This window comes from Undibacterium sp. Rencai35W (assembly GCF_049340185.1).
Taxonomy (GTDB): domain Bacteria; phylum Pseudomonadota; class Gammaproteobacteria; order Burkholderiales; family Burkholderiaceae_D; genus Undibacterium.
In genome coordinates, this window is the sequence record NZ_JBMPPC010000002.1 from 461372 (window position 1) to 519042 (window position 57671).

The 57671-nt window shown below is 49.8% G+C and carries 49 protein-coding genes (2 of these 49 running past the window's edge); 13 read left to right on the forward strand and 36 right to left on the reverse strand.

Features of this window, described 5'->3' with window-relative positions; genetic code table 11:
• The 15 genes from ACO0K3_RS06065 to ACO0K3_RS06135 form a co-directional block, all read right to left on the reverse strand.
• On the reverse strand, nt 1–430 hold the 5' portion of the coding sequence (locus ACO0K3_RS06065) for a YggT family protein (protein WP_422982852.1). The gene continues 119 nt to the left of window position 1, outside the view; only the first 430 of its 549 coding nucleotides appear in the window; it begins with the start codon at nt 428–430; the stop codon falls past the left edge of the window.
• Between the two features lie 87 nt (nt 431–517).
• A complete protein-coding gene (locus tag ACO0K3_RS06070; RefSeq protein ID WP_422982854.1) occupies nt 518–991 on the reverse strand; it encodes a histone in 474 nt (157 codons plus the stop codon).
• Between the two features lie 460 nt (nt 992–1451).
• Complete coding sequence (locus ACO0K3_RS06075; protein ID WP_422982856.1) at nt 1452–2642, reverse strand: ribonucleotide-diphosphate reductase subunit beta; 1191 nt, start codon at nt 2640–2642, stop codon at nt 1452–1454.
• Nucleotides 2643–2756: 114 nt separating this feature from the next.
• Nucleotides 2757–5681: a ribonucleoside-diphosphate reductase subunit alpha gene (locus ACO0K3_RS06080; RefSeq protein WP_422982858.1), complete on the reverse strand. Its 2925-nt coding sequence runs from the start codon at nt 5679–5681 to the stop codon at nt 2757–2759.
• A 379-nt stretch (nt 5682–6060) separates the two neighbouring features.
• Nucleotides 6061–6705 (reverse strand): 1,6-anhydro-N-acetylmuramyl-L-alanine amidase AmpD, encoded by a 645-nt coding sequence (gene ampD / locus ACO0K3_RS06085; RefSeq protein ID WP_422982860.1) that lies wholly within the window; start codon nt 6703–6705, stop codon nt 6061–6063.
• Nucleotides 6692–8245 (reverse strand): sigma-54-dependent transcriptional regulator, encoded by a 1554-nt coding sequence (locus tag ACO0K3_RS06090; protein ID WP_422982862.1) that lies wholly within the window; start codon nt 8243–8245, stop codon nt 6692–6694. The genes ampD and ACO0K3_RS06090 overlap by 14 nt, the downstream gene beginning before the upstream one ends.
• The gene (locus ACO0K3_RS06095) at nt 8235–9995 is read right to left on the reverse strand and encodes a two-component system sensor histidine kinase NtrB (RefSeq protein WP_422982864.1); all 1761 of its coding nucleotides are present in this window, start codon (nt 9993–9995) and stop codon (nt 8235–8237) included. The genes ACO0K3_RS06090 and ACO0K3_RS06095 overlap by 11 nt, the downstream gene beginning before the upstream one ends.
• A 74-nt stretch (nt 9996–10069) precedes the next feature.
• A complete protein-coding gene (locus ACO0K3_RS06100; protein WP_422982867.1) occupies nt 10070–10339 on the reverse strand; it encodes a PP0621 family protein in 270 nt (89 codons plus the stop codon).
• Nucleotides 10336–11145 (reverse strand): cytochrome C assembly family protein, encoded by an 810-nt coding sequence (locus ACO0K3_RS06105; RefSeq protein WP_422982869.1) that lies wholly within the window; start codon nt 11143–11145, stop codon nt 10336–10338. Before ACO0K3_RS06105 ends, ACO0K3_RS06100 begins: the two co-directional genes overlap by 4 nt.
• A gap of 116 nt (nt 11146–11261) precedes the next feature.
• Nucleotides 11262–12599, reverse strand: a complete 1338-nt coding sequence (locus tag ACO0K3_RS06110; protein ID WP_422982871.1) for a sigma-54-dependent transcriptional regulator — start codon at nt 12597–12599, stop codon at nt 11262–11264.
• Between the two features lie 183 nt (nt 12600–12782).
• Entirely contained in the window at nt 12783–14717 is a 1935-nt protein-coding gene (locus ACO0K3_RS06115; protein WP_422982873.1) for a sensor histidine kinase, read from the reverse strand.
• A gap of 56 nt (nt 14718–14773) precedes the next feature.
• Entirely contained in the window at nt 14774–15574 is an 801-nt protein-coding gene (locus ACO0K3_RS06120; RefSeq protein WP_422982875.1) for an ABC transporter ATP-binding protein, read from the reverse strand.
• Between the two features lies 1 nt (nt 15575).
• A complete protein-coding gene (locus ACO0K3_RS06125; protein WP_422982877.1) occupies nt 15576–16394 on the reverse strand; it encodes an ABC transporter permease in 819 nt (272 codons plus the stop codon).
• 107 nt (nt 16395–16501) lie between these two features.
• Entirely contained in the window at nt 16502–17431 is a 930-nt protein-coding gene (locus ACO0K3_RS06130; protein ID WP_422983176.1) for an ABC transporter substrate-binding protein, read from the reverse strand.
• Nucleotides 17432–17805: 374 nt separating this feature from the next.
• Complete coding sequence (locus ACO0K3_RS06135) at nt 17806–18966, reverse strand: ABC transporter substrate-binding protein (protein ID WP_422982879.1); 1161 nt, start codon at nt 18964–18966, stop codon at nt 17806–17808.
• A gap of 323 nt (nt 18967–19289) precedes the next feature.
• Here ACO0K3_RS06135 and ffh point away from each other — a divergent pair, with 323 nt between their 5' ends.
• Together ffh and ACO0K3_RS06145 are read left to right on the forward strand one after the other, a co-directional pair.
• Nucleotides 19290–20657 carry a signal recognition particle protein gene (ffh, locus tag ACO0K3_RS06140; protein WP_422955684.1) on the forward strand — a complete coding sequence of 456 codons (1368 nt, stop codon included), beginning with the start codon at nt 19290–19292 and terminating at the stop codon, nt 20655–20657.
• A gap of 219 nt (nt 20658–20876) precedes the next feature.
• Nucleotides 20877–21260 (forward strand): SWIB/MDM2 domain-containing protein, encoded by a 384-nt coding sequence (locus ACO0K3_RS06145; protein ID WP_422960860.1) that lies wholly within the window; start codon nt 20877–20879, stop codon nt 21258–21260.
• A gap of 357 nt (nt 21261–21617) precedes the next feature.
• On the opposite strand, the gene ACO0K3_RS06150 is transcribed toward ACO0K3_RS06145, so the two are convergent.
• The 3 genes from ACO0K3_RS06150 to ACO0K3_RS06160 form a co-directional block, all read right to left on the reverse strand.
• A complete protein-coding gene (locus ACO0K3_RS06150; RefSeq protein ID WP_422982881.1) occupies nt 21618–22262 on the reverse strand; it encodes a hypothetical protein in 645 nt (214 codons plus the stop codon).
• A gap of 48 nt (nt 22263–22310) precedes the next feature.
• Nucleotides 22311–22952: a lytic transglycosylase domain-containing protein gene (locus ACO0K3_RS06155; RefSeq protein ID WP_422982883.1), complete on the reverse strand. Its 642-nt coding sequence runs from the start codon at nt 22950–22952 to the stop codon at nt 22311–22313.
• Between the two features lie 61 nt (nt 22953–23013).
• Nucleotides 23014–24750, reverse strand: coding sequence for a proline--tRNA ligase (locus ACO0K3_RS06160; RefSeq protein WP_422982885.1), 1737 nt, complete (start codon nt 24748–24750; stop codon nt 23014–23016).
• Between the two features lie 270 nt (nt 24751–25020).
• Between ACO0K3_RS06160 and ACO0K3_RS06165 the strand changes: the two genes are divergently transcribed.
• Both ACO0K3_RS06165 and ACO0K3_RS06170 read left to right on the forward strand, forming a co-directional pair.
• Nucleotides 25021–25665, forward strand: coding sequence for an RNA pyrophosphohydrolase (locus ACO0K3_RS06165; protein WP_422982887.1), 645 nt, complete (start codon nt 25021–25023; stop codon nt 25663–25665).
• Between the two features lie 28 nt (nt 25666–25693).
• Nucleotides 25694–26203, forward strand: a complete 510-nt coding sequence (locus tag ACO0K3_RS06170) for a CNP1-like family protein (RefSeq protein ID WP_422982889.1) — start codon at nt 25694–25696, stop codon at nt 26201–26203.
• Nucleotides 26204–26265: 62 nt separating this feature from the next.
• Here the strand turns inward: ACO0K3_RS06170 and proB are convergent, their stop codons facing one another.
• The 4 genes from proB to rplU form a co-directional block, all read right to left on the reverse strand.
• On the reverse strand, nt 26266–27384 hold the full coding sequence (gene proB, locus ACO0K3_RS06175) for a glutamate 5-kinase (RefSeq protein ID WP_422982891.1): 1119 nt from the start codon (nt 27382–27384) through the stop codon (nt 26266–26268).
• A gap of 263 nt (nt 27385–27647) precedes the next feature.
• Nucleotides 27648–28757 carry a GTPase ObgE gene (gene obgE / locus ACO0K3_RS06180; protein WP_422960867.1) on the reverse strand — a complete coding sequence of 370 codons (1110 nt, stop codon included), beginning with the start codon at nt 28755–28757 and terminating at the stop codon, nt 27648–27650.
• Between the two features lie 250 nt (nt 28758–29007).
• The gene (gene rpmA, locus ACO0K3_RS06185) at nt 29008–29265 is read right to left on the reverse strand and encodes a 50S ribosomal protein L27 (RefSeq protein WP_422955693.1); all 258 of its coding nucleotides are present in this window, start codon (nt 29263–29265) and stop codon (nt 29008–29010) included.
• A 37-nt stretch (nt 29266–29302) separates the two neighbouring features.
• Nucleotides 29303–29614, reverse strand: a complete 312-nt coding sequence (gene rplU, locus ACO0K3_RS06190) for a 50S ribosomal protein L21 (RefSeq protein ID WP_262835192.1) — start codon at nt 29612–29614, stop codon at nt 29303–29305.
• Between the two features lie 353 nt (nt 29615–29967).
• Between rplU and ispB the strand changes: the two genes are divergently transcribed.
• The 7 genes from ispB to ACO0K3_RS06225 all read left to right on the forward strand — a co-directional run bounded on the left by ispB (nt 29968) and on the right by ACO0K3_RS06225 (nt 36858).
• Nucleotides 29968–30897, forward strand: a complete 930-nt coding sequence (gene ispB, locus ACO0K3_RS06195; protein ID WP_422983178.1) for an octaprenyl diphosphate synthase — start codon at nt 29968–29970, stop codon at nt 30895–30897.
• Nucleotides 30898–31339: 442 nt separating this feature from the next.
• Nucleotides 31340–33061, forward strand: coding sequence for a type IV-A pilus assembly ATPase PilB (gene pilB, locus ACO0K3_RS06200; protein WP_422982893.1), 1722 nt, complete (start codon nt 31340–31342; stop codon nt 33059–33061).
• A gap of 12 nt (nt 33062–33073) precedes the next feature.
• Nucleotides 33074–34306 carry a type II secretion system F family protein gene (locus ACO0K3_RS06205; protein ID WP_422982895.1) on the forward strand — a complete coding sequence of 411 codons (1233 nt, stop codon included), beginning with the start codon at nt 33074–33076 and terminating at the stop codon, nt 34304–34306.
• Nucleotides 34306–35172 (forward strand): prepilin peptidase, encoded by an 867-nt coding sequence (locus tag ACO0K3_RS06210; RefSeq protein WP_422982897.1) that lies wholly within the window; start codon nt 34306–34308, stop codon nt 35170–35172. Before ACO0K3_RS06205 ends, ACO0K3_RS06210 begins: the two co-directional genes overlap by 1 nt.
• Nucleotides 35172–35807 (forward strand): dephospho-CoA kinase, encoded by a 636-nt coding sequence (gene coaE, locus ACO0K3_RS06215; RefSeq protein WP_422982899.1) that lies wholly within the window; start codon nt 35172–35174, stop codon nt 35805–35807. The genes ACO0K3_RS06210 and coaE overlap by 1 nt, the downstream gene beginning before the upstream one ends.
• Nucleotides 35808–35893: 86 nt before the next feature.
• Nucleotides 35894–36649 carry a cell division protein ZapD gene (gene zapD / locus ACO0K3_RS06220; RefSeq protein ID WP_422955698.1) on the forward strand — a complete coding sequence of 252 codons (756 nt, stop codon included), beginning with the start codon at nt 35894–35896 and terminating at the stop codon, nt 36647–36649.
• 14 nt (nt 36650–36663) lie between these two features.
• Nucleotides 36664–36858: a DNA gyrase inhibitor YacG gene (locus ACO0K3_RS06225; RefSeq protein ID WP_422982901.1), complete on the forward strand. Its 195-nt coding sequence runs from the start codon at nt 36664–36666 to the stop codon at nt 36856–36858.
• Nucleotides 36859–36972: 114 nt separating this feature from the next.
• On the opposite strand, the gene ACO0K3_RS06230 is transcribed toward ACO0K3_RS06225, so the two are convergent.
• From ACO0K3_RS06230 to ACO0K3_RS06275, 10 genes are all read right to left on the reverse strand, one after another.
• Complete coding sequence (locus ACO0K3_RS06230; RefSeq protein ID WP_422982903.1) at nt 36973–38529, reverse strand: sigma 54-interacting transcriptional regulator; 1557 nt, start codon at nt 38527–38529, stop codon at nt 36973–36975.
• Between the two features lie 45 nt (nt 38530–38574).
• Nucleotides 38575–39213, reverse strand: a complete 639-nt coding sequence (locus tag ACO0K3_RS06235; protein WP_422982905.1) for a hypothetical protein — start codon at nt 39211–39213, stop codon at nt 38575–38577.
• Nucleotides 39210–40505: a D-amino acid dehydrogenase gene (locus ACO0K3_RS06240; protein WP_422982907.1), complete on the reverse strand. Its 1296-nt coding sequence runs from the start codon at nt 40503–40505 to the stop codon at nt 39210–39212. The genes ACO0K3_RS06235 and ACO0K3_RS06240 overlap by 4 nt, the downstream gene beginning before the upstream one ends.
• 47 nt (nt 40506–40552) lie before the next feature.
• On the reverse strand, nt 40553–41686 hold the full coding sequence (alr, locus tag ACO0K3_RS06245; protein WP_422982909.1) for an alanine racemase: 1134 nt from the start codon (nt 41684–41686) through the stop codon (nt 40553–40555).
• 573 nt (nt 41687–42259) lie between these two features.
• A complete protein-coding gene (locus ACO0K3_RS06250; RefSeq protein WP_422982911.1) occupies nt 42260–42667 on the reverse strand; it encodes an NUDIX domain-containing protein in 408 nt (135 codons plus the stop codon).
• 249 nt (nt 42668–42916) lie between these two features.
• A complete protein-coding gene (locus tag ACO0K3_RS06255; RefSeq protein ID WP_422982913.1) occupies nt 42917–43780 on the reverse strand; it encodes an ATP-binding protein in 864 nt (287 codons plus the stop codon).
• Nucleotides 43781–43815: 35 nt separating this feature from the next.
• A complete protein-coding gene (gene argJ, locus ACO0K3_RS06260) occupies nt 43816–45054 on the reverse strand; it encodes a bifunctional glutamate N-acetyltransferase/amino-acid acetyltransferase ArgJ (protein ID WP_422982915.1) in 1239 nt (412 codons plus the stop codon).
• 109 nt (nt 45055–45163) lie between these two features.
• Nucleotides 45164–46294, reverse strand: a complete 1131-nt coding sequence (locus ACO0K3_RS06265; RefSeq protein WP_422982917.1) for an acyl-CoA dehydrogenase family protein — start codon at nt 46292–46294, stop codon at nt 45164–45166.
• A 23-nt stretch (nt 46295–46317) separates the two neighbouring features.
• The gene (locus tag ACO0K3_RS06270; protein WP_422982919.1) at nt 46318–47514 is read right to left on the reverse strand and encodes an acyl-CoA dehydrogenase family protein; all 1197 of its coding nucleotides are present in this window, start codon (nt 47512–47514) and stop codon (nt 46318–46320) included.
• A gap of 157 nt (nt 47515–47671) precedes the next feature.
• Nucleotides 47672–49348, reverse strand: coding sequence for a 3-hydroxyacyl-CoA dehydrogenase (locus tag ACO0K3_RS06275; protein ID WP_422982921.1), 1677 nt, complete (start codon nt 49346–49348; stop codon nt 47672–47674).
• 312 nt (nt 49349–49660) lie between these two features.
• Between ACO0K3_RS06275 and ACO0K3_RS06280 the strand changes: the two genes are divergently transcribed.
• A complete protein-coding gene (locus tag ACO0K3_RS06280) occupies nt 49661–50488 on the forward strand; it encodes an IclR family transcriptional regulator (RefSeq protein ID WP_422982923.1) in 828 nt (275 codons plus the stop codon).
• 19 nt (nt 50489–50507) lie between these two features.
• Here ACO0K3_RS06280 and ACO0K3_RS06285 read toward each other — a convergent pair whose 3' ends face one another.
• The 4 genes from ACO0K3_RS06285 to ACO0K3_RS06300 all read right to left on the reverse strand — a co-directional run bounded on the left by ACO0K3_RS06285 (nt 50508) and on the right by ACO0K3_RS06300 (nt 57226).
• A complete protein-coding gene (locus tag ACO0K3_RS06285) occupies nt 50508–52145 on the reverse strand; it encodes a CHASE domain-containing protein (protein ID WP_422982925.1) in 1638 nt (545 codons plus the stop codon).
• Nucleotides 52139–52870 carry a substrate-binding periplasmic protein gene (locus ACO0K3_RS06290; protein WP_422983180.1) on the reverse strand — a complete coding sequence of 244 codons (732 nt, stop codon included), beginning with the start codon at nt 52868–52870 and terminating at the stop codon, nt 52139–52141. Before ACO0K3_RS06290 ends, ACO0K3_RS06285 begins: the two co-directional genes overlap by 7 nt.
• A 352-nt stretch (nt 52871–53222) precedes the next feature.
• Nucleotides 53223–56078: a preprotein translocase subunit SecA gene (gene secA / locus ACO0K3_RS06295; RefSeq protein WP_422982927.1), complete on the reverse strand. Its 2856-nt coding sequence runs from the start codon at nt 56076–56078 to the stop codon at nt 53223–53225.
• A gap of 197 nt (nt 56079–56275) precedes the next feature.
• Nucleotides 56276–57226: a M23 family metallopeptidase gene (locus tag ACO0K3_RS06300; RefSeq protein ID WP_422960887.1), complete on the reverse strand. Its 951-nt coding sequence runs from the start codon at nt 57224–57226 to the stop codon at nt 56276–56278.
• Between the two features lie 91 nt (nt 57227–57317).
• Between ACO0K3_RS06300 and ACO0K3_RS06305 the strand changes: the two genes are divergently transcribed.
• On the forward strand, nt 57318–57671 hold the 5' portion of the coding sequence (locus ACO0K3_RS06305; protein WP_422982929.1) for a DciA family protein. The gene runs 150 nt beyond the window's last position; only the first 354 of its 504 coding nucleotides appear in the window; it begins with the start codon at nt 57318–57320; the stop codon falls past the right edge of the window.

Here is a 57671-nt window from a genome sequence, read left to right on the forward strand (position 1 = left end):
TCGGTGACAAGATAGGATCATTCAGGGTGCGGATAAACGGTGCAAACGGCGCATGGGGATTGACCCAGCTGAATACCGCTTCCAGCACAAGTAATGCCATCAGACCATACAGGATCCATTGCAGCAATTTAAATAATGCCAGCAATGCGATCACGGGCAAGGACACCTGGGATACCACCAGAAAATCGGCCAGCGTCGATAGTAATGCGACGAAAAAAGCAGCAATCAGACTCGCCCAGTCGTAACCGCCAAATCCTGGAATGACGCGTCTGATCGGATGCACCAGCCAGTCTGTTAATTGAAAGATTGATTGGGCAAGTCCCATTGGAGGCCGGACACGTTGTACTTGCATCCAGAAACGGAGTAAGAGAAAGCCGGCAAACAGGCCAGCAATCGTATCGATAACAAAAGTAAAAATTCCGTGCAACACAGGACGACCCCTAAAAAAAACCCACTGAGTGAATATCACACAGTGGGTATTGTGCCTGAATAAGATCAGGCGTCCAAGCTATCTGAATTAAGCTGGACGTGTGCCTGTCGGGAAAGGCCAAGCTGCTGTTGGGCTCACCACGGTTTTGGCATCTGGCGTAGCTGGCTTGGCAGCTGCTTTCGCTGCAGGCTTAGCCGCTGCTTTTTTTGCTGCTGGCTTCGCTGCAGGTTTAGCTGCTACTTTTGCCGCTGGCTTAGCTGCTACTTTTTTCGCTGCTGGCTTTGCCGCTGGCTTAGCTGCTGCTTTTTTCGCTGCTGGCTTTGCCGCTGGTTTAGCTGCTGCTTTTTTCGCTGCTGGCTTTGCCGCTGGTTTAGCTGCTGCTTTTTTCGCTACTGGCTTTGCCGCTGGTTTAGCTGCTGCTTTTTTCGCTGCTGGCTTTGCCGCTGGTTTAGCTGCTGCTTTTTTCGCTGCTGGCTTTGCCGCTGGTTTAGCTGCTGCTTTTGCTACAGGTTTTTTCGCAGCGGCTTTCTTTGCCTCTGGTGGTTTTGGTGCTGTTGCCATTTTGTTTCTCCTTCATTTGATGGAAAAAATTGATCAATTAAAATCCGCTCAATGAGACTCTGAAACGAGCGGATTATTCATGGGCGCAAACAAACTGTTGGTTGCGCTAATGAATTTGGCACCGGCTGAACTGCTCCATCTCCTCTTCTGATGCAGCACTTCAGCCATATGGCAGCTTGATCTTAAGCATATCGACACAGAATGTATCTGTGTCGGATATAAGCTCATCCAGAATCAATCAGCCAAAAAAAACGCCCGCATTAAAAAATGCCGGCGTCGGTATCTTGTGTTTCGAGAGTTTTTCCAAAACCGAAAGCCGCGACACTTATGTGGTGTCGCGGCACAAACAGAGTAGATCGATTCGGTCTATGACTGTCCATTCAGTTTGGTGAGGCCTCTCGCGTTTTTCACATCATGTGAATTTGAGTAGACATCCAGATGCATCTGAATGCTGCTGCGTTTATTCCCAATTCAGGGCGCCGCCAGTTTGGTACTCAATCACACGGGTTTCAAAAAAGTTGCGTTCTTTTTTCAGGTCGATCATTTCGCTCATCCACGGGAAAGGATTTTCTTCCTGCGGGAACAAAGTATCAAGTCCGATTTGTTGCGCGCGGCGATTTGCGATGAACCGTAAATAACCTTTGAACATTGGCGCATTCAAACCAAGCACTCCACGCGGCATTGTATCCTCTGCGTAGCGATATTCCAACTCTACCGCACGCAAAAACAACGATTTAATTTCATCTCTAAATGTCGCGGTCCACAAATGCGGATTTTCCATCTTGATTGTGTTGATCAAATCGATTCCGAAATTGCAGTGCATCGATTCATCACGCAAAATATATTGGTATTGTTCTGCCGCGCCCATCATTTTATTCTGACGGCCAAGCGCCAGAATTTGTGTGAAGCCGACGTAGAAAAATAAACCTTCCATCAGACAGGCAAACACGATCAAGGACTTCAACAATGTCTGATCCGTCTCCATTGTGCCGGTCTTGAATTCTGGATCGGTCAAGGCATTAATGAACGGAATCAAGAACTGATCTTTGTCACGAATCGACTCGACTTCATTGTAAGCATTAAAGATTTCAGCTTCATCCAAGCCCAGTGACTCAACAATATATTGATAGGCGTGCGTATGAATCGCTTCTTCAAAAGCCTGACGCAACAGGTATTGACGGCATTCAGGCGCTGTAATGTGACGATAAGTTCCCAGCACAATATTATTTGCAGCAAGTGAATCCGCTGTCACAAAAAATCCCAGATTGCGCTTGACCAGGCGACGCTCATCTTCGGTCAGACCATTTGGGCTTTTCCAAAGTTCAATATCGCGTTGCATATTGATTTCTTGCGGCATCCAGTGATTGGCGCAACCTGCCAGATACTTATCCCATGCCCATTTGTATTTAAACGGCACAAGTTGATTAACGTCAGTCTGACCATTGATGATGCGTTTGTCAGCGGCATTAACGCGGCGGGCGATATCCTCCGGAGCTACTACGACTGGTTTGGCGACCAGCGCGGGATTCAACGCAATCTCCTGAGTGCGCAAGCTCAGACCCGCTTGCACATGATCCGGTTGTTGAACAGATTTTGGTGATCCGGCTGGCGCAGCAGAGGCTGGTGCGACTTCATCATCCCAAGAAAGCATTTGGTATTCCTTACTTATTAAATAGATCGTTCTTTGCGACTGGCAGAAAGTGCTCGTCATCAGACAGAGCTCTTTCTGCTCGACATGTTGTCAGCTAGTGCTGACTCATCCAGCTTATTGGCAGGCTTCGCACTCTTCAAAACCTGCATCACCGGGGCGCAGATAGCATGCAGCACCGTCCGCCTCAGACGCTGCCGTCACCGGTGTATCAGAGCTTGCAGAATAACCACCGCTGCCACCATCAACCGCTACTGCATTCAGTGCACCCGTTTTGCTGGTAGATTTTTCAGTGTGGGTTGCACCTATCGTACGCAGGTAGTAAGTAGTTTTCAAACCACGTAACCAAGCCAGTTTGTAGGTTTCATCCAGTTTCTTACCGGACGCACCTGCCATATAGATGTTCAGAGACTGCGCCTGATCTATCCATTTCTGACGGCGGGATGCTGCTTCTACCAACCAGGATGGGCTGACTTCAAAAGCGGTTGCATACAGTTCGCGCAGATCTTCAGGAATGCGGTCGATCTTTGCCAGGCTGCCGTCAAAGTATTTAAGATCAGAGATCATGACTTCGTCCCACAAGCCACGTGCCTTCAGATCACGTACCAGATGTTCGTTGATCTCGGTAAATTCACCGGACAGATTCGACTTCACATACAGATTCTGGTAAGTCGGTTCGATACAGGCGGAGACACCGATAATGTTAGAGATCGTTGCTGTCGGCGCGATCGCAACACAGTTCGAATTGCGCATACCGTATTGTTTGATACGGTCACGGATCACTGTCCAGTCCATGGTTTCAGAAAAATCGGCTTCCAGATATCCGCCGCGCTCTTCTGCCAGCAGCTTCAGAGAGTCTTGCGGCAGGATGCCACGGTCCCACAACGAACCACGATACGAGCTATAACGACCGCGCTCTTCCGCTAATTCTGTCGACGCCAGGTAAGCGTAATAACACACGGCTTCCATCGACGTATCAGCAAACTGAACTGCGTCCATCGAAGCGTAAGGGATACGCATCATGTGCAGGCAATCCTGAAACCCCATGATACCGAGACCAACCGGACGATGACGCAGGTTCGAGTCACGCGCTTTCTTGACTGCATAATAGTTGATGTCGATCACGTTATCCAGCATACGCATCGCTGTACTGATAGTTTTTTGTAACTTGATGTGATCCAGCTTGCCATCTTTCATGTGCGCAGGCATGTTGACCGAACCCAGATTACACACGGCGATCTCACTATCGTTGGTGTTCAGGGTAATTTCCGTACACAGATTCGACGAGTGAACCACGCCAACATGCTGTTGCGGCGAGCGGATGTTGCATGGGTCTTTGAAAGTAATCCAAGGATGGCCTGTTTCAAACAACATGGACAACATCTTGCGCCACAAGTCGAGTGCCGGAATTTTTTTCGATAGTTCGAGTTCGCCGCTGGCTGCTTTGGCTTCATATGCGGTGTAAGCGGTTTCGAAAGCTTTACCGAATTTATCATGCAGATCAGGTACGTCAGATGGGGAGAAAAGAGTCCAGTCGCCTTTTTCCATGACACGCTTCATGAACAGGTCAGGAATCCAGTTAGCGGTATTCATATCATGTGTACGGCGGCGATCATCACCCGTGTTTTTACGCAGGTCGAGGAACTCTTCGATATCCATGTGCCAGGTTTCGAGATAAGCGCAGACAGCACCTTTACGTTTGCCACCTTGATTGACCGCGACGGCTGTGTCGTTGACGACTTTCAGGAACGGCACTACGCCCTGTGATTTACCATTCGTACCTTTGATATGCGCACCGAGGGAACGCACTGGCGTCCAGTCATTACCGAGACCACCGGCGTATTTCGCCAGCAAGGCATTTTCTTTGATCGCTTCGTAAATACCATCCAGATCATCGGCTACCGTAGTCAGATAGCATGAGGATAACTGTGAACGCTGTGTACCGGAGTTAAACAAAGTCGGCGTCGAACTCATGAAATCAAAGCTGGACAGGAGATTGTAGAACTCAATCGCACGGGCTTCACGATCGATTTCGCTGATCGCCAGACCCATCGCAACGCGCATGTAGAATGCTTGCGGCATTTCAATACGGGTGCCGCGCACATGCAGGAAGTAGCGATCATACAAAGTTTGCAAACCAATATAGCCAAATTGCAGATCACGATCGGCAACCAGCGCATCGGCTAGTTTTTTCAGATCAAACTGACCAAGTTTGGCATCCAGCAAATCAGCTTCAATACCTTTTTTGATAAATTTAGGGAAGTAATCCACATACTCGGCTGCCGCATCTTGCTGAGCAACTTCTTTACCGAACACTTCTTTACGGACTGTATGTAATAAGAGACGCGCCGTCACCTGGCTATATGCAGGCTCCTTTTCCATCAGCGCACGCGCAGCCAGGATTGCTGATTTATGCAGTTCTTCCACCGGCACGCCGTCGTACAGGTTTTTCAAGGTTTCGGACAAAATCGCTTCCGGATCAGCCAGCTTGTCCAGACCGACGCAGGCAGCTGTGATCAGCTTACGGACTTGTGCGATGTCGAGTGCGACGCGCTGTCCGTCAACAACGACGTGAATTTGCGGTGCGGCGATATCTGTTTTGGAGGATTGTTGTGACTCTAACTGAAGGCGACGTTCTTCCTGACGCTTAGCACGATACAAGACATAGGCACGGGCAACATCATGTTCGCCAGAACGCATCAACGCCAGTTCAACCTGATCCTGAATATCTTCTATATGAAACGTGCCGCCGGTTGGCTGTCTGCGCACCAGAGCAGACACAACACTGGCGGTTAACTGCTCGACGAGCTCGCGGATACGTGCCGATGCTGCACCCTGGCCACCGTTAACGGCCAAAAAGGCTTTAGTCACAGCAATAGCAATTTTGGAAGGCTCAAACCCAACTACAGCACCATTACGACGGATGATACGGTACTCACCATAGGCAGGCGTTTGCGTCGCTGACGCATGGTGGACTGATGACGACTGTAAATCGGACAGATCAGCGGTACTTGGTGTTGATGTTTCTAGAGAAGAGTGCATTTGGCCTCCGGGGTCAGCATGGGTTGAGACTTGATTGATTAACTTGAACGATGATATGAATGACGCAGTCTTTGATGTAGTCATTGATTGAGCCACTGATTCAATCATCGATCTTTTACGTGATTTCTGGTGTTGCACACTGCATAGTTCAGATCTAAAACCTTAGCCAAGTCTCTGTTTTTTAAATCATTTATCTCATTAAAACAGAGTAAAACTTCATTATAGAGAATGGCCACAAACTGGAATCAAACCACTATATGTAGTGCGCAAGATTTGATTTGCACTAATTCTAGTGCCGCGCTGGCAGATACGCAATCGCTTTTTTTGTTAAAAAGAGAATATTTTTTATTGTTGCGGCTGGCTTTGCAGATTGACAAAGTCAAAGCATGAAAGGAAAGCTAGGCAGCGCATGAGTGGGCACTAACATGGACTCATGCTGAGCAGCATGAACAAGCAATTCTTTATATTGTTTCCAATTAAAAAATGGCCCGGGGTCGGTCTTGCGGCCAGGAGCAATATCCTGATGGCCGACGATATGTCGTATCGGACAGGCTTGTATCAAGACCAAAGTCAATTTCTGCAGTGACAGATATTGCGCCTCCTCGAATGCCTGATGATCACTCCCCTCCAACTCAATCCCGACTGAAAAATTATTACACGCTGACTGCCCCTGAAACGATGAGACGCCAGCATGCCAGGCACGCAAGTTGACAGGAACGAATTGCAGCACCTGGCCATCGCGCCGTATCAAAAAATGGGTAGAGACCCGGACGCCCTGTAACGAGGTAAAACTGGGATGCGCCGTGACGTCGAGCTGATTCAAAAACAAATCAGTAATAGCGCTACCGCCGAACTGGCCCGCTGGCAGGCTGATGTTATGAATGACCAATAGTGAGATTTCTGCACCGTCGGGACGATGATCATAATTCGGCGACGGCTTTTGTTCAGCCTGAGGACAATGCCCGCCGGCATCGATCATCCATGCCGGTTGTACAGAATGCAGAACGAGTTTATTCCGATTCATGAATCTTCAGTTTTTGTATCTGGTAGCGCAGTTGCCGGAAACTGACCCCCAGGAGCTCAGCCGCCTGGGTACGGTTATTCCTGGTCTTGACCAAGGCACGGCGTATCACCTCTTTCTCAATACGCTCCAGATAATCGGGCAAAGAACAAGGTAATTCCGGCTCAGTAAAAATCGATATATCGGCATGAGCACCTGGCAGTGTTGTCACCGGACTGGCGCTGACTGCGTCCTGTAACAACACTTTTTCTACCGAGGCATCACCAGAATCTAAACTTACCACGGTCGCCGGCAATGCCGTACTCACCAGGCTCGCCCCGGAGACAGAGCTACTTAGTGGCTTCGCCGAAGGACGTAAAGCCAGATCACTGACTTCGATACAGCCATCGTTGGCGAAGGCCAGCGCACGCTCCAGGATGTTTTCCAATTCGCGGACATTCCCGGGAAAATCATATTCGGCAAGTGCCTGACGCGCACTATCGGATAACAAGGTCGCACAACGATCGGGGTTCGTCTGAGCGGATGCGGTCAGTCGCTGCAAAATCCCCTCGGATAATTCGCCTATATCCGTCAGGCGTTCGCGCAATGGCGGCAAATGCAGCTCAATCACATTCAGACGATAGTACAAATCCTGACGAAATTTCCCTGCGGTCACGCAATTCGCCAAATTCTGATGCGTTGCACTGATGATGCGAACATCAACGGGTTCTTCCGTCGTAGCGCCGACCTTGCGTACCCTGCGCTCCTGGATTGCCCTCAGCAACTTGACCTGCATCGCCAAAGGCAGATCGGCGACTTCGTCCAGCATCAGCGTACCGCCGCTGGCCGCCTGAAAAAATCCATCGCGATCATCATTGGCACCGGTAAAAGCACCTTTGCGATAACCAAAAAATTCGGCTTCCATCAATGCCTCAGGAATGGCTCCGCAGTTGACCGCAATAAAAGCCTTTTCGGAGCGGGCACTATTCAGATGGATTTCGCGGGCAGCCAGTTCTTTGCCACTTCCCGATTCGCCGGTAATGATTACGGGCGCCATACTGCGGGCTAAGCGGCTGATCTGGGCACGCACATGGCGGATTCCCTCAGATTGTCCGATCAGTGAAGATGCCGTGATTTTTTCTACCTGTGCAGTCTCGACGTTTTGCTTGCTTTGCACTTCACTGGTCTGCAATGCCGAGCGCACCAGTTTGCGTAGCTGATCCAGTGCGACCGGCTTGGACACATAATCAAATGCACCGGCTTTCAGCGCTACAACCGCATTGTCCGCACTGCCAAATGCCGTGATCACCGCAATCGGCGTATTTTTATAATGCAGGCCGACTTCATGCACCAACTCCATCCCGGAACCATCCGGTAGGCGCATATCAGTCAGAACCAGCGAATAAGTCGTTTTACTCAGATACTGGCGCGCAACCTCCAGGGTCTCGGCACTATCGACATCGAGTCCCATCTTGATGAGCGTGATTTCCAGCAACTCACGTAAATGCGCCTCATCATCCACAACCAGAATACGCGGACTGTTTGGCAGGTCTTTAGTGCTCATGGGCAGATGACTCAGTCAAAGAAAAATTAATCACAAAGCGACCTCTCGATTCACCGAACATCGTGGTCGGATCATCGGCATGGTATTCATAATCGAGCAAAGCATGGTTATTCAAGCATAGCTCCCGTGCCATGTACAAACCCAGTCCAGTTCCCTTGCTCGATGTCGTATAAAAAGGTTCGAATAAATGGGAACGCACTTCCGCACCAATACCCGGTCCATCGTCCTGTATGTGCAACTCCATCCTGTGCATCGTACTGGCCTGAGCAAATATCTTGATGCTGCCCGGTGCGCCACTGGCATACCTGGTGGCATTCGACAATAGATTGACAATCACCTCGCGCAAATGCCCCACATCAAATACGACAGGAAATGTGATCGCACGATCAACATAAATCAAGTCTGGATCGAGTCCGCGGGTTTCCACAAAGTCCTGAACAATTTCAATCACCAGAGGCAGCAAAGAAAACGGCTTGGTATCGGCCTGTGCTTTGCGTGATAATTTCAGAATATCTTCGATCAGCTGGTTCAGGCGTGCCACATTATCGTCAACGATTTTCAATAATCGCTGGGTCTGTGCCGGATTGCTCATGTCTTCATTTAACAAGGATGCCGCATACGAGATCGAAGACAAGGGATTTCTGACCTCATGCGCAATACTGGCAGTCAGACGTCCCATCGACGCCAACTTGAGTTGCTGCGCCTGATTCTCAATGTCTGAGACATCCTGCATAAAAATAATCGTATAAGACGCCTGATCCTGACCAAAACCATCAATATCGGCACTGTCCACGTCCATAAAGCGCAATTTAAGATGCGTCACAAAATCGGAGCGCAGATTGTTTTCTGGCAAATTGCTGTCGAAGGTTGCATCTCCCGCATGACGAATCGAGATGAAGGAAATATTTTCCTCCATCGCCCAGGGCATGATGCCCGTATTCGTCATCGTCGTATTCAGGGTTGCACCACTCCTGGTCGACAGCACTTCAGCGATCGGTTTCAAGGCCGGAATATCCCGCAAGCGCATATGACTGACCTCCTTGATCAGATGCGCGCCCAGCATGCGCTCGGCAGCCGGATTCATCTCGACCAGATGATCTGCCTGATCGACCACCAGAATACCGTCCCCCATATCTGAAATGACCAGTCGGTTAATCGCCTGCTGGATTGCCAGTGCATGACCACGCTCGGCAGCCAGGGCTTCTTGCTGTATCAGATTCTTTGCCAGCCGGTTAACTACATACACGACAGCAAAATACGCAGCACCATATAAACCAGCCTGAGAACTCAGATTAATATCTTCTTGCTGCAAAATTCTGTAAAGACTTTCCAGCAGCAGGAACAAGGTCACAAAAGCCGCAAAAAACAATCCCCACAATAAAGGTGCCAGAATCCCGACGCCCGCCAGCGGGAATAAATACAAAATCGCCAGGCCGCTTTTATTTCCTCCCGAAGCCAGATACATAATAGAGATCACGACAACATCGAGCGCAATCTGTGCGGCTAGCTGTAACTTGAAATGTTTTTGGTAGCGATATTTCAAGACGATGAAAGCAATAGCAATCAACAGATATACCACGCAAGCTTCGCTCAGCAATAACTGCTCGCTCAACCACGAGTCCTTGCCATTACGTAAATTCAGGTAAGCGAGTAAAACAAGTGCCACGACCAGACGCGACACATTCAGCGTTTGTAAAGAACGCCAGAAAGTCGCGCTAGGCAACGCGGATAAGGAATTTTCAGTCGGCATGATCAATGATCATCAGAATACTGAAGGGTATTGAAGAATACTGCCAAAGCTGAGTAATGCCAGCGTATGAACGACTATGCATGCTGATCCGCATGGGCGACGCTGCAATACACATGCTGCTCACGGTAGACCGCCTCGGATGCAGGGAAGTGAATCTGGCATGTTTCGCAGCACACCATCGCCTCAGCGTTTTGTGCTGGTGCCTGCGCCATATTAGGCGGATTAGACGGATGACCAGAATTAAAGGCGCCGCCATCCTGCCCGGCTCCAGGTTGCTGCTGGCTTTTTTTACGAATCGCCAGCACAACGAGTGCGGCCAATACCAGCCACATCAATAATTTCATGACAGGCTCCTGTGCAACAAAACTTCGAGAACAAAGCGACTGCCGACATATGCCAGCAACAACGTAATAAAACCGCTCAGTGTAAAACTCAGTACCGTCTTACCACGCCAGCCGCGCCACTTGCGACCAATCAGCAAGACGCCAAACAAACACCATGAGAACAAGGACAAGATGGTCTTGTGATCCCATTTAAATGCAATGCCCAGTACCTGTTCAGAGAACACTACACCGGAAAGAACGGTCAAACTCAGTAAAACAAAGCCAATGGTGATTAAGCGGAACAGAATTTTTTCCATCGTCAGCAAGGCAGGCAAGCGTTCAATCGCGGCATTCAGCCAAGCGGGCAGACTTTGATTATTCGGCTTATGTAAATGGGCGTCCTGCAAAATCATCACGACAGCATGAAAAGCAGCAATCGTCAGTGTGCTATACGACAATAAGGCAATCCCCAAATGCCATGGAAACATGGTCGTCTTCCCTGCCAGAGCAACCAGACTACCCGGAAAAAATACCGGCAGAATCACCATCAGGGCCGCATTTGGCAATAGCAATACCTTTAATCCGTCCAGCGAAAGATTGCGGCTCTCCAGCCAATACACGAGTACCGATACCCAGAGCGCGGAGGAAAGCATTACGGCAAAACCGACACGCAGCGCATCCGGCGTAAAGATCGTCAACCATAAAGCGGCCGCATGTATCAGCCATGCGGCAAAGGTAAAACCAGACTCAAGCAAGCGGCGCTGATTAGGGACGAAACTGCCAAGCACATAGAGGGCAGCTGCGAGGAAAGAAAGATAAGTTTGCATCACTTAAGTTTACACCATGTCAGCAAGTCTGTAGCCCGGGATTTGTTTCCGTTGATGACAGACGATGCTGAGAGAGCTTAGTCACCATATTCGACTCAAATCAAGCGCAGACAAAATCAGGCAGGGCGGACGGCTAACTGATACTTTTTTATTTTGTCGTACAGTGTCTTTTTCGGAATACCGAGCTGCTCTGCCGCCAGCGCGACATTACCATCATGAGCTTGCAAGGCGTGCTGAATCAGGCTGGACTCATATTCATCGAGACGCTTGGGCAAACTATCGACTTCCGCTGCCTTTATATGGGCAACAGGATCGCGGGCAGATGCTGGTATAAGATCGGCCACGCCAAGTACCCATTTATCCGCAAAATTGCGGAGCTCCCGCACGTTTCCCGGCCAGTCGCGTTGCTGCCATTCCGCCATATGCTCAGGCGTCCATGACGGAACTGGCATCTGATAACGCTGCGCTGCGGCGTCGGCAAAATGCTTCAGCAGGAGCGGGATATCTTCGCGCCTTTGCTTCAGCACAGGCAAATCAATGCTCACCACGCTGAGTCGGTAATACAAATCTTCACGGAACTTCGCCTCTTCACTCAGTTGCAATAAGTCCACCTTACTCGCCGCGATCACGCGACAATCAAGAACAATCTGGGCATTACCGCCCAGACGCTCCAAACGCCGCTCCTGCAAGACTCGCAGCAGTTTCACCTGCAATGCCAGCGGCATACTCTCAATTTCATCGAGAAATACCGTACCTCCCTGAGCATATTCCAGTTTGCCGATACGACGTTTTTGCGCGCTGGTAAAAGCCCCTGCTTCATGACCAAAAATCTCACTCTCAAACATCGCCTCCGGCAAAGCGCCGCAATTGATGGCAACAAATTCACCGCTGCGACCACTCGCCAAATGCAGTTGCCGGGCCACGACTTCTTTACCAGAGCCCGTTGCACCATTGATCAGCACATCAACCGGACTCGGCCCGATAGCACGAATGAATTTACGTACCTGTTCAATGACCGGCGCATGTCCCAGCATCTCCGGCACCGATTTTTGGCTGGCGAGTTGCTGTTTCAATTGCCGGTTGTCCATGACCAGTTTGCGCTTTTCCTGCGCCCTCAGGCAAGTCTCAAGCAAGCGCTCCGAGGCAAACGGCTTTTCGATAAAATCATAAGCACCCACCCGCATCGCGGCGACGGCCATACTGACATCGCCATGCCCGGTAATCAAAATGACGGGCAAATCGGCGTCGAGCGCGCGTACTTGTGTCAGTAGCTCCAGACCAGACTGTCCCGGCAAGCGCACATCGCTGACGATAATGCCAGCAAAAGCTGGATGCAATGCGGATTGTGCTGCCTCGACGCTCGCATACGCATGTACCTTGAAGCCTCCCAATTCCAGCGTCTGCGAGGTCGCCAGTCTGACGGCCTGCTCATCTTCAATCAATAGTGCTTCCAACGTTGTCTCCTGATACTACTTATGTGATGACACGGATATTTGCAGCGCGCCTGAAATCATATACTCCCCTAACAATAAAGAAAAATACCCTTAATTGCGCAATATTCTATTGGCGATATAAAAAATACTCAGGGAGAGTATGTTATTTTTCATTCCTGTCACCAGCACCAGATCTGCCATCTGTCAACTCTTGGGACTATCAGACTTATCCACGCTACGAGGAAGACTGACCACGAATTCAGCGCCTCCACCAACTCGATTTGATGCACTCAGACTGCCGTTCATCGCCTGAACAATCGACGATGAAATCGCCAGCCCCAGACCCAACCCCTGATCCGATGGTTTGGTCGTAAAAAACGGCTCAAACAAATGCTGAATCACATGATCAGGCAGTCCAGTCCCGGCATCAATAATACGAATAATGATGTACTGCGCATCGGCATCAAGCTCAACCCTAACTTGTTGCGGGCTACCAGTAACTGGCATTTGTAGCGTCGCGTCCAGAGCGTTGCGTATCAGGTTGATCAATACCTGTTCTATCCGTACCGCATCTCCCAGTACCAGCATCCCGCGCTGATCCGGTAAGTTCAATGTCACTCCGTGCCGGTCAAAGTCGCTGTGCAACAGCAAGGCGGCAGCACGTAAAGACTGCGCAACATCCACGACCGCCACCGCTTCAGGACTTTTTCTGGCAAATCCTTTTAGCTGCGCAATGATGCGCCCCATCCTGGCACTGGCATCACTGATATGGGCGAGATTATCACCAGCTTGCGTCAGATTGCCACGTGCCAGAAAGGTCACTGCGTTATCCGCAAAAGCGCGGATTGCAGTCAGCGGCTGATTCAGCTCATGCGTCATCCCGGCTGCCATCTGCCCTAACATAGCGAGTTTGCCGGTTTGCACCATCTCATCCTGGGTTGAGCGCAACAGATTTTCTGCATCCTGAAGTTTGCTGTATTTACCGGCTAGTTGCTGATTCGCCAGCGTCAGTTCCTGCGTTCTCTGTGCGATACGCACTTCTAATTCGTCAGCAGCGCTTTGTAATGCCTGGCGCGCCAGCAGACCTTCTTTCATGCGCTGGCGACGCTGATACACTACTGCGGCAGCGGTCGCACTCAAAATCACCAGCAACAAAGTTACCAGTGCGGCCTTGACGCCTGCCAGACGGATTTTTGCTTCGGACGGAAACAAGATCAATTGCCATGACAGGCGTCCCACAGGCCGGGCTACATAGCTACCAAAATCGAGGCGCGCCGGTCTGTTCAAGCTGCTAATCGTCGTAATCGCTTTACCCCCATATTGCAAAGTCGCGCCCAGGGCCTGCTGCGCAGCCGGATCGAGTACGCGCAAGCTATGGTATTGCCAATCGGCCCGATTACTGAGAAACACCACACCATATTGATCCGATAAAGCAATCGGCTCCTCACTACTGCGCCAAGCTTGCTCGAATTCGGTCAGGCTGATTTTGACCGCGATGACACCAATCGGTGAGTGCTGAATGTGATTAACAGGCACTGCTGAACTCGCGGTTGCCGGTCCAGATGCGGAAAAACCTTGTGCCAAAGAATTTCTGACAAACGGCCGTACACCTTCCGGATAGACGGCTTGCGCAATAAAGTAACCGGGAATATTCGTCGTATTGCCGATGGCATAAAAACGTCCTGCCTGCCCCGTCATCGCCTGACGAAAATAGGGACGGAAACTGAAATTCTGTCCCATGTAGGTTTGCGGCGTATCCCAGTTGCTGGTGGCAATCGTCTTCCCCTGCGCATCCATCAAATAGATAGACGCAACTTTGGCTTGTAGCTGCAAGTCTCGCAGCAGGGCATTTAATTCAGCAACGAGACCTTGGCTATCAGGCTGTGCCAAGAGTCGGGCAGCGAGCGGCAGATAAGATACTGAGTACGGCAGGGTCTCGTATTTTTCCAGCGCTGACTCCAGATCGAGGGAAATCAGTTTCAGCTGGCGATCGCCGCTACGATGCAACTCATCTCTGGCGAATGTCGTGGCACCCCAATACGTAGAACACACCAGAACAATCGCCAGCATCACCAATGCGGTTAGCAATGCGATACTAGCGAGCTTTGAGCGAATCAGAGAAAATCGGGCAGGTCTCATCTGTCGGCAACATTAGTTTTGCATAGCGTTGAGAGGCGGGACCAGACCTGCTGAAATCAATCCACCGCCGCCATTTTCAATTCATCGGTGTGATGTCGCTGCTGCTCCTCCATCACGAGCTGGCCCAGTTCACGTTTCAAGGCATTGAATTCTGCCGAGGACGGATCGCGCAAACGAGGCAAATCGACGATGAGATCACGCTTCACAGTACCGGGGCGGTAGGTCATCACGATGATACGGTCTGCCAGATAAATCGCCTCTTCAATACTGTGCGTGACAAAGATAATCGTCTTTTTCAATTCCGACCAGATCCGCAATAACTCATCTTGCAGATTGCGACGCGTCAGAGCATCCAAAGCACCAAAAGGTTCATCCATCAGCATGATAGGTGAATCCAGTGCAAGCACGCGGGCAATCGCAACACGCTGACGCATGCCGCCCGACAGATCTTTCGGAAAGCGACTTTTGAAATCACTCAAGCCCAGCATCACTAGTAAGTCCGTCACTTTTTTCTGAATCTCGGCCTTGCCAAGACCTTTGATTTCCAGACCGAAGGCGATATTTTGCTCGACCGTCATCCAAGGAAATAAGGCATATTCCTGAAACACCATGCCGCGATCCGGACCAGGTCCGGAGACCAGCTTACCATCAGTGGTGATCGTGCCTGAGCTGGGTAACGAAAAACCTGCAACGGCATTCAGCAATGTCGATTTACCGCAACCAGACGGACCGAGCAGGCAGACGAACTGCCCTTCCGGAATATCCAGCTGAATATCTTTTAATGCGACGACTTCGCGGTCGCTGGTTTTAAAAATCTTGTTGACCGCGTTCACTTTGATTTGCGCTTGCTGTGTCATATTAATTCTCCAGACCGCGGTGCCAGCGCAGTAAATGATTATTCAGTTTGTTCATCGCCAGATCAATCGCCAGACCCAGCATACCGATGCTGATCATGCCGGCGATAATTTTGTCTGACCAGAAGTACTCACGCGCCTCGAGGATACGAAAGCCAAGACCATTATTCACAGCGATCATTTCCGATACGATCACCACGATAAAAGCCGTACCGATCCCGATACGTACACCCGATAAAATATAAGGCACTGCGGCAGGCAGCATTACACGGACAAACAAAGTGGTCTGGCTGGCCCCAAGGTTACGGGCCGCACGGATATAGATGCCGTCCACATGACGTACACCAGCTATGGTGTTCATCAGCACAGGGAAGAAAGCGCCGATCGCAATCAGGAAAATTGCCGGCGGATTCCCCAGTCCAAACCATAAAATCGATAAGGGGATATAGGCAATCGGCGGAATCGGACGCAAGACCTGCATCAGAGGATTCATCCAGGCATAAGCGCGCTGACTGGCTCCCATCGCTAGTCCCAGCGGCAATGCCAGTCCGGCACCGACGATAAATCCGACCAGCACCCGGTACATACTGCCGATCGTGTCACGTATCAACTCACCGGAAAATAGCCAGCCAAGACGGGACATGCTTGCAGGATCAAATGCCTCCATCGGCGAGGCATATTCACACCATTTTTTTACAACCGCCCAAGGTGCAGGCAAGACCTGAGGGTTCACCCAGCCCATCGTGGTAACGGTATGCCAGACTGCAATCAATATGGCAGGCACAACCAGCCCCGCGCCAATTTCACGCCATTTCAGCTTCATCTTATGTCCTCTGAGAATATCCGCGCTGACAAGAAGAGAACGATATCCTCTCGCTCAATCTTGCCAGCGGGTGTAGTGTGTTGTGATGCTTGTAGATTATTGACTACTTATTTGATGTTCAGGCTTTTCTTGGCCTGATCAAGCAGATCAGTTTTTACCCAATCTTTGGCGACCGGAGGTTTGGCCATCTTGCCGACGCCGTATTTTTGCATCAGATCCGTAGTGACCTGAATATGCTCAACGGTCACATCGTAAGAGTAAGGGGAATTGCCGATAGCGGCGACGAAGTCCTCCTTGGTAATTTGTCCTTTGAAAATAGTTTCACGAACATATTTCTCAGCCAGGTCTTTGTTATCGATAAAAGTCTTAGTGGCCTCGACAAAACAACGCATGAATTTTTCTGCAAGAGGACGATTCTCTTTATAGAATTTTTCTGTCATCACCATGGTACGAACTGGCTCGCCAATCGGCGTGTCATAGGGCTTGAGCAATTCTGTCCCAAAACCCTTGTTGATTGCCTGCGCAGAATACGGTTCTGACTGCATGATCGCATCGATGTTTTTGCCCAGCAAAGCCTGATTCAGATCCGGAAAGCCGAGATAAATAATCTGCACATCTTTACCCGGCTGATCAGAGTACGTCAGGCCATTCTGTGAGAGTTCTGCTGCCAGCAAAATATCCTGAATACCACCACGGGTGACGCCGACTTTTTTACCCTTTAATTCTTTAATCGATTTGATACCGAGATCGGTACGCGTAACCAGACGAGCACCACCTTTGGCAAAACCTGCCACGATGAAAATCGGTGCGCCGCTGGCACGGGCAGAAATCACGGCCTCCGAGGATACAGCAGCCACATCCAGTTCGCCGGCAATCACCGCCTGCATTGCATCTAGGCCTTTAGGAAAAACTTTTTCATCTACTTTGATACCGCATTTCGGGGCGATTTCTTTGATGTAGGATACCGCACCGTAGTGCGCAAATTTGAGGTTACCAAGACGCACCGTGTCGTCGGCATGCGCCACGCCCGTCAACATACTGAAGGATGCCAGCAGGACAGCGCTGGCAATTGAGGCGATGGAGGTAATCGGTGATGTGCTCCGGCCAGGTATGGCATGCAGAGTGTTTTTTACGGCAGGTGCTAACATTGTGGTCTCCGGTATTTTTAATTAGGACTTACGCAAAATGCTTCCGGCAATCTGACAGAAACGATTTCACGACAGTACATGTGATTTGTTCCGTATCTATAGCAGACTCTGTGCCAACTCGGTTGTTTTTGCAAGTACTTGATTTTTAACGGCTAAATAATTTCTTACTTCGCACTCGTTCCGGAAAACCGGAAATTCCCTACTTGCACCTCTGGCTGATTCCGGCTTCCCGCACAGACGACAGGATCAACATCCCTATCGAATCATCGCAAGAATTTACCGTCTTTGCCTATCATGGTCAATTCAACGAACTCACTACCGGTATGATCTTTTTCGCTGTAGCCAAGCATCACACCGCCAATGTCGTAACGGCGTATCGACTCTAAGGCGCGGATCAGACCATCCCGGGTCAGATTGCGACCGGCACGACGCAAGCCTTCTACCATGATTTTTGCAGCGACAAAACCCTCCATCGCGGCATAGGATGCATTCACACCTTGCGCAATAGCGATACTTTTAAATTCCTGACCCAGAACCGTCGAGACGGTATGTGGCGCCGGCATAATTTGCGACACCATTACGCCGATACCTGCGCGTCCCAGAGAATCGACAAAAGACTGTGAGGCATTATTCGATAAGGTCATGATTTGCAATCCAGGATTCTGTATCCTCGCCTCTTTAATCAGCTCTACCGTAGTGACGCCAGAACCAATAATAATGACGGCTTTAGCCTTGCTGCCAATCACCGCCTTGACTGCAGCGGCGATATCCGGTTTAGCCCGGTCAAATGTCACGATCGCTGCTGGCGCCAATTTATGCTGAGCCATGGCTTGATTAAAACCGGCCAGTCCGTCTCGACCAAAGGTGTCGTCAACATGCAATAAGGCGATCTCTTTCAAACCGATGGTATTAAATTGCTCAACGCCGCGCCGGACTTCGTCTTGATATTTAGCGCGCACATTAAATACATAATGGTTGACTGGTGCATGGAACAGAGAAGCACCGGTACTGGGCGCGATCAGCGGGACTTTGTTCTCGGCCAGGACCGGCAGCAGCGCTTCGGTATGCGGCGTGCCGCGTGACTGAAACAGCGCAAACACGTGTTCTTTCTTAATCAGTGCCTCGGCATTAGTCGCAGCGATAGCGGGATCAAACTTATCGTCAAGAATTTTGACTTCGATTTTGCGACCGTTGACGCCGCCATTTTTATTCATATGCTCGAAATAGGCATTCGCTCCTGCATTCATTTCCTTAACCGGCCCGGCAATCTGACCGCTCAGACCTACCGTTTGTCCTAGCAAAATCATGCTGTCCGTAACACCATCCTCGGCCATCACATGAATATGCACAATACTAAGTGGGAATAACAGACTGAGGCAGGCACAAAGCCTCAGCGCAAGGCGGCGCGAACGATTGTTCAACATGATGGTCTCCGTATTTTTTATAGTTTGTTACTGTGTTTTAGCCTACCAAGCAGAAAACGTTCCTATTCTGCATCACAGTACAAGTCTCTGATTTAACATGAGTATTTCTCCTGAAGCATCGGTATTACTACTGATATGCGCGGATTTTCAGCCTGAGGCCGATCAATTTTCCGGTAATCCAGACTCTTCAGGCTCGCTAGCATTGAGAGACTGAACTAATTCAAGGTCTGACAAGGTGCGATCAGGTAAAATGTCAGGCTATAGCGCTTCAGGCGATTACTCTCTGCAATCTTGTTTTTCACTTACTCATATAGATTCTATCCATGCTTGATAATTTGACCCAACGCCTTGCCAAAGTGGTGAAAACCATGCGTGGCGAGGCTCGTTTGACAGAATCCAATACCGCTGAAATGTTGCGCGAGGTGCGCATGGCCCTGCTAGAGGCCGACGTCGCCTTGCCAGCCGTACGTGAGCTGATCGCCCGTGTGAAAGAAAAAGCGCTGGGCGAAGAAGTCATCAGCTCTCTGACTCCAGGGCAGGCTCTGGTCGGCGTGGTGCAAAAAGAACTGGCCAGCCTGATGGGTGCCGATCTCGGACCAGAAGCTTCGCAACTGAGTTTTGCCACACAGCCGCCTGCAATTATTTTGATGGCTGGCTTGCAAGGTGCCGGTAAAACCACGACTGTCGGTAAACTCGCCAAATATTTGCGCGAGCAAAAAAAGAAAAAAGTCCTGACTGTCTCTGCCGACGTCTATCGCCCCGCTGCGATTGGTCAGTTGCAGACGGTGACGGCGCAGGTCGGTGCAGATTTTTTCCCGTCACTGCCAACGGATAAACCGGTTGATATCGCGCTGGCAGCGCTCGATTATGCAAAAAAACATTATCACGATGTCTTGATTATCGATACTGCCGGTCGTCTTGGTATTGATGAAGCGATGATGCAAGAAATCGCCGCTCTGCATGCTGCCGTCAAGCCGATTGAGACCTTGTTTGTGGTGGATGCGATGCTGGGTCAGGATGCCGTGAATACCGCGAAAGCCTTTAATGATGCCTTGCCCCTGACTGGCGTGGTACTCACCAAGCTCGACGGCGATGCGCGCGGCGGTGCGGCCTTATCGGTGCGCCACATCACCGGCAAGCCGATTAAATTTGCCGGTGTTGCTGAAAAACTTGATGGCCTGGAAGCGTTTGATCCGGTTCGCATGGCGAATCGGATTTTGGGTATGGGCGATATTCTGGCGCTGGTCGAATCCGCCCAAAAAGGCATGGACGTCGCAGCAGCACAAGATCTTGCCCATAAGATCAAAGGTGGCGGCAAGTTCGATATGAATGACTTTAAATTGCAACTGAGTCAGATGAAAAAGATGGGCGGTTTGTCGAATCTGATGGACAAACTTCCGGCGCAAATGCAGCAGGCAGCGAGCGGCGCAAATATGGATCAGGCTGAAAAAAATGTACGCCGTATGGAAGGTATGATTAATTCCATGACCCCGCAGGAACGTGCAAAACCAGATTTAATCAAAGCTTCGCGCAAACGTCGTATTGCAGCAGGTGCTGGGGTACAGATTCAGGAAGTCAATCGTATGCTGAATCAATTTGAGCAGATGCAAAGCATGATGAAGAAGCTGCAAGGTGGCGGCATGATGAAGATGTTACGCAGTATGAAGGGAATGATGCCGGGTAAACGCTAGCGCCCGATCACATCGAAACCTGTCGGCCGGATCGACCTGAGCACGCTAAAATCAGGCCTGATCCGGTTTTTTTTCACTATGAAACGCTGTCCTCTGCGCATTACGATACATTTTCAACAAAAAGCCACAAAAAACACTTGCATCCCTCTGCAAAGCGCACCACTATTAGCGATGCGTGAAATGGCGCATTTTCCAAGATATTTGTGAAGGAGCCTCAATATGGCAACAGCACCAAAAAAAGCACCGGCTAAAGCAGCTCCAGAAGCTAAAAAGCCAGCAGCAAAAGCAGCAGCTCCAAAAGCGGCTGCACCAAAGAAAGCTGCTCCGGCAGCAAAAGCAGCAGCACCTGCACGTAAGCCAAACGCAGCGTTCATGAAGCCAATGACAATTTCTCCAGTGTTGGCAGCAGTCATCGGTGCAGCACCAATTCCACGTACTGAAGTCACTAAAAAAGTATGGGAATACATCAAGAAGCACCAACTGCAAGATGAAGCGAACAAGCGTAACATCAACGCGGATGACAAATTGAAAGCCGTTTTTGGCGGTAAAAAACAAGTCTCCATGTTTGAAATGACAAAGCTGATTTCCGGTCACCTGTCTTAAGCTGATCGTAGTCGCTTTGGGAGACTTATTGGGGCCATGTAAGTAACAGGTGGCATCCCAATCCCAAACAAAAACGCCCGCATCGCGCGGGCGTTTTTGTTTTTGAACACAATCTGTTTCAGTGACATGCTGAATCATTAAACACGATCCTCAAGCGATCAGACCAATGAAGCCTTACAAAGGCGTATCTGGCGAAATAGCTGCCTAGTGGCGGTGCGTGAGGCTGTGCGGTAGAGGAGCAGTTGCCGATTAGCGAGAGATGAAGCCTGTCCTTAAATCGCGACGGCATGATTCCTTGGGAAGTCTTAGTCCCTCTGCGTATCACAAAGTGATAGCGGTCTAATAGAAAACCTGGATTTAATAATTACCGCAACTCACAACACGGTTTGAGCGAGCTTCTCGCTGGATAACAGTTGCTCCGCCAGCAGGATTAGGCGCGATCACGCAATACGATCCTCGCCCGCTCGTCACCTTGGTAATCAAGGTGCCGTCTGCTGTGGTAAATGTTTGAAAAGATATCTCTCCGGGTATCGCCGCAGCGGCCATTTTGTCTGCCAATGTCGCAACCGCTGGCACCGCGACCTTTGGCGCAAAGGGCAATGCACGTTGCTGTGATTGCAAATCCTTACTGATTTGACGTGTGTCCAGATTAAGGTTGAGTCCGGGCTCTGCACTGATGACAGGCGCGGTGATGGCGAAGGCAGATCCGGCGAGCGTTGCAGGTCGCTCGGTATCGGCTTGAGTCGATTGTGGTGATTTAGTGGCGGGCAATAATATCGGTTGCTTGGTAACCGGAGTCGTTAGCGTTGCACCGGTGTTCAATGGTGTGAGCTGCTGCGGTTTCGCTGGAAAAATTAATTCAACCAATAAAGTCGAGTTGCTTGATAAGGACACTCCCCCCTCTAGCCGCTTGCCAGCAGACGACAAAGCGATGATACAACCGATATGCGCTGCCACGATAAAAAGCAGCCACGGCCAGCGCGCCTCTCGCTGATAACTCAAGCTGAACGCCTCGCAACGCAGATTTTTGCAGATCGCATTGAAACCACCTTATCGTTTAAATTCCCAGTTTTTCCAGTTCGCCAGAACAGCATTAGGGTACTCGGGTCGCCCGCGACTGCCGTTATAGCGCCCCAGAGCCAGATATAAATTACCCGCTTCCATATCAATATACATACGCAGAATCGCACACCCATAGCGCAGATTCGACTGCATCTGAAATAGCTTCTGCGCATCGCTGTCGCCAATCACGCGTGACCAGAACGGCATGACCTGCATATAGCCGCGCGCACCGACAACCGAGGTCGCATATTTACGAAAGCCCGACTCGACCTGGATAAGACCCAGGACCATGGCCGGCTCCAGACCGGCACGCTTGGATTCGTACCAGACAGATTTCAGAAATTCCTGTCGCGTCTGAGGATCAGGCAAGCGCCGTTTTAAGCGATCAGACATCTCGCCCAGCCAATGCAAATAACTGATGCGCGCATTGATGTCATCAAAACTCGGAATCGGCGGCCGGGTATCGGTCACCGCTTTCGATAAAGCGAGACGGACCGAGTCCGCCATCGCTTCTTCTTTTTGATTACCCGCATGTGCAAGCCCTGCCGGTAGCAAAACGGCGCATATAACACCACGCAACAAGAGTCCGCTCACGGCCGACACACCACGACTTTTTGAGGGAGTATCCATCAAAAACCTACTTAACGCGCGCAAAACACTGGACCTTAAAAACATACTCCATACCAGTATCTTATTTACCTCTTAACTTGGTCAAGACAAATTCCAGCATATCGGCAACGGGTAATTCACTCGCCTCAGCATCGCGACGACCTTTGTATTCTAGCTTGCCCTCTTTCAAACCACGATCGCCGATGACGATACGATGCGGCACACCGATCAACTCCCAGTCCGCAAACATCGCGCCCGGACGCTCGCCACGATCATCAAGCATGACATCGACATTTGCATCAAGCAGTGCCTGATACAGTTTTTCAGTTTCAGCCTTCACGGCATCGCTTTTTTCCATGCCCATCGGGCAGATCACAACTTCAAATGGCGCCAGCGCGGCAGGCCAGATAATGCCTTTGTCGTCAAAATTCTGCTCAATCGCCGCTCCCAGAATACGCGTCACACCGATTCCATAACATCCCATTTGCAAGAATTGCGGCTTGCCGTTTTCGTCAAGGAAAGTCGCTTTCATATCTTCGGAATAGCGTGTTCCCAACTGGAATACATGACCAACTTCAATTCCGCGCTGGATTGCCAATACGCCTTTGCCGTCCGGCGATGGATCACCAGTGACTACATTGCGCAAATCAGCAACCAGTGGCTCGGGCAAATCGCGCATCCAGTTAGCACCGGTAAAATGAAAATCTTCTTCGTTCGCACCGCAGACAAAATCACCCATCATCGCCACCGTACGGTCAGCAACAACCTTGACCGGCAACTTAGTATTGATAGGACCGAGGTAACCTGGCTTAGTTCCGAAGTGCTCGACGATCTCGTCTTCGGTGGCAAAACGGTAGTTCGCCAGACCCGGGACTTTGCTAGCCTTGATTTCATTCAATTCATGGTCGCCACGTAGAAGTAACAGCCAGACTTGTTTGCTGATTTTGTCTTTTTCTTCAGTCTCGACAGTGAGCACGATGGACTTGACTGTTTGCTCCAGAGGGATAGACAGCAGCGCAGCAACATCTTCGCATTTGGCTTTGCCGGGCGTCGCCGCCTTGCTCAACGCTTGTGTCGCAGCCTGACGCTCAGAGAACAGTGGCATTGCCTCTGCTGCTTCCATATTGGCGGCGAATTCGGAGGTGGGGCAATATACCAGTGCGTCTTCGCCGGTGTCGGCAATCACGTGGAACTCGTGCGAGCCGGAACCGCCAATGGCACCATTGTCAGCAGCCACCGCGCGAAAATCAAGACCGAAGCGAGTGAAAATGCGGACATACGCGTCGTACATGACTTGGTAAGATTTTTTTAAGCCTTCGACATCACGATCAAAAGAATAAGCATCTTTCATCGTAAATTCGCGACCGCGCATCAAACCGAAACGAGGACGGCGCTCATCACGGAACTTAGTTTGAATATGATAAAAATTAACCGGCAACTGACGATATGAACGGATTTCCTGACGTGCCACATCCGTGATCGCCTCCTCCGAAGTCGGCTGAATAATAAAATCACGACCATGTCGGTCTTTCACCCGCATGAGTTCCGGACCATATTGCTGCCAGCGTCCCGTCTCTTGCCACAGCTCAGCAGGCTGGACCACCGGCATTATCATCTCGACTGCACCGGAGCGATTCATCTCTTCACGTACGATGGCTTCCACTTTACGAATCACGCGTAAACCCATCGGCATATAGTTATAAATGCCGGAACCGAGGCGCTTAATCATGCCTGCCCGCATCATCAGTTTGTGGCTGACAATTTCCGCATCGGCAGGAGCTTCTTTTAAAGTAGAAATAAAAAATCGTGTAGCGCGCATGACAATGATTCTTTTCAAAAATTGAGGGTTATAATCGACTCAATTTTAAAGGATTAGCTGGCTAATGCGCCCACTGTTTAGCAATTTGATGATGGAAAACCGCTCGATATGCTCGAAATCAACCAGAGATCGACATAAATAAGGATATTGCGCATAAAAAATGCGCAGATTGATCGATGATTATTACTGCCATCGATGAATTCCTGATGACAGAACTACGTCAAATTGCTGAAAAAGACGCTTGGCCGCAGAAAGTTTTGAGGTAGGGTCATGCTTGATCGTGAAGGCTTTCGGCCTAACGTAGGCATTATATTGCTCAACGCCAACAATGAAGTCTGGTGGGGCAAACGTGTACGCGAACACTCTTGGCAATTTCCCCAGGGTGGTATTAAGTATGGAGAGTCTCCTGAGCAAGCGATGTTTCGCGAACTTGAGGAAGAGACAGGCTTATTGCCGGAGCACGTTAAAGTCATTGGTCGCACACGCGACTGGCTACGCTATGAAGTTCCCGATCATTTCATTAAACGCGAAATTCGCGGGCACTATCGTGGACAAAAACAAATCTGGTTTTTGCTGCGCATGCTGGGTCGCGATTGCGATGTGAACTTGCGAGCCAGTAACCATCCTGAATTTGATGCCTGGCGCTGGCATGAGTATTGGGTTCCCCTGGATGTCGTGATTGAATTCAAACGCGGCGTGTATCAACTGGCACTCCAGGAGTTATCACGTTTTGTACACAGAACCGAACACCCAGGCTCGGGGCGTCAGGGGAATCGTCAATTAAAGCAGAACCCTCAGCCAACGAAAGAGCTTCATCATACTGAACAGCTTGATCTGCAGGTCGTCACCTCAACGTCTGAGGCCATTAAAGTAGCGGATGCAGACTCGGCACCGCCCTCTGAAAAAACCGAATAACCGTGCCGCTTTTGCAGAATTTTCGACTATGTTAAAAAAAATTTACGCCACTACTGCCTTATTGCTGGCATCTGGCCTGCTACTGCCCGTGCATGCGCAAACCGTTGACGACGAGGCAGAAAAGGAATGGAAAGAACTTGCATTGCAGCTTCCGGCCGCACCAGAGGCCAGCAATATGGTCTCCTTTTACGACAGCGGCAGCCAGTCATTTGCCATTGACAGCACATCCATCACGATCACCAGTGACGGCATTATTCGCTACAGTCTGATTGCCGTAAGCAGTAATGGCGCTAAAAATGTGAGTTACGAAGGAATACGATGTGCCACCTATGAAAAAAAGTTGTATGCCTTTGGCAGGCCTGATGGAAGCTGGTCACGCTCACGTCGCAATCAATGGGACAACATCTCGGGATTGAGCGCCAACAAACAACATAGCACGCTGTTTAATGACTATTTTTGCGAAGGCAATTCCATCGCCGGTAAAGTCAGCGTCATAGTTGACAGGATTAAACGACATCAGATTATTAAGCCTTATTAATCTGCGTTGATCTGAGCGTCCTTATGTTGAAATGATGATGGTGCTGCTTTAATTTTAAGCAATCAGAGCAGTACCATATTATCTCTGTGAATCAATTCTGGCTCTTCTACAAAACCTAGAATCGCGGCAATCTCAGACGAGGGATGTCGCTTAATCCTTCGTGCCTCGGCACTGGCATAATTACTCAGACCTCTTGCAATTGCTCTACCAGCTTCGTTATAACAAGTCACGACAGCACCACGCCCAAATTCGCCGCGTACATCAAGCACACCAATCGGCAGAAGCGATTTTCCCTCAGTGATCAATTTTTGTACTGCACCAGCATCTAGCACGATTTGTCCCGCTGTCTGCAAATGATCTGCCATCCATTGCTTACGTGCTGCCAACGGCGCCATTTGCGAGATCAGTTGCGTACCAATCGCCTCACCTTTAGCCAAACGCACCAGTACGTTATCCTCACGGCCCCACGCAATGACCGTATGCGTTCCGGAACTGGCACCGCGCTTTGCGGCTAATATCTTGGTCAGCATGCCGCCGCTTCCCAGGCTTGACCCTGCGCCACCAGCCATCGCCTCCAAAACAGGATCACCAGCTCTGGCCTCGTGTACAAATTGTGCGTCAGGATTCTTACGCGGATCTGCTGTGTATAAACCTTTTTGATCGGTCAGAATGATCAGCGCATCAGCCTCAATCAGATTGGCGACTAAAGCACCTAAAGTATCGTTGTCGCCGAACTTAATTTCATCCGTCACGACGGTATCATTCTCATTAATTACAGGAACAATGCCAAACCTAAGTAAGGTAAATAAAGTAGAGCGCGCGTTCAGATAACGCTCACGATCTGCCAGATCAGCATGTGTCAATAAAATTTGCGCAGTACCAAGTGCATGTGCACGGAAGCTGGTTTCATAAATCTGTGCCAGCCCCATTTGCCCCACTGCGGCGCAGGCCTGTAATTCGTGTATTCCCGTTGGACGCTTATCAAAACCGAGACGCTGCCGCCCTTCGGCAATAGCGCCTGAACTGACCAACACCACCTCCTTACCCAGCTTACGCAACTCAGCAATTTGACCTGCCCATTTCTCAATGGCAACGCGGTCCAACCCTTTGCCATCATTGGTAACAAGTGAGGAGCCTACTTTGATGATGAGTCGTTTAGCGCTTTGAATAACTGAATGCATGAGATGATCGTTGATGTACAAATTTAATTGAGCGACAGGATGCCTAGAACACTCAAAATTATACTTTATATGGATAGAAATCATAAAAACTAAATTTCATTCCGAAAATTTAGATTAAATCCGACTAATCAAGTATTTTTCTGCCGATCTCACCGCCATAAAAACTCTCCTAAATCACTAAAATATTGCCTGGAGAAATGTGTAAAAATACAAATAAAAAGAGCCTGACAAGCAGGCTCTTTTTCACAAATACAAGGATCAGATCAGTCCAACACTTTAAAACGCGGATCATCAGGATCAATCGACAAAATCCCCTGCGCCTCTTCCGTCATCTGGGTTTCCTGGGAGCGCTGCTCTTGCAAGCGCTTTTCAGCAAGATATGCATAAATTTCGGTAACGAGATCTTCACAACCTTCACGATTCAAGGCAGAGATTTCGAAAACAGGACCTTTCCAGCCAAAACGCTTGACGAAGTCCTTTACTTTTTTCTTGCGCTCGTCTTCCGTCAATACATCGAGCTTGTTAAGCACTAGCCAGCGCGGCTTATCGTATAAGGCTTCATCATATTTACGCAACTCCTTGATGAGAGCTTTAGCATCTTTAACTGGATCAACGCCGTCATCAAATGGGGCGAGATCAACAATATGCAATAACAAGCCTGTACGTTGCAAATGTTTAAGGAATTGCACGCCAAGACCAACACCATCGGCAGCGCCCTCGATCAAACCTGGGATGTCGGCGATCACGAAGCTTTTTTCATGACTGACTCGAACCATGCCTAAATTCGGATGCAAGGTCGTGAACGGATAGTCGGCAATTTTAGGTCGCGCATTGGATACTGCTGTGATAAACGTAGACTTACCCGCATTCGGCAAGCCCAGCAGACCTACGTCAGCCAATACTTTCAATTCGAGACGCAATTCGCGACGTTCACCCTCTTTACCATCACTACGCTGACGTGGCGCACGATTAGTGGAAGATTTGAAGTGGATATTGCCCCAGCCACCCTCTCCACCTTTAACCAAAACAACCTGCTGTCCGTGCTCCGTCAGATCGGCAATGACTTCATCCGTATTGCGATCTGCAATCTGTGTACCTACCGGCATACGCAAGAAAATATCATCCGCACCTTTGCCATAACAGTCTGCACCACGGCCATTTTCACCATTTTTTGCTTTATGCAACTTAGAAAAACGGTAGTCGACCAGCGTATTGATATTACGATCTGCGACGGCAATAATACTGCCACCCTTGCCACCGTCACCACCATCGGGACCACCGAAAGGTCTGAATTTTTCACGGCAGAACGAGGCAATGCCATTACCGCCATCACCTGCAATTACTTCAATCCGTGCTTCGTCGATAAATTTCATTTGTATCACCTATAAATTCAGTGCGTCCGAATAGGAACAATATGCACTGCGATTCTCAGTTCCCGTGAAAAGGAAGAGCAGAATCTGCAATCTTGCCTGAAGACTGCCAAACCAAAAAAGAGCTTGTATAAATCGCCGTAAAACATAAAGGCTGACTTATACAGGACCTCTTGAAACTAAAAAGGCTCTACCAACGGCAGAGCCTTTTTTATCAGGCTTTCGCCTTATTCTACTAGCTGTAAGGCGCTAATTACGCCGCTACAACAATCGCGTATTGGTGCTTAGCAGCACCTTTGATTGCGAACTGTACCTTGCCATTAACCAATGCGAACAGAGTATGGTCTTTACCCATACCGACGTTTTCACCTGGGTGAACACGTGTACCGCGTTGACGAATGATAATGCCGCCAGCATTGATAGCTTGGCCGCCGTAGACTTTAACGCCTAAGCGTTTTGACTCTGAGTCACGGCCGTTGCGCGTGGTGCCGCCGCCTTTTTTGTGTGCCATTTATTAGCTCCTTGGATTGTCAGTTAAATCAACCGGCTTAGCCGTTGATAGAAACGATTTGCAGTTCTGTGTAATTTTGGCGATGGCCTTGACGCTTTTGGTAATGCTTACGACGACGCATTTTGAAAATGCGCACTTTATCGTGACGACCTTGCGAAATTACCGTAGCCAGCACCGTAGCACCTGCGACCAAGGGAGCACCAAATTTAATGGTGTCACCTGCGCCCAAAGCGAGCACTTGATCAATGGTGATTTCGGAGCCAATGTCTGCAGGTATCTGTTCTACTTTAAGTTTTTCACCAGCGACAACTTTATATTGTTTGCCACCGGTTTTTATGACCGCGTACATGTGAAACCTCATCAAATGATATGAATAATCGAATTTTTCCAACCCGAATGAAGCATTGAAATCGGGAAAACCTCCAATTATACATAGACTTAGCGAGTCGGTCAAACCATTCCTGCAATTCTGCTTTTTGCGCTGTACCCAATAGGCTTAAGCACCTTCATCCACCCAAGCTATAAGAAGAATGCCATTAATTTGCAGCAAAGCTGCACTGAAGTTCCCGTAAGGTGCAGCGCGAAGTAGCAAGGGCATCGTATAATCCCTGCTTCCCAAGCAATCACGCATTTTTTGCAGGTACCGCCTTGTCTGCCACAACATCTACTCAAAATAGTATTACAGAATCCATTGCCACCGATATGGCGTTAGTTAATCAGGTGATACGCACCAAGCTTCATTCGGAAGTCCCTCTGGTCAATCAAATCGCTGAATACATTATTAGTGCCGGTGGCAAAAGAATACGCCCGGTGCTGGTGCTACTGGTGGCGAACGCTTACCAATACCAAGGCACGCACCACCACGAGCTGGCGGCCATTATCGAATTCATCCACACAGCAACATTACTACATGATGATGTTGTCGACGAATCCTCCATGCGTCGCGGCAGAAAAACGGCTAACGCGCTTTTTGGCAATGCCGCTTCAGTTTTAGTAGGTGACTTCCTGTATTCGCGCGCTTTTCAAATGATGGTCTCCATTAATCGCATGGAAATCATGGAAATCCTGGCAGATGCAACGAATGTCATCGCAGAGGGTGAGGTGCTGCAATTACTAAATATGCATGATCCTGATGTTACCGAAGAAAGATATTTACAAGTCATCCGCTCCAAGACTGCCAAACTATTTGAGGCAGCCGCACAGGTAGGTGCATTGATTTCCGGCGCTACAGCCCAACAAATTGACGCCGCAGCAGAATATGGCCGCTCACTTGGCACGGCATTTCAACTGATCGACGATGTACTCGACTACTCCGGTAACGCGCAAGAAATAGGGAAAAATGTCGGCGACGATTTGCGTGAGGGAAAGCCGACACTACCACTAATTTATTTGATGAAAAATGGCAGCGAACAAGAAAAGCGTTTGGTTAAAAGCTGCATTGAGCAAGGCGACGAGACGCAGTTTGATGCGATATTGGAAGCCATTACCAAGTCCGGCGCACTTGACTATACAAGATCAGAGGCAATCAAAGCATCTCAGCGTGCTGCATCATCAATACAAGCTCTATCAGATAGTTCATACAAAAATGCCTTGCTTGCTTTGTGTAAATTTTCCGTTGATAGAAATCACTAACAACCAGCAAATGAGTTCTTATAAAAATATGTGCGGCATGTTTTGTTCACGGCAAATGCGAATCACTTTGAACAAACCATCCACACAAAATTGTTTCCAAGTGTAACCCTTCCTCTTTCCTGCGAGTATTGCTCGCCATGAGGTCAATTTTGACCTGAATTCCCTCCAAAATCGTGGGTAATTTCACACGAAAAATCCAATTATCCGACTGAACAATTAGTCGAAAAACAAGAAGCCCTTTATACTAAGAGAAGTTTCTTATATGAAAATCATTTCAGTGACTTCAACATTAAGTGCTACTTAAGTGTCGTGTATTTGTATATCGTTAAGTGGTTACATCCATGTTATCAAATGAATGAAACGCATTCCTTTACAAAAGAAGTGCTTGGTTGCATTATCTTAAGGCAATCATCGCCCGGACGAACTTTACGATAAAGAACTTATGTCAGCCGTCTTACCAAACATATCTCCATCGACATCGGGACTTGCCAGAGCTCTGATGCAAGGCAATGTACTACCGGCTACACAAGTTGATAGTGTTCTCAAAAAATCACAGGCAGATAAAACAGCATTTATCGATAGTTTGATACAAAGCGGGGCGATGAGTGCGCGTGACCTAGCGTCATTTTGTTCTGAAACATTTGGCTACCCTTTGGTAGACCTAACTTTATTTAATGAAAGCAGCCTGCCAGAAAAGATCGTTGATACTAAACTGATGCAGACGCAAAGGATTATTGCTCTTGCAAAACGCGGGAATAAAATAGCCCTCGCGGTATCGGATCCAACGAATACATCTGCACAAGATCAAATCAAATTCCAGACCGGTCTAGGCATTGAACTCGTCGTTGTGCAACACGATGCGCTACTGAAACTTCTGGATAGACTGGGTAAAACATCGGAACAAAGCCTGAGTGACATATCCGGTGATGATTATGATATTGAATTCAAAGAAGAAGATATCTCCACCGCATCTGCTGATGCTCAGGCAGCCGAAGTTGATGACGCACCGGTAGTCAAGTTTTTACAAAAAATGCTGATAGACGCCATCAATATGGGTGCATCGGATTTGCACTTCGAACCCTTTGAAAAATTTTATCGCATCCGCTTCAGGGTCGATGGAGAGCTGCGAGAAATTGCTCAGCCACCACTCGCAATTAAAGATAAACTCGTGTCACGTGTCAAAGTTATTTCCAAGTTAGACATATCAGAAAAACGCGTGCCGCAAGATGGTCGTATGAAGCTGGTTTTGTCCGCGACAAAAGCCATCGATTTTCGCGTCAGTACACTACCGACTTTGTTTGGCGAAAAAATCGTTATGCGTATCCTCGACGGGTCGCAAGCACAAATGGGAATTGATGCACTCGGATATGATCCGGACCAAAAAGAGATACTGATGAATGCAATTCAGCGTCCTTACGGAATGGTACTTGTTACAGGGCCGACGGGTTCAGGTAAAACGGTTTCGCTGTACACCTGCCTCAATGTCATTAATAAACCTGGTATTAATATCTCTACCGCAGAAGACCCTGCAGAGATTAACTTACCAGGTGTGAATCAAGTCAATATTAATGATAGAGCCGGCTTAACGTTTCCAGTTGCACTCAAATCCTTTCTTCGCCAAGATCCTGACGTTATCATGGTCGGTGAGATCCGTGACCTAGAAACTGCTGACATCGCAATTAAAGCCGCGCAAACTGGCCACATGGTGTTCTCTACTTTGCATACTAATGACGCACCATCGACATTAACGCGTTTAATGAATATGGGTGTAGCGCCATTCAATATTGCATCCTCTGTTATTTTAATTACCGCTCAACGGCTTGCACGACGCCTTTGTACGTGTAAAAAACCGGCCGACGTTCTGGACGAGGTTTTATTGCAGGCTGGATTTAAAGACGAGGAATTAGATGGAAGCTGGAAACCCTATCAACCTGTAGGTTGTGAGCGCTGTAGTGGTAGCGGCTACAAAGGTCGCGTAGGTATTTATCAAATTATGCCGATTACAGAATCAATTGAGCGCATTATTTTGGGCAGCGGAACATCGCTTGAAATCGAAAAACAGTCAGAAAAAGAAGGTGTCAGAACCTTGCGGCAATCCGGTCTTCAAAAAGTAAAGCAAGGACTTACTAGCTTAGAAGAAGTTCTTGGATGCACCAACGAATAACAGGATAATTGTATGGCGACAACTTCAAAAGTAGCACCCAAAACGACACAGGTTAAAGAACATGTCTATGCTTGGGAAGGTAAAGATAAATACGGGAAAACTGTACGCGGTGAGTTACGTGCTGGTGGCGAAGCGATTGTCAATGCTACGCTAAGGCGCCAAGGTATTTCAGTTACCAAATTAAAAAAGAAAACATATGCTTCTGGTAAAAAAATTACCGATAAAGATATCACTCTATTCACTAGGCAGTTAGCGACAATGATGAAAGCTGGCGTTCCTCTGCTCCAGTCTTTCGATATTGTTTCAAAAGGGAACACAAACCCTTCAGTATCAAAATTATTACAAGATATACGGGGTGATGTTGAGACAGGGACTAGCTTAAACCAGGCATTCCGTAAATTTCCGCTTTATTTTGACCCTCTATTTTGCAATCTTGTAGGCGCAGGTGAGCAAGCCGGTATTCTGGAAGACTTACTAACCAGACTGGCAATATATAAGGAAAAAACGTTGGCAATTAAAGCAAAAATCAAATCTGCTCTGACTTATCCAATTGCAATTTTATCGATTGCATTCATTGTCACTGCAGTAATTATGATTTGGGTTGTTCCTGCTTTTAAACAGGTATTCACCAGTTTTGGTGCCGACCTGCCTGCACCAACCCTATTTGTAATGGCAATATCCGACTTTTTTGTGAAAAACTGGTACATCATTTTTGGAGGTTTGTTCGGTAGCATTTATTTCTTCCTAAACTCATGGAAACGATCTCTTAAAATGCAGCGAATAATGGACAGATTACTTTTACAAGCACCGATCTTCGGTGACGTAATTAGAAAAGCGACTATTGCTCGATGGACACGAACATTAGCTACTATGTTTTCCGCAGGTGTTCCTTTAGTTGAATCTCTGGATTCCGTTGGCGGTGCTGCTGGCAATGCAGTTTATCTAGATGCAACAATTAAAATACAAACAGAAGTTAGTACTGGCACAAGCTTAACGGTAGCAATGCAAAACTCAAATGTATTTCCCAACATGGTCACTCAGATGGTCTCCATCGGCGAGGAATCAGGGGCTTTAGATCAAATGCTTGGAAAAGTAGCTGATTTTTACGAAGAAGAAGTAGACGAGGCCGTAGCCTCTCTCTCTAGCCTCATGGAACCGCTGATAATGGCCATACTTGGGATAATCATTGGTGGTTTAGTCGTCGCTATGTACCTGCCAATTTTCAAACTAGGTCAAGTCGTTTAATGCTAGAGATTTTTTTATTCCAAACTCCAGAATCTTGGCCAAGCACAATTTTAATTGGTGTCGTCGGATTATTAATAGGTAGTTTTCTCAACGTAGTTATCCATCGCATTCCAAAAATGATGCAAAGGGAATCGGATAACTATGTGGCGAGTGAGAGCGGTAATGAATTGCCTCACGCTGACCGCTACAATCTGATGGTGCCGCGCTCTGCGTGCCCTCATTGTGGGCATCAGATTACTGCCTTGGAAAATATTCCGGTGTTTAGCTACATTGCAATAGGCGGCAAATGTACAACATGTAAAGCACCGATTTCGATACGTTATCCATTAGTAGAGCTGCTTACTGGCGCGCTCTCTGGCTATCTTATTTGGCACTTTGGTAGTGGCATCGCTGGTTTGGGTGCTGTCGTATTCGCCTGGTTTTTAATCGCAATGACCTTCATTGATGCTGACACACAGTTGCTGCCAGATGATCTGACTTTGCCTTTGTTGTGGCTCGGTTTGTTAATTAATCTTCACGGTACATTCGCGTCCTTGCATGATGCGGTCATCGGTGCGGTTGCTGGCTATCTCGCTTTGTGGTCCATTTACTGGCTGTTTAAGCTCGCAACGGGCAAAGAAGGTATGGGCTACGGCGATTTTAAATTACTGGCAGCTCTTGGCGCATGGATGGGCTGGACTATGCTACCCGTTATTATTTTACTATCATCAGTGGTCGGTGCGATTGTAGGGATCAGCATGATCGTATTGGCAAAAATGGGCAAAAACAATCCTATCCCGTTTGGTCCCTATCTTGCTGCCGCAGGCCTCATTGCGCTAATCTGGGGTAAAACTCTATCGCAGCAATATCTGGGCATGCTTGGTTGATGGAGTTAGCGCAGGTATTTAGCCTGGGACTGACAGGCGGAATCGGAAGTGGCAAAACGACTGTTGCCAATATGTTCGGCGAGCTTGGTGCCAGCCTGATTGATACCGACCTTATTGCCCACCAACTTACCATGTCGCATGGTGTTGCCATATCTCTGATTCGCCAGCAGTTTGGCGATGCCTCTATTCAGGCAGACGGGGCTATGGATCGCGCAAAAATGCGGGAACTGATTTTTACGGATGCATCCGCAAAAACTAAACTCGAACAAATTCTCCACCCGCTCATCAGACAAGAAACTGAACGCGCGGCACAGCAAGTGACAGGTAGCTATCCAATTTTCGTTGTTCCTCTCTTGGTCGAGTCTAGTAACTGGAAGAAAAAAGTCAGCCGGATTCTGATTGTCGATTGCCCGGAGCAAGTGCAAGTGCAGCGTGTGATGGCAAGAAATAATTTAAATCAAGAGCAGGTACTCGCCATCATGCATCATCAGGCCAGCCGCCAGCAAAGACTGGCCGCAGCCGACGATATCATCGTCAATGATGGCGATCTGGACGCAATCCGCGAACAAGTCGCTGAGTTGCATCGCAAATATTGTCAGTTAGCGCAAACATCGATAAAAAATGACAAACAATAAGCACGCAATGTTTGTAATTTTGCTCAGCATGGTTCAGAATCACGTGACACTTGCGCGTTAGCACCAATTTTGACAGGGATATTATTTTGATCGTTTACGAATACCCTTTTAACGAGCGTATTCGCACGTTATTGCGGCTAGAAGACCTGTACGAAAAATTCACTTTTTTCCTGCATCAGTCTGATCCTATGCAGCATCACGTTGCCCTATCCACCATTTTTGAAATGCTGGAGGTCGCTGGTCGGGCCGATCTCAAATCTGATCTCCTGCAAGAATTAGAACGACAAAAACACACTCTCATCAGCTTCAAATCTAATCCGAATGTTCAGGCGGACATGCTGGATCAGATTCTCGATGAGGTAGATCGCGCCAGCAGCGCCCTAATGGCCTCCACTGGGAAAACTGGTCAGAACGTTCGTGATAATGAATGGTTGATGAGCATACGTGGTCGTACGATTATTCCTGGCGGGGCTTGTGAATTTGACTTACCCAGTTACCACGCATGGCAAAAGAATCCCGCTGAAAAGCGTTTTGCGGATATTGCCAATTGGTTTGCGCCGATTGCCCCCTTATTTGATGCGATTAATATCGTCCTGCGTCTATTGAGAGAATCTGGGGTAACGACGAAAGTCATTGCACAGGCCGGCAGTTACCAGCAAATGTTGCAAGGGAAAATATATCAGTTACTACGCGTCAGCGTGGTGCGTGAGATGGGAGCCATCCCGGAAATCTCAGCAAATAAGTACATGTTGTGGATACGCTTTATGTCCCAAGACGGTGATATGAAGCCGAAAGCTTTCGAGAGCGATATCCCGTTTGACCTGACACTCTGTAATTTTTAACGTAGTAGAGACTTATGAGCACAGTTGTAGATTGCCCGACTTGCGGCAAAAAAGTAACCTGGACTACCGAGAATACGTATCGTCCGTTTTGTTCTGAACGTTGTAAAAAAATTGATCTGGGTGCATGGGCAGAAGAAAAATACACGATCCCCGCTGTCAATTTGCCTGAAGATCCCGATGAGGATTTATGTCAATCAAACCTGCAATAATCCCATCTATCAGAATCTGTTACGGGATCCGTAATAGGATCAATTGGGTCAATGAGGTCAATAAGATCACTTAGTATCAATTCGTATTGGCACCTCCACTAATGTACACCGATTCTAACGCTTGGGGATTCCGTATTTCCTGAGTTTGGCGGCAATCATAGAATGCGAAGTATCCAGCCGGGCAGCGAGTTTGCGGCTCGATGGGTACTGCAAATACAGCTTCTCAAGCAAGCTTGATTCGAATGCCTGCACCGTCAATTCCCAGCTCTCCGCAGCATCGATATTCACTTCATCCGCAGTAATACTTCCTTCAGCCCAATCTAGATCAGCAGCATCCAGCACCCGCTGATCCGACATCGTAATTGCCCTGAAAACGACATTTTGCAGCTGGCGCACATTGCCTGGCCAGCGGTTCGCCACCAGTGCCGCACAAGCAGCAGAATTCAAGCGGCATACGGGCTTTTGCGCCTGTGTGCAGGCGCGCTCAATGAAGTGTCTGGCAAGCGGCAAAATATCATCCGGGCGCTCACGCAGTGCGGGCATTTCCAGATGCAGTACATTCAGGCGATAAAATAAGTCTTCGCGGAACAAGCCCTCCTGCACCATCTTGCGTAAGTTACGATGGGTCGCGCTAATAATGCGGACATTCACCTTAACCTCCTTATCGCCACCAATACGCCTGAATTTACCGTCGTTCAAAAAACGGAGTAGTTTCGCCTGCAGATATAAAGACATCTCCCCGATCTCATCCAGAAACACAGTGCCACCATCAGCCATTTCGATCAATCCTGGCTTGCCGCCGCGTTGCGCGCCAGTGAATGCACCGGACATATAACCAAATAATTCACTTTCTGCCAGACTCTCAGGCAACGCCGCGCAGTTCAGCTCAAGAAAAGGAGCATTACATCGCGCACTGACGCCGTGGCAAGCCTGTGCCAGCAGTTCCTTGCCGGTTCCTGTCTCACCCGTGATGAGCAACGGCGCATCGACCACTGCCACCTTGGCGGCCTTGGCCTTGATTGCCCTGATCTGCTCGGACTCACCAATAATGAAGTGAAAACCACTCCCTTCAGAGTGCTGCAATGCATGTATTCTGCCACCGATACGGCGTGGCGCATGCAGGGTCAATACAGCTCCCACGGTCTGACCGTTACGCGCCATATCGTGAGTGATTGGCTCAGAAACCGGAGTAACGTCCATCCAGAACGGCTCGCCATTCAAGATCACCTCACGACTGGGAACATGAAAAGAACTGGATATCAACTCCTCCTGGGCTGAGGTATCTTCCAGCAAATCGACCAGGCTTTTCTGGCAGAGAATTTCCTCTGACATGCCGGACACAGCCGCTGCTGCGGCGTTTGCCACGACGACCCGACCGTTTGCATCGATGGCCAACACCGGGTCTTCCATCACGGCCATCATGGTGTCAAGATTCAGGCGGCGACGTTTGCCAGGCAAAATATCAAGAATATTGATTTTGCCTACACCGCGCACCTGGTCACAATCCTGCTGCAAAGATGGCAGCATAAACTCAAGCAGTTCAGGACTATCGATATAGATATTTGGAGGATCAACTTCAACACCGACGACATTCAACCCGCGCAGGGCGAATACCGCCAGTATTTCATGCGCAATCCCTACTCGATCTTTAAACTGGATATTGATGCGCATCGGTCTTGCTTAGGTGAAGAGTGAGCAGCTTATCGTCTCAGATGATCAGTGAGGTTCGGGGATGTAACCGCGTGGTCGTGCATTATGGCTGCGAAAACTTGTGGTTGACGCTAACCCGCGCAGACGACCGAGATCAAATTGTTCTAATTGTTGAAACACTGCACGATTGACGGTCATTTTGACCTGCATCATCAGCAGATCAACGCTTTGTTGATTAGAGCTACGTGGCCTGGATGGACGCTCACGTTCTTTAACCGCGTCATTCGCCGCATCGGAAGACTCTACACCATTTTCTGCATCAATCTCTGCCTGTGCAGCTTTGGCATTCAATTCTTCGCGTGACTTCTCTTCTGCTCTAGCAACCGCTTTTTCTTCCGCCAGACAGAAGCAGCGATAAATATCGGCAAGTGTGATGATGCCGTTACAAGAGCGGCAATGCCATGCATCTTTTTCTTTTACATCACGTGCGACCAGACCATCTTTACTCAGCGTAGACAGGATAGAGCGCACCAGCCGCGGCGTCTTTCCAGTTGCCTGCACCAGTGAAGCGACCGTTGCCGTACGTGGCATGACCATCACGATTTGCGCCAGCAATTCGATTGCTGTGTAGAAGCGCATGTTCAGTGTCGGGTCAGAAAATATCTCGGTCGTCGAGACCAGTTGTTCACGTTCGATCAAATTCATGCTTGCAACTCCTTGGCTACAATAATCGGACGATTCGCACTGCCATAACGATCCATGAACAAGCCTTCGGTAGAAATCGCAGGACGTTTATTCGATACGACATCAGCAATAAAACGGCCGGAGCCGCACGCCATGGTCCAGCCCAATGTTCCGTGACCGGTATTCAGGAAGAGATTGCGGAACGGTGTAGGTCCGACGATCGGCGTGCCGTCTGGCGTCATAGGGCGCAGGCCAGTCCAAAATTCCGCTTTCGCGATATCGCCACCACCCGGGAACAGATCCGTGACCGAATGCACCAGCGTCGCCCGTCTCTCCTCGCGTAAGCTCAGGTCGTAACCGGTAATTTCTGCGGTACCACCGACACGGATGCGATCACCCAGACGCGTAATGGCGATTTTGTAGGTTTCATCCATTACAGTTGACTCCGGCGCTTTTTGCGCATCGATAATCGGTACCGTGATCGAGTAGCCTTTAATCGGATACACAGGAATTTTCATCCCTAGTTCCCGCAGCATGACTGAGGAATAACTCCCCAAGGCCAGCACATACGCATCGGCCTGCACGGTACCCGTCGAGGTTTTCACGCCGGTAATGCGATCACCTTCATGAAGAACTTTTTCGACGCTCACACCGTACTTAAACTGAACGCCCAGCTCTTCAGCCAGTTTGGACAGATTTTGGGTAAATTTAAAACAATCTCCGGTTTCATCACCTGGCAGGCGTAAAGCACCGACAAACTTATTCTGCACATTTTTTAGTGCCGGTTCGACTTTCAGACAGGCTGCTTTGTCCAGCACTTCGTAAGGTACGCCATAACGATCCAGAATATCCGTATCGAATTTGGATCCTTCGAGTTGTGCCTCGTTACGGAATAACTGCAACGTTCCCTGAGTGCGCTCGTCGTAATGAATCCCGGTATCGGCACGCAACTGCTGCAAAGTATCACGGCTATATTCCGCCATGCGCAACATACGGCCTTTGTTGATCTCGTAACGCTTAGTCGTGCAGTTCAACAGCATCTGTGTGACCCAGCGCCACATATGCGGATCGAGGCTAGGACGAATAGCCAGCGGGCTATGCTTCATCATCAGCCATTTAACAGCTTTCATTGGAACGCCCGGTCCGGCCCATGGCGCAGAATATCCTGGAGATACTTCGCCCGCATTCGCGTAACTGGTCTCCAATGCAGCAGCGGGTTGACGCTCGATTACCGTCACCTCGTGTCCTGCTTTAGCCAGGTAATACGCAGATGCGGTACCGATAACGCCGGCGCCCAGTATGACTACTTTCATTGTGCTTCTCCCTTATTCCTTACATCACTGGAATGACTTATTGGATGCTACTCAGATTCAGATTCTAGGTAATGGCGATGATAACGCTGACCCAGACTGGTCAGGATTTCATAGCCGATGGTATGAGCGAGTCTGGCGACGGTATCGACCGTATTTGTCGCTGATAACAGATCGACCGGCGCACCCGGATAAAGCTGCGCCGCATCGACATTGCTCACGTCGAGCGTAATAGTGTCCATGGATACATTGCCGACCATCGGTGCCGCCTGACCCGCGATATACGCGACGCCGCGATTGCTCAGGCTACGCAACCAGCCATCTGCGTAGCCCACCGCTACCGTCGCAATAGTGCGCGCAGCCAGTGCCCGGTAAGTCATGCTGTAACCAACGCCAGCCCCCGCAGCGATCGTGCGGACCTGGATAATTTTTGCTTGCAGAGAGGCGACTGCCTGCATAGGATTCGGCTGACCGGCAACCGGTGCCACGCCATACAAAGCCGCACCGGGGCGTGCCATATCGAAATGAAATTCGGGGCCTAAAAATATTCCGGAAGAATTCGCCAGCGTCGCACCACAGGCGGGCAATTGCGCCCGCAATGCCCTGAAGGTCTGCAACTGCTGCTGATTCATCGGATCTTGCTGATCCTCCGCACAGGCGAGGTGGCTCATCAAATGCGTCACCTGAATTCCCTGCGTAATCGCCGGATCAGCCAGCCACGCCTGAACTTCTTGCGGCGACATTCCCATCCGTGACATGCCCGTATCGAGCTGCACAATGGCGGGTAAGGTCTTTTGTTGGGCTGTCGCGAGTGCGCGCCATGCCGCAATCTGTTCCAGACTATTTAAAACAGGGGTGCAATTAAATTCAAGGAATTCGGCTTCGTAGCCAACAGGGGAGCCGTGCATAACATAGATCGCACTCTCCGCCAATAAATGGGGACGCAGTGCAATCGCCTCATCAAGATGCGCGACAAAAAAATCACGGCAAGCTTCTTGCTGCAAAGCCTGAGCAACCTTAATTGCACCCAGACCATAGGCATCGGCTTTGACCGCCGCACCGCAGCGTGCCTTGCCTAATTTATTTTGTAAAAACCGATAGTTATGACGTAAAGCTGGAAGATTGATCGTCAGAATAGCGCCCGCACGTCCTGCTGCCTCTGAGTTTCCCGTCATATGCTGCATTTACACATCTCCGTAGTGACCATCGCTATTTCATTTCCAGATAAGGATGAATAACGCGCTATTCGCTCGTGCTGTCTGTGGTACGCACACACCAAGGTGCGCCCTTTTCTCTTATTCGCTGGAAACGACATTAGGGTTCGTATTAGCAATCGCCATGCCACAAAATTTTATTGAAATAATTCAACGACTTAGAAAATATTCATCGGAAATGCCGATAACCGTGTGTATGGTTTTCAATACACTCGAATGAATTTTGATGAAAATCTAGAGTTTTGCTTCTAGCGTGTCCCACAAACTGGACGCTGTATTGATAACGATACAGTGTATTGATTTTAGTACATACGAACTAATGACACTAGCTGAAAAGACAAAAAAGCCTCAAGTGACGCATGATTTCAGCATTATATGACAGCGGCAATACGTGAAATTACGCACTGTAGCGGAATGCATACAATGCTAAACACCACATTCCAGGAGGAAAAATGATTGGCCAGTGCGGAGAAAAACCAGCGCTCAGTGTCAGCTATCTGCAAGCAAACCGACTTACATCGAAATATCGAGATACCTGCCGGATTACACAGCAGCTTCAGCGCGCCTGACGTCCAGCCACTCCAGCAGCGGAATGGTCGCTGGCAATAATGGGGACACAGCCACACTTCCCTGCCAGGCGAAAGCCTGACCTTCCAGACTTTGCGGCTGGCCGGTCCACTCATGACTAATATAAAAATGCAATCGCACATGCGCATGCGGATACACATGCTCGACGCCGCACCAGGGTTCGGCCGTATCGATCTGCACGCCAAGTTCCTCAACAAATTCCCGTTTCAAGGCGTCCAGAATACTTTCGCCCGCCTCGACTTTACCGCCCGGGAACTCCCAGTAACCTTCGTAAGGCTTGCCCGTCGGGCGTTGCCCTAATAAGACATCGCCATTCGGCTTCATCAAAATACCGACGGCAACATCAATGGGTGCTGGTTTCATAGAATAAGAGAGTAAGGTGGTAATGCTGTTCAGTTAAACCGTGCCGCTTGTTTCGTCATTCCGGCGATAGCCAGGGTCTAGTGGCATATTGCCAAAAAACGCTGTATCCCTGTCTGCGCAGGGACGACGACTTTAAGTTTAGCGCGCAACTGAACGACATTAGAGTAAGAGGGAGTATTTTTAAATAACTAGATAAAACCTAGGGATAAAGGCATATAAAAGCATATACACATACCCAGTATCATACAATTACACAAGCTTACCCGCATAGTCACGAGCGAACTGCCATGCTACACGCCCAGAACGGGAGCCGCGCTGCAAGGCCCAGCGCAGCGCATCACCACGCGCAGCTGCTACTTGCTCCGCATCACATCCCATGCTGCCTAGCCAGTACGCGACGATATCCAGATAGTCGTCTTGCTTAAACGGATAAAACGAGACCCACAGGCCGAAGCGTTCGGACAGCGAGATTTTTTCTTCTACCGTTTCGCCGGGATGCAGGTCGCCGTCCTCGGCATGCGTATAGCTTGAGTTGTCCGACATTTTTTCGGGGAGCAAATGACGCCGGTTTGAAGTCGCATAGATCAGTACATTATCGGATTGCGCCGCGATGCTGCCATCCAGTGCGACTTTCAGCGCTTTATAGCCGCCCTCACCTTCCTCAAACGATAAGTCGTCGCAAAAAATAATAAAGCGCTCAGGACGTTCAGCGACCAGATCAACGATATCCGGCAAATCCGCCAAATCCGATTTATCGACTTCAATCAACCGCAAACCCTGACCGGCAAATTGATTCAGGCAGGCTTTAATCAAAGACGATTTACCGGTGCCGCGCGCACCTGTCAGCAGCACATTATTGGCAGGCTTGCCACGTACGAATTGCAAAGTATTTTGCTCAATCTGTTGCTTCTGAATCGCAATATTATGCAAATCACCAAGTCCAATAGACGATGCATGACGCACCACTTGCAAATAAGCGACATTACCGCGCTTACGCCAGCGAAACGCCGTACCCAGCGCAAAATCTGGTGGCGGTGCTGAGGCGGGCAATAACTTTTCCAGTCGGCTTAATACCTGTTCAGCACGGATTAAAAACTGATCAAGTTGCGTCATGCTGTTTCCATGCACGGAGTCATATTAAAGAAGTATTAAGAACGGTAATCCGCATTGATCGATACGTAATCATGCGACAGATCACAGGTCCATACCGTCGCCTCGGCATCACCGCGAGCGAGTTTGACGCGGATCGTGATTTCGCTTTGCTTCATCACACGCTGACCGTCTTCCTCTCTGTAATCTGGATTACGTCCGCCGTTTTTGGCGACCCAGACATCGTCAAGGTACAAATTCAATTTACTCACATCCAGATCACCAACACCGGCATAACCGATCGCCGCCAGAATACGTCCCAAATTCGGATCAGAGGCAAAGAACGCGGTTTTAACTAAAGGAGAATGCGCAATCGAATATGCAATCTTGCGACACTCGTCAATGTCACGACCTTCCTCGACCGTAATCGTCATGAACTTGGTTGCTCCCTCGCCGTCACGGATAATCATGTGCGCAAGTTTTTGCGACAAATCGATCACGGCTTTTGCCAGCAACTGATATTCCGGCGTATCGATTTCATTGACTTCGACATCGGACGCCCCCGTCGCGATCAGCATAAACGAATCGTTGGTCGATGTATCGCCATCAATCGTGATGCAATTAAAAGATTTGTCCGCCGCCTGCTTGACCAGGTGATCGAGTACCGGTTGGGCGACTTTCGCGTCCAGTGCCAGATAGCCGAGCATGGTCGCCATATTCGGCTTGATCATGCCTGCACCTTTACTGATACCCGTCAGCGTCACGGTCTGTCCATTGATGACGACGGTCGCTGACGCAGCTTTTGGCTGAGTATCAGTGGTCATGATCGCCTCGGCTGCCGCATACCAGTTGTCGGCTTTTAAATTCACAATCGCCTGCGGCAAACCTGCAACCAGACGATCCACCGGCAAGGGCTCGAGAATCACGCCGGTCGAGAAGGGCAAAATCTGCGACGCTTCGCACTGCAACAATTCAGCCAATGCAGCGCATGTTGCGTTCGCCGCGGCCAGGCCGGCGTCTCCCGTCCCCGCATTCGCATTACCTGTATTGATCACCAGCGCACGAATCGGTCCAGCCGACATGTGTAACCCCTCTAGATGCGCCTTACTCACCTGCACTGGCGCGGCACAAAAACGATTGGTCGTGAATACACCGGCAACGGTCGCCGTCGGCGCCAGCGTCATGACCAGCACATCTTTACGGTTCGGTTTTTTAATACCCGCTTCAGCATATCCAAGCTGGATACCGGCAACAGGAAGTAAGTCGGCGGCGACGGGAAGAGGGGAATTAACGGCCATGATCTGTCCTAGCGATGAAGTCAATCCAATATTGTAGGGTATTTTTTGACGGACTAAGCGACTAAAACTCACGCTGGACGCGAATCCAATTGAGACTCATCAGAGGCAATTACGACACCAGGCGTTGCGCCACCACCTCCAGGTGATAATCCGTACTACCGAACTGCAACTCTATCGCCATTAATCGTTTGAAGTAATGGCTGACGTCGAGCTCATCTGTCACGCCCATGCCGCCGTGGAGTTGGACTGCTTGCTGGCCGACAAAGCGACAGGCCTGGCCTATCACTGCTTTTGCGGATGACAGGGCAATGCGGCGGCTGATTGTGTCGCGATCTTCGGATCTGACGGCGGCGAGGTAACTCATAGACCGGGCTTGTTCTATGTAGAGCACCATGTCGGCCATCTTGTGCTGGAGTGCCTGGAATTTGCCGATGACGACGCCGAACTGCTGACGATTTTTTGCATAAGCGATGGTGGCGGCCAGCAGTTTATCGAGTACGCCTACGGCTTCTGCACAGACGGCGGCGATGCCGAGGTCGAGCGTTTGCTTGAGTGCGGCTTCGGCATCGGATTGGGCATCGAGCAGGCAGTTTGCGGGGATGATCACCTGATCGAGATAGATTTCGGCGGCGGCAATACCGTCGACCGTGGTGTAAGGCAAGATGCGCAATCCCGGCGTTGATTTTGCGATGGCGAATACCGATAAACCTTGATCCGGCATACGCGCTGTGACGAGTAACAGATCAGCCGAGGCACCATGCGGCACCACGCTCTTGTGTCCGTTCAAGACATAGCCTCCGGTCTCAGTCGCTGGCTTGGCACTAGTGCTGATGTGCAGACGGTCGAACCGGGTAGTAGTTTCGTCATGGGCAAGTACTGCGACCGCTGCGCCGCTGATCAGATCAGGCAGGTAGCGGGCGCGTTGTTCAGGATTACCAGACAAGCTGATCATCTTTGTCGCGAGCACGGCGCTGGCGAGGTAAGGTTCGATCACCAGACCCTCACCCATCACTCCCATGACGAGCATGGCATCGATCGCTGATCCGCCCAGACCACCGTCTTCTTCGGTGGCGAGCAACGCCAGCAAACCAAGGTCGGCAAATCCCTGCCAGACCTTGCTACTGTAACCGCTGGGCGTTTTTTTGGCCTGCTGACGTTGGTCAAAACGTGCTTCGTTGCTGATGAAGCGGCGCGTGGCATCTTGCAACATCGTCTGCTCTTCGCTGAAGGTGAAATCCATGGTGTGCTCCGTATTTTTTATTTTTATAAACCGAGAATCATTTGCGCGATGATGTTCTTTTGAATCTCATTCGATCCGCCGTAGATAGAGAGCTTGCGCATGTTCAGGTAATTGGCGGCGAGTGAGGTGGCGTACTCGGGACCAGCATGCTCTCCCTGATAGCCCGCCGCCATCGCATCACGCCGCAAAGGCAAGGCATACAGACCAACCGCTTGGGTCATAAGCTCGGTAATCGCCTGCTGGATTTCAGTCCCTTTGATTTTTAAAATTGAGGCTTCAGGCCCAGGTGTTTTGCGCTGCTCTTCGGCTGACAATACGCGCAGGTTGGTGATCTCCAGCGCGGTCAGATCAACCTGAATCTGGGCAATGCGTAATGAAAATTGCGGATCCTGAATAAGTGGTTTGCCGTTTTTAATTTCTTGACTGGCGATCCGTTTCAGGCGCGCAAGCTCACGTTTGGCAATGCCGATGCCCGCGATATTGGTGCGCTCATGGCCGAGTAAAAACTTGGCATAGGTCCAGCCCGCGTTTTCTTCGCCGACCAGGTTCTCTGTCGGTACGCGCACCTGATCGAACCAGACTTCATTCACTTCATGCGCGCCGTCCATGGTGATAATAGGACGTACGCTAATGCCGGGCATTTTCATATCGATCAGCAGAAAGGAAATTCCGCGTTGCGGTTTGACTTCCTGATCGGTACGCACGAGGCAAAAAATCCAGTCAGCATACTGGGCTTGCGTGGTCCAGGTCTTTTGCCCATTGACGATATAGTAGTCACCATCCCGCTGCGCTGTCGTTTTGACAGAGGCGAGATCGGAACCAGAACCGGGTTCGGAATATCCCTGACACCACCATTCTTCGCCGGATAAAATATTGGGCAAAAAGCGTTGCTGTTGTGCGGGCGAGCCAAAAGCCATGATGACCGGAGCCACCATCTTGACACCGAAAGGAATAATTCTTGGCGCACCGGCAGCGGCGACTTCTTCTTCAAAAATATATTTCTGTACCGCTGACCAGCCGGTGCCGCCGAACTCGGTTGCCCAGGATGATCCACCCCATCCTTGCGCATGCAAAGCCTGCTGCCAGCGCACATAATCATCCCTGTCCAGGATCAATCCGTTGACAACTTTGTGCTGAATATCCGCTGGCAGAGCACGGGCGATAAAGGCTCTCACTTCTTGCCGGAAGATCTGATCCTGCTCACTAAAATTGAGATTCATACTGGGTTCCCACGATGACGACGTACATGTTAAACGCTGAGACAATATACCTATACTCCACCCCTGTATTTTTAAAAGCACAATAGAAATAAGCGCAATCAAGCCTATTTTTATATAAATTAGGGGGAGTATTGGTAAATCGACCTTATTTTTCTAGCTAATGTAACGATAAACGGAGCTGCGCACGGCGCTTCAGCCAGGGACTCGGACGATACCGCGGATCGCCAGTATGCAGAAGTAAGCACTCCAGAATTTGCAGCACCGTGGCGGCACCCAGCTGGTCGCCCCAGGCCAGCGGGCCATGTGGATAGCCAAGGCCAAGTTTGACGGCGCGGTCGATATCTTCAGGTAAGGCAATATGCTGCTGGGCGATATCGCAGGCAATGTTAATGATATGGGCGACGACTCGCTGTGCGACCAGGCCATAGCTGTCGCAGATCACACTGACCGCAGCACCATCGGCACTGAAAAAACTGTCTGCCATAGCGCGATACATATCGCTGGTCGCGGGCGTCGTCATCAACATGCGACGGGTTGTGAGACTAAACAACACATCCATCGCCAGCGTGCGTTGCGGATCTAGGCCTTCGTTGATGCAGCAGGTACTGGCGTCATCACCAATGGGCGTGACGATGCATAAACTATCCACACCGGGGTGCTCCCCCTGATCAAATTCAACACCGATGCTGCTTGCCAGAGTCGCGATCAATTCCCTTAAACCCTCACTACGTCCGGACTGAGCGCGACTGAGCCAGATCGCACGGGGTAAGTGAGCCGAAGGTGTGACGCCTGTCTGCGGCGACGCAGCGGTTTGACTGAGCTTTTTACCTGCATTGTCGTAGCGATAAAACCCTTGTCCTGTTTTTTTACCCAGCACACCCGCCGTCAGCATCTGGCGTGTCAGGCCTTGCGGGCGAAAACGCGGCTCTTCATAGTATTGCTGATAAATCGATTCCATCACCGGGTGCGAGACATCCAATCCTGTCAGATCCATCAGTTCGCAAGGACCTAGCTTGAATCCTGCGCACTCACGCAAAATATGATCGAGATGCGCGATGTCCGTCGTATTCTCTGCCAGGATGCGCAAACCCTCGGTACCGTAACCACGCCCGGCATGATTGACGATGAAGCCTGGTGTATCTTTGGCGCGCACCGTTGCATGACCCCAATGCGTACCCAATGCAATCAGGAAATCCACAACCTCTGCGCCAGTCAACAAGCCGCCGATGGCTTCGACAATTTTCATCAGCGGCACAGGATTGAAGAAGTGAAATCCGGCGACACGCTGCGGTACTTGCAAGCCGGCCGCGATGGCAGTCACGGATAAAGACGAGGTATTCGTCGCCAGTATGGTTGTTGATCCAACGATGGATTCCAGCTGCTGGAACAAGGATTTTTTTGCAGCGAGATCTTCGACTATCGCCTCAATGACGATATGCACATCAGCCAGATCCCTGATATCACTGGCAATCGACAGGCGCGCAGCCGCGGCATCGGCAAGACTCTGCGTGAGACGCCCCTTCTCCACTAATTTTGCGAAGGTCGACAGCAGCTCATGACGTGCGGCCTGTGCGGCACCGGCACGGCTATCCATCAGACGCACCTGCGTCCCCGCCAGAGCGGCGATCTGGGCAATCCCGCGTCCCATCACGCCACAACCGATCACACCCAATATCAGGTCCGGTGAGTCATAGGCGGGCCGCGGTGAGGCGGCTCCTTGTAATTTATGTTCGTTCATTGCGTCGTCCTGTGACTTGGTTTGCCGGGAGTTCGGGCGATTCCCTGCTTTGCGGTACATCGCGTTGCCCATCAGATTACACATCAGGCTGAACATCAGACTTAGTATCAGATTACGCGTTGAATCAGAGGTCTGCCTGCATCGCCATACCGCGGATCAACTTAGCCGCACGCTTATTGGTTCATCGCGGCTTGCACAGTATTTCGATGCCATTCACGATTGCATGATTGTGAGCATTTTTCATCTACGTTTTCTACTTACCTCGTCATTAGGCAGCCTCGCGGCGTCGCACTTTTTTATCATGCCGACTTTGCGTTTCACCCGATTACTGATAAGCTAGTTCTGCAATGCAGAATTATGTTCTGCAATATTTATTAACTTTATTTCGTCTATCGCACCAAGTCAAGAATGATCAAAAAAATCACCCACATTGCCACGGCATCAGAGCAATCGGTTCAAGCTGGCGGCAACGCCAAAGAGGACCGGCATTTCGTCACCGCACTGGCACGAGGTCTAGAGCTGCTGGCATGTTTTCGCTCAGGTGATAAGGCTTTAGGCAATCAGGAATTGGCGGAGCGCTGCCAGTTGCCCAAATCGACGGTATCGCGTCTGACCTACACGCTGACCAAAACAGGTCATCTCGATTATGTCGATTCGCTGGGTAAATATCGCCTGGGCTCTGCAACTCTGGCGCTCGGCAGTGCGATGCTGGCAAGATTGGATGTGCGTCAGCTAGCGCGTCCGCTGATGCAGGAGCTAGCAGATTTTTCTCAGGGCATGGTCTCGCTTGGCATGCGCGACCGGCTCAGTATGATTTATGTGGAGAATTGTCGTAGCCAGACCGCGCTGACACTGAGCCTTGATGTTGGCTCTCGAATCCCGCTGGCAAACACAGCGATGGGGCGGGCGATTCTGGCAGAGATGCGCGCTGATGAGCGCAGCCAGCTGCTCACCCAGATACAGCAGGCGGATGAGGCGCACTGGCAGACGGTGGCCAAAGAGATCCAGCTCTCCATCAGCGAATATCAGGAACTGGGTTGTTGCACTTCATTCGGTAGCTGGCAAAAAGATGTGAATGCGATCGCGGTCGCCTTCTATCCGGGTAACGGCATGCCGCCGGTCTCGATTAATTGCGGCGGTCCGGCCTTCACTTTGTCATCGTCTTTTTTGCTGGCAGAAGTACGCCCGCGCTTGCTCGATCTGGTGAGACGGCTAAAGCTATCACTAGGAACCTGAACTGCCCCAGATCCTGCGGTCAAGATGGTGTAAATACCTGCACCATATCGCGGCCTAATTCTTTGGCGCGATACATCGCAATATCAGCATGACGCGAAAGCTCGATATCATCCTGCGCATGCTGCGGGTACAACGCAATGCCGATGCTACACGACACATGCAGCAGATGACCACCAGCGACCTCGAAAGGCTCGCACAGTGCCTGTCGGATCTTTTCCGCGACCAGCAAGGCGTCCTGCTCATGCTCGATAACAGGCAAAAGTATGACGAATTCATCGCCTCCCATACGAGCAACGGTGTCAGACTCGCGGACGCAGCGCAGCATCTTTTCGGCAACAGCCCGCAGTAACAAATCACCGACGTGATGCCCTAGGCTGTCGTTAATTGGCTTAAACTCATCCAGATCCAGGTACATCAATGCAAGCAGGTGTTTGTCACGCTTGGCAACGGTAATGGCATGTTGCAGACGATCGCGAAACATCGCGCGATTCGGCAAACCCGATAACTCGTCATACTGTGCCAGATACCGGAAGCGCGCTTCACTCTCACGCAGTTCTCTGGTCATTTCACGTGCCAGATTCAAGGCACGTTCACGACCGGAAACCAGTTGCCAGGTCAATAGGCACATCAACATACTCAACGTAACGCCGATCATGGCGATCAGCCCGGATTTATCCTTGCCGAGATGCTCTTCAAAACCAGGTAAGGCCGTAATCACGACCGACCAGGAACGTCCGCCGTTCGCGAGATATTCGGTCACTTCAATGGTGTGATCTTTTGGGGAGAACATGTTTATCACAGAGGTCCGTCCTGATTTGATTGGCGCCATATTCAGAGATTCAAGCCGCAAGGATTCGTACATCAGATTGCTGGCTGAGGTCTCAATCCCATCGTAAATCCGGACCGCAGTTGCGCGCGGTGTCTCACCATATAGACTCGCCATCAGATCATCCATACGAAAAGGGGCGAACACCCAGCCAACCAGACTACTACGGCGTGCTTCGGGACTATCCGGTACAACACCGTCTTTATAGACGGGCAAATACACGTAAAAACCCTTGTGCAGACTGACTTTATCGTCATGAGACAAATTCAGCATACCGGTAATCGCCAGAGTACCGGCATCGCGGGCACGCTCCAGAGCGGCTCTGTGCACAGGGTCGGACATGGCGTCGAAGCCTAGCTGGCGACGATTGCGCTCCAGTGATGGCTCGATCTGTATGAACGGCGCCATCCATGTCTGGGTAGAGCGAGTGGCGGTCGCCAACGGATACAGTTGATAATCAGTGATACCTTGCTGCCGCATGGAGAGCACATGCTGTTCCAGTTTGCCGGATTCGACTGCGAGGGCGATGCCTAGCCCTTCCATGCCAACATAATCAGCGCCTAATTGCAGTAAATTAACGTAGTTGGCAAAGTCCTTGCGCTTGACGACATCCGACATACCGAATACCGCCTGTGCGCCACGCAAAACCTGCTCACTGGCAGCGAGCCGCTGTTCGATACGGCTCGCTACATCACGAGCGCTGAAGTCCAGTGTGGTGCGGGTATCAAGCCAGGCATTGGTTTTTTCGTGACGCCAGAGCGCATAGGTGACGCCCAGCGAAATACACAGGACGACGGCTACAGTCAGGCGGCGGCTGAGACTGCTTACCATGATAGATAGAAGTTAACCATTGCATTAGCCAATTCTGGCTTGAAGTATTTTTCAAAAATCGCCAGCACCGTGCCATCGTCACGCATGCCCTTGATCAGACTGCGCCACTTTTCCTGCTCTGCGGCACTCAAGGATTTTTTCGACATAATCAGACCGTGCGGAATCGGCGGGTCATTCGTTTCTATGATGGTAGTGAGGTCGCGGATCGACATGGTTTCGACCTGAGAATAATCGAAAGGCTCAATGATCATGCCATGAATCCGCTTGCTTGCCAGCGCTTGATATAAAGGTTCCAGCGCAGAGGCATAGGTAACACGCTGCCCGGCGTGCAATTTATCTACCAGCCGGTTCGCACTTGGGCCATACCTGAATGAGCGTATCGCCCCCAACTGCAATGCAGGATTATCATCAAAATCCGCAAGCTGTTTGACCTGCACGTCTTTACGCACCAGCAAGTAATATTTATTTGAAAAATACCAGGCAAATGCCGCATAGCGATCGCGCTCGTCATTACGGATACCGGACAGGCTGAAGTCGAGTGCCCCCGATTCGATCAACTGCCAGATCCGGGCTCGCGGCAGTACGCTAACCGTTATTTTGCAACCGCTACGTCGCATCAGTTCATCGGCAATATCTTTATCAATGCCAGCACCAGTCTGGGATGAGTACAACAAACCGTGCTCATGTAAGGCCAGCGTCAAAGGGCGCGGGCAATCAAACGCCATCGCCGCAGGCGCGAATAAGATGGCAGCAAAAGCGGCGAGCCAGAGTGATTGCAGGAATTTTGGTATAGGTGGTGTTTTCACATGCAAACTTTAAAAGACTACAAAGCCTGAGAAGCGTTTAACCAAGGAAAAACCAATCTGAGCTTATTGTATAACAGGCAAAGTACGAGGCTGTATTTATCGTTTAATTGCGATTGGTGCTTTACGCCCTATGCTGTATGCCGTGTGTCCCATACCTATATCGCGATAATGTTGCATGAGATCCTGACCCTAGACATAAAAAAGGCGGATATCTCCGCCTTTTTATTGATACTGCCTAAAACCTACCGATGCGTTTATCCGCCTCGTTTACTCAGGCTAATTTGCCGTGGCATTGTTTGAACTTCTTGCCGCTACCGCAAGGACATGGATCATTGCGGCCAACGGAGAAGGCATACTCACCCTGAGCTTGGTCAGGATTCAGCTTGCCGTGGCATTGTTTGAACTTCTTGCCACTGCCGCACGGGCAAGGATCATTGCGACCAACTTTGAGAACATATTGCGTCTGGCCAGATTCCGGATTTGCTGTGGGAGCCAGCATTTCTTCCGGTGACGCATTCGCATCAAAATCGGCGTGCTGATAATGCACGTTTTCGACTTGCGACTGTGCCAGTTGCTGCTCGGCCGCTTCGATCTCGTCACGCGACTGGATACGCACGGTAACAATCGTACGCACCACTTCATTTTTGATCAGATCGAGCATCTGGCCAAACAGTTCAAATGCTTCGCGCTTGTATTCCTGCTTAGGATTTTTCTGTGCGTAACCACGCAAATGGATACCTTGGCGCAAGTGATCCAGTGCGGCCAGATGTTCGCGCCAGTGAGAGTCAATGCTCTGCAACATGATGCTGCGCTCAAAGCCTGCGAATGCATCCTTACCGACCAAAGCCACTTTTGCTTCGTAGGCCGCATCTGCAGCTTTTTGGACACGCTCCAGAATGTCTTCGTCATTCAGATTCGGTTCCGCTTCGAGCATGCTTGCCAAAGGAATATCCAGAGCCCATTCACTTGCCAGCACCGATTGCAAAGCCGGGATATCCCATTGCTCTTCAACAGATTCGGCTGGCACGTGGGCACGCACAACATCATAGAACATACCGGCACGCAAAGACGAAATCAGCTCAGACATGTCCTGTGCCTCTAACAATTCATTACGTTGCTGGTAGATGACTTTACGCTGATCGTTGGCGACGTCATCGTATTCCAACAATTGCTTACGTACGTCGAAGTTACGCGCCTCTACTTTGCGCTGAGCGGATTCGATCGAACGTGACACGATACCTGCTTCGATCGGTTCGCCTTCGGGCATCTTCAAGCGATCCATGATGGCGCGTACGCGATCGCCTGCAAAAATACGCAGCAACTGATCATCCAGCGACAGATAGAAACGGGAAGAACCAGGATCACCCTGACGACCGGAACGACCACGCAACTGGTTATCGACGCGTCGCGATTCATGGCGCTCGGTACCGACGATATGCAAGCCACCGGCATTGACAACGTGTTCATGCAGCGATTGCCATTCATCACGCAATTGCTGCGCTTTTTCCTGTTTGACTGCGTCGGACAGTGTTTCATCTGCCTCGATCAGTTGCACCTGTTTGGCGACGTTACCGCCCAAGACGATATCAGTACCGCGACCGGCCATATTAGTCGCAATCGTGATACCTTTTGGACGACCTGCCTGAGCAATGATTTCCGCTTCGCGTGCATGCTGTTTTGCGTTCAGCACGTTATGCGGCAATTTGGCTTTATCCAGAATGCCGGATAACAATTCAGAATTTTCAATCGAGGTAGTACCAACCAATACCGGCTGACCACGCTCGTAGCAATCCTTGATGTCGATCAGCATGGCATTGTATTTTTCTTCGGCGCTCTTGTAGACCTGATCCTGACGATCTTTACGCTGCGAAGGACGGTTCGGTGGAATCACGACGGTTTCCAGACCGTAGATTTCCTGGAATTCGTAGGCTTCTGTATCGGCTGTACCGGTCATGCCGGACAAGCGGTTATACATACGGAAGTAGTTCTGGAAGGTAATCGATGCCAGTGTCTGGTTTTCGTTTTGAATCTTGACGCCTTCTTTGGCTTCCACCGCTTGATGCAAACCATCTGACCAGCGACGGCCCGTCATCATACGGCCAGTGAATTCATCGACAATCACGATTTCGTTGTCTTGCACCACATAGTGCTGATCGCGGAAATACAGTGCATGGGCGCGTAATGCCGCATACAGATGATGAATCAACGTGATATGTGCTGCGTCGTACAGAGATGCGCCTTCAGGCAACAAACCCATCTGGGTCAGGATACGTTCGGCATTGTCGTGACCAGCTTCGGTCAGCAAAACCTGATGCGATTTTTCATCTTTGGTATAGTCACCCGGAACTTCAATCGTGCTTTTTCCGTCCGGAGTTTCTTCACCGATCTGCAAGGTCAGCAGCTTCGGCACTTCATTGATTTTGTAATACAGCTCAGTGTGATTCTCTGCCTGACCGGAGATAATCAGCGGTGTCCGCGCCTCATCGATCAAAATGGAATCGACCTCATCGACCACTGCGAAATTCAGGCTGCGCTGGACGCGGTCCTTGGCTTCGTACACCATGTTGTCACGCAGGTAGTCAAAACCGAATTCGTTGTTGGTACCGTAGGTAATATCAGAAGCGTAAGCGACCTGTTTCGCATCATGTTCGAGCTGAGACAGATTGACGCCCGTACTTAATCCGAGCCAGCTATATAATTTACCCATCCATTCGGCATCGCGCTGCGCCAGGTAATCATTGACGGTGACAACGTGCACGCCCTTGCCTGACAATGCGTTCAGGTAGGTCGGCAAAGTCGCCATCAAAGTTTTACCTTCGCCGGTGCCCATTTCAGCAATTTTGCCGTAATGCAGCACCATGCCGCCTATCATCTGCACGTCAAAATGGCGCATTTTGAGAACGCGCTTACTGGCTTCGCGGCAAACCGCAAATGCTTCCGGCAAGATCGCATCCAGGGTTTCGCCATTCTCGACGCGGGTTTTAAACTCCGCAGTCTTGGCCTGCAAGGCCTCATCCGACAAGGCTTCCAGCTTGGGTTCCAATGCGTTGATGTCACGCACGGTTTTTTGGTACTGCTTCAAGAGCCGCTGATTGCGGCTACCGAATATTTTGGTCAGGAATGACATGCTATGAATGGATGAATGAATTCTGAAAAAAAATTGCCGCTTGATCAAAAATAATTTGAAAAATTGATTTTGCAACAACAATAAGCTAACACAAGTAAACGTCGGATTTTAACATGGCAACGCTGGTCACTAGCAATTGCTCAATGACAAAGTGACATATGTAGGAGGATTTGGAGGCAAATTTACCAAAAACAAGTTTATTTTTGGCTAATCGCTGCCATGTCAGCCTGATTCGCACCCGCGTTCAAGAATTTGCTCGGGTTTTGCGGCACGCCTTTGACATGTACCTCGAAATGCAGATGTGAGCCCGTGGAACGTCCGGTGGAGCCGATGTCAGCAATGTGCTGACCCCGCTTGACGATATCACCGACTTTGACATACACCTTCGAGGTATGTGCGTAGCGGGTCATGATTTCGCCGCCATGATCAATTTCTATCATATTGCCAAATTGCGGATGAAACTCTGCTGCAATCACTACACCACCCGCAGCAGCGACAATCGTCGTTCCAGTTGGCGCAGGAAAATCAATTCCTTCATGAAAGGCACTGCGACCGGAGAAAGGATCAAGCCGCCAGCCAAACGTAGACGCGTTGTAGCTCGCATTCACCGGAGAAATCGTCGGCAATAATTTTGACTGCACTTTAAAACCCATCAATTTCGTCTCGACCACATTCATATAATCAGAACGATGTTCGACATCTTTTGCCATGGCATCCAGCGCTGCCTGAAACTCTGTCATAGTCAATTCCCGCGGTGCGACTGACGACGTTTCTGCGCCACCACGTCCGGGCAATTCGCGGAAATTAAATTCCTCTGGCTTGACGCCAGCCAGACCCTGCACCCGCTCGCCCAGTGCGTCCAGACGTATTAGCTGGGCCTGCATTTCACCGAGCTTGACGGCCATGGCGGCGATATTTTCTTTGACGTAGCGATCCTTCGCATTCGGGTCATTCGCCACGGCAACCGGCACAAAATCTCGTAAAAAGGGAATGTCGCCGCTGGCCAGGCGTAAGGTTAAAGCGGCCATCACGGCAGAGCAAATCATGGTTAACATTAAGAAACCAAGAATGCCGAAAATCAGGTGATTAGAACTAAGGGTAATAGACTTTGCTTTGGTGAAGCGCGAATGCATGACGATAATTTGCATCAATTCACTCCTGAAAAAGCGACAACCTCATAGCGACATGAGCAGATGCTGAGAGCGAACAAACCAGGCAGTTTGTGGTAAGGTTCCATCCATGCAAGCATCTTCACCACCTCCCTATCGAATCAACATCAAACGCGGACGAAAGTTGCCGGAAACCAGCGGTGCCGCCGATTTCTTGCGTAGCAACGAACAAATTTCGCCTCTCCTACCTACGATCAGGCGCAATGCCAAATTGCAAAAAGACTGCGGGAACCTGCTCCCCGCGATGTTTGAAGCCTGCGATGTACTGCAGTTAGAAGAGGGTCAGCTGACCCTGTCTGCACCCAACGCTGCCTTGGCCACCAAACTCAAACAACAGTGTCCAAAATTGCAAGACGGTTTACTACAGCGGGGATGGCAGATTAACGCAATCCGTATCAAAGTACAAGTCAGGCGAAAAGTCGAG

Excerpts from the sequence above, each read along its gene's own strand:
- ACO0K3_RS06070 (WP_422982854.1), bottom strand. The coding sequence starts at position 991 with ATGGCAACAGCACCAAAACCACCAGAGGCAAAGAAAGCCGCTGCGAAA.
- ACO0K3_RS06075 (WP_422982856.1), bottom strand. The coding sequence starts at position 2,642 with ATGCTTTCTTGGGATGATGAAGTCGCACCAGCCTCTGCTGCGCCAGCC.
- ACO0K3_RS06080 (WP_422982858.1), bottom strand. The coding sequence starts at position 5,681 with ATGCACTCTTCTCTAGAAACATCAACACCAAGTACCGCTGATCTGTCC.
- ampD (WP_422982860.1), bottom strand. The coding sequence starts at position 6,705 with ATGAATCGGAATAAACTCGTTCTGCATTCTGTACAACCGGCATGGATG.
- ACO0K3_RS06090 (WP_422982862.1), bottom strand. The coding sequence starts at position 8,245 with ATGAGCACTAAAGACCTGCCAAACAGTCCGCGTATTCTGGTTGTGGAT.
- ACO0K3_RS06095 (WP_422982864.1), bottom strand. The coding sequence starts at position 9,995 with ATGCCGACTGAAAATTCCTTATCCGCGTTGCCTAGCGCGACTTTCTGG.
- ACO0K3_RS06100 (WP_422982867.1), bottom strand. The coding sequence starts at position 10,339 with ATGAAATTATTGATGTGGCTGGTATTGGCCGCACTCGTTGTGCTGGCG.
- ACO0K3_RS06105 (WP_422982869.1), bottom strand. The coding sequence starts at position 11,145 with ATGCAAACTTATCTTTCTTTCCTCGCAGCTGCCCTCTATGTGCTTGGC.
- ACO0K3_RS06115 (WP_422982873.1), bottom strand. The coding sequence starts at position 14,717 with ATGAGACCTGCCCGATTTTCTCTGATTCGCTCAAAGCTCGCTAGTATC.
- ACO0K3_RS06120 (WP_422982875.1), bottom strand. The coding sequence starts at position 15,574 with ATGACACAGCAAGCGCAAATCAAAGTGAACGCGGTCAACAAGATTTTT.
- ACO0K3_RS06125 (WP_422982877.1), bottom strand. The coding sequence starts at position 16,394 with ATGAAGCTGAAATGGCGTGAAATTGGCGCGGGGCTGGTTGTGCCTGCC.
- ACO0K3_RS06130 (WP_422983176.1), bottom strand. The coding sequence starts at position 17,431 with ATGTTGACGGGCGTGGCGCATGCCGACGACACGGTGCGTCTTGGTAAC.
- ACO0K3_RS06135 (WP_422982879.1), bottom strand. The coding sequence starts at position 18,966 with ATGTTGAACAATCGTTCGCGCCGCCTTGCGCTGAGGCTTTGTGCCTGC.
- ffh (WP_422955684.1), top strand. The coding sequence starts at position 19,290 with ATGCTTGATAATTTGACCCAACGCCTTGCCAAAGTGGTGAAAACCATG.
- ACO0K3_RS06145 (WP_422960860.1), top strand. The coding sequence starts at position 20,877 with ATGGCAACAGCACCAAAAAAAGCACCGGCTAAAGCAGCTCCAGAAGCT.
- ACO0K3_RS06155 (WP_422982883.1), bottom strand. The coding sequence starts at position 22,952 with ATGGATACTCCCTCAAAAAGTCGTGGTGTGTCGGCCGTGAGCGGACTC.
- ACO0K3_RS06160 (WP_422982885.1), bottom strand. The coding sequence starts at position 24,750 with ATGCGCGCTACACGATTTTTTATTTCTACTTTAAAAGAAGCTCCTGCC.
- ACO0K3_RS06165 (WP_422982887.1), top strand. The coding sequence starts at position 25,021 with ATGCTTGATCGTGAAGGCTTTCGGCCTAACGTAGGCATTATATTGCTC.
- ACO0K3_RS06170 (WP_422982889.1), top strand. The coding sequence starts at position 25,694 with ATGTTAAAAAAAATTTACGCCACTACTGCCTTATTGCTGGCATCTGGC.
- proB (WP_422982891.1), bottom strand. The coding sequence starts at position 27,384 with ATGCATTCAGTTATTCAAAGCGCTAAACGACTCATCATCAAAGTAGGC.
- obgE (WP_422960867.1), bottom strand. The coding sequence starts at position 28,757 with ATGAAATTTATCGACGAAGCACGGATTGAAGTAATTGCAGGTGATGGC.
- rpmA (WP_422955693.1), bottom strand. The coding sequence starts at position 29,265 with ATGGCACACAAAAAAGGCGGCGGCACCACGCGCAACGGCCGTGACTCA.
- rplU (WP_262835192.1), bottom strand. The coding sequence starts at position 29,614 with ATGTACGCGGTCATAAAAACCGGTGGCAAACAATATAAAGTTGTCGCT.
- ispB (WP_422983178.1), top strand. The coding sequence starts at position 29,968 with ATGGCGTTAGTTAATCAGGTGATACGCACCAAGCTTCATTCGGAAGTC.
- pilB (WP_422982893.1), top strand. The coding sequence starts at position 31,340 with ATGTCAGCCGTCTTACCAAACATATCTCCATCGACATCGGGACTTGCC.
- ACO0K3_RS06205 (WP_422982895.1), top strand. The coding sequence starts at position 33,074 with ATGGCGACAACTTCAAAAGTAGCACCCAAAACGACACAGGTTAAAGAA.
- ACO0K3_RS06210 (WP_422982897.1), top strand. The coding sequence starts at position 34,306 with ATGCTAGAGATTTTTTTATTCCAAACTCCAGAATCTTGGCCAAGCACA.
- coaE (WP_422982899.1), top strand. The coding sequence starts at position 35,172 with ATGGAGTTAGCGCAGGTATTTAGCCTGGGACTGACAGGCGGAATCGGA.
- ACO0K3_RS06225 (WP_422982901.1), top strand. The coding sequence starts at position 36,664 with ATGAGCACAGTTGTAGATTGCCCGACTTGCGGCAAAAAAGTAACCTGG.
- ACO0K3_RS06230 (WP_422982903.1), bottom strand. The coding sequence starts at position 38,529 with ATGCGCATCAATATCCAGTTTAAAGATCGAGTAGGGATTGCGCATGAA.
- ACO0K3_RS06235 (WP_422982905.1), bottom strand. The coding sequence starts at position 39,213 with ATGAATTTGATCGAACGTGAACAACTGGTCTCGACGACCGAGATATTT.
- ACO0K3_RS06240 (WP_422982907.1), bottom strand. The coding sequence starts at position 40,505 with ATGAAAGTAGTCATACTGGGCGCCGGCGTTATCGGTACCGCATCTGCG.
- alr (WP_422982909.1), bottom strand. The coding sequence starts at position 41,686 with ATGCAGCATATGACGGGAAACTCAGAGGCAGCAGGACGTGCGGGCGCT.
- ACO0K3_RS06250 (WP_422982911.1), bottom strand. The coding sequence starts at position 42,667 with ATGAAACCAGCACCCATTGATGTTGCCGTCGGTATTTTGATGAAGCCG.
- ACO0K3_RS06255 (WP_422982913.1), bottom strand. The coding sequence starts at position 43,780 with ATGACGCAACTTGATCAGTTTTTAATCCGTGCTGAACAGGTATTAAGC.
- argJ (WP_422982915.1), bottom strand. The coding sequence starts at position 45,054 with ATGGCCGTTAATTCCCCTCTTCCCGTCGCCGCCGACTTACTTCCTGTT.
- ACO0K3_RS06265 (WP_422982917.1), bottom strand. The coding sequence starts at position 46,294 with ATGGATTTCACCTTCAGCGAAGAGCAGACGATGTTGCAAGATGCCACG.
- ACO0K3_RS06270 (WP_422982919.1), bottom strand. The coding sequence starts at position 47,514 with ATGAATCTCAATTTTAGTGAGCAGGATCAGATCTTCCGGCAAGAAGTG.
- ACO0K3_RS06275 (WP_422982921.1), bottom strand. The coding sequence starts at position 49,348 with ATGTTCAGCCTGATGTGTAATCTGATGGGCAACGCGATGTACCGCAAA.
- ACO0K3_RS06280 (WP_422982923.1), top strand. The coding sequence starts at position 49,661 with ATGATCAAAAAAATCACCCACATTGCCACGGCATCAGAGCAATCGGTT.
- ACO0K3_RS06285 (WP_422982925.1), bottom strand. The coding sequence starts at position 52,145 with ATGGTAAGCAGTCTCAGCCGCCGCCTGACTGTAGCCGTCGTCCTGTGT.
- ACO0K3_RS06290 (WP_422983180.1), bottom strand. The coding sequence starts at position 52,870 with ATGGCGTTTGATTGCCCGCGCCCTTTGACGCTGGCCTTACATGAGCAC.
- secA (WP_422982927.1), bottom strand. The coding sequence starts at position 56,078 with ATGTCATTCCTGACCAAAATATTCGGTAGCCGCAATCAGCGGCTCTTG.
- ACO0K3_RS06300 (WP_422960887.1), bottom strand. The coding sequence starts at position 57,226 with ATGCAAATTATCGTCATGCATTCGCGCTTCACCAAAGCAAAGTCTATT.